Consider the following 56,011-nt stretch of genomic DNA (forward strand, 5'->3'; position numbering starts at 1 on the left):
GAAATAACTGTAAATGACATGGTTCCAGATTGGCTGCTGCGAATATCGGCTTTCCTCCGATGGGACGGGAGGATCCTGCGCGAGTATGTCGGCGCCCAACAGGCATCGGCACCGGCAAAGCCTCTCATTCTGGGCTTTTTGCCTCATACTATCAGGAACCATATGGTCGGCCTGCGCGTCCGTCCGCCATGGCAGAACCGACGATCATCGACATTGCGCACAGTCTCGGGCGTGAAGAAGCAAAGCGCCGCATGGAAAGCCGGGTTGGCAAGCTGGCATCGCATATTCCAGGCGGCGCGGCGACCGTCACCTCGTCCTGGCCGAGCGCCGACCGCATGGCCCTGACCGTGTCGACCATGGGCGTCGAGGTGCCATGCACCATCGATGCGGAGGATAGGCGGCTTCGCGTTACGCTTCATCTTTCCGGCATACTGAGTCTAGTGGCTGGACCAATTGCAGCGGTGGTCCGGCAGCAGGGCGAACGACTGATGCTGGACGATCGTTCGACGACCCAGGCCTAGCGTCGTCCGGAGGAAGATTTGGCGTCCCCTGCGGGCCGCGCTCTGTTCCGCTTCGCTTCACCGAGCCAGCTTCGCCTGTCTCGTCCTTTCAGGCGACGATCGCTGACGCACGATCCCTGCTGGATCGTGACGGACATCGCTTAGGCGCGATGGCGTGGGCCCGGTCCGGACTGGCGGTGTGGGCGTCGCTTCCCTCTAGGCCCGTCGGGGCGAGCGGCAAGCCGGCCTGTGGCGCGGCTCCTTCACTGACGTTCCAGTCCTTGCGGATGCAGCTCGCCGCTTGTCCGGGCCTTCCGGTGCGCTCTTGCCGCCCACCCCGCCTTTCCGGGGTCCGGTGTCTGGCAAGGAGTAAGGAAGATGGAACTCAAGCATATCGACATTGCCTGCCTCTCGGTCTCGCCTGCGAACATGCGGGGCGTAAAGAAGGCACCGGACCTGACCAATATCCTGCCGTCCGTTCGGGCGCGGGGTGTCTTGGTGCCGCTGATCGTGAGACAGAATGGCAGTCCTACCACCTACGAGATTGTCGCGGGCAAACGGCGCTACCATGCCGCGCTGATCGTGGCGCAGGAGGAGGGGAGCGTTGAGCCGCTGCCTTGTGCCGTGATGGAGGCGGGGGACGACGCGGCGGCGCTGGAGGCGTCTCTGATCGAGAATATCGCCCGGCTCGATCCCGATGAGGTGACCCGGTGGGAGACGTTCACGCGGCTGGTCAGGGAAGGTCGGTCGCCAGAGGATATCTCGCTGACCTTTGGTTTGACCGCCTTGCAGGTGAAGCGGACGCTGGCCTTGGGCAATCTGCTGCCGCGCATTCGCCACCTCTATCGCAGCGATACGATCGACGCCGTGACCGTGCGGCATCTGACCCTCGCGTCCAAGGCCCGCCAGCGTGAATGGCTGGCGCTGCTGGACGATGAGGATGCGCGTCCGCCTATGGGGCATTATGTGAAGGCTTGGCTGCTGGGTGGCAGCGCCATCGCCACCGATAAAGCGCTGTTCGACCCGGCGGGCTATACCGGCGGGATCGTTGCCGACCTGTTTGGCGATCACAGCTATTTCGCCGATGTCGACCTGTTCTGGCAGATGCAGGAGGCGGCCATTGCCGAGAAGGTCGAAGCGTTACGCGACGCAGGGTGGCAGGATGTTGCCGTCATGGCGCGGGGTGATGCTTTTTATGCGTGGGAGCATGAGCGTTGCCCCAAGGCCAAGGGCGGGCGGGTCTATGTCAGCATGGGTCATGGCGGCGATGTCAGCTTTCATGAGGGCTATGTAACCCTCAAGGAGGCGCGCAGGCTGGAACAGGGCGGCAGCGTCGAGAAGGCGGTTCGGCCCGAACTCTCCGCGCCGCTGGCCAGCTATGTCGATCTCCATCGCCATGCCGCCGTGCGGGCTAAGGTCGCGGCTGCGCCAGCCATCGCCCTGCGGCTGATGGTCGCCCATGCCATTGCGGGATCGTCGCTGTGGCGCGTGGACGTCGCTTCACAGCGGGGCGCGAGTGATGCGGTCACCGAAAGCGTCGAGAATTGCGCATCGGAAGCGGATTTCGACAAGGAACGGCGGATCGCGCTCAACCTGCTGGGCCTCAATCCCGACACGCCGACCGTGACCGGCCACACCTATGATCGGGAGCTGATCCCGCTCTATCTGCGACTGCTCGACCTCGATGACGCCATGGTGATGGGCATCCTCGCCATCGTCATGGGCGAAACGCTGGAAGCGGGGTCGGCGCTGGTCGAACTGCTGGGCGTCCAGTTGAATATCGACATGGCTTCATGCTGGCAGGCCGACGACGTTTTGCTGGACCTTATCCGCGACCGGGAAGTGATGGGCCATGTCCTTGCCGATGTGGCGGGGAAGGAAGCCGCGTCGGCCAATGCCGGGGCGACCGCGAAGGTGCAGCGGCAGATCGTGCGGGATTGTCTCGCCGGGACCAACGGCCGGGAGAAGCGGGAGGGCTGGGTGCCGCGCTGGATGGCCTTTCCGCCCTCGGCCTACACCGAGCGGGGCGGGATCGGCCGCGTCGAGCGGTGGGAAGCGGTCTCGCCGTTGCTCGAGGGGCAGGAGGCGCAGGAGCCCGAGCGGGGCGAACCGCAAACGGCGGATGCGACCGAGGATCATCAGAACATCGCGGAAGATGAACCCGTCCCGCAGGCTGCTTGAGCGAGACGCTGGCAGGCGGCGGTGACCTGTCGCCTGCCATTTCGCCATGACGCCCCCCCTTTTTGGGGGGATTGAAATTTTGCGGGCGGCGGAGCCGCCCGGCTTCTTGGCAGCGAAACAAGGACCGCAGCTGAGACGAACTAACAGTTGGCTTTGTTGGGCGAACGTGCGCCACGGGAATGCGGAGCGCTGCGAAAGGCAGCGCGACGGGTCTGACAGCGGACACCGCGCGATGGGCGCGATGGCGTCTGGGCAATGTCTGATCGGCCAGTCGGCGCGGCGGGGGTGGGCGTCACTGCCCTCTAGTCCCCCCGCGGCGTGCCGCAAGTCGGGGCGATGCCCCAACTCCTCCACTCCTGTTGCGGCCCCCTGGGTGCAGCCCGCCTCATGTCGGTGGGCCTGCCGGTCCGCTCCTGCCGCCCACCCCCGCCACTCCGGCGGCCGGTGCGATGCGGGAAGGAGGAAGGACATGGGATATCAGGCCAAGACCGCGCGCGCAGGCGCTACCCTCTATAGCGAGGTGACCGACCGGATCGTCGCGCAGATCGAGGAAGGCATCCTGCCATGGGTGGGGCCATGGGATGATGGCAAGGCGGCGCTGGGCCTGCCGCGCAATGCCGGAACGGGGCGGCGCTATTCGGGGATCAATGTGCTGATCCTGTGGCACCGGTTGTTCGAGCAGGGCTATGGTTCGCAGCGCTGGCTGACCTACCGGCAAGCGCAGGCACTGGGCGGCAATGTCCGCAAGGGCGAGCAGGGTACGACGGTTTGCTATGCCGATAGGTTCACGCCCAAGGATGGGGAGAATATCCCGATCGGGCCGGATGGCGAGCCGCGACGGATTGCTTTTCTCAAGCGCTTTACCGTGTTCAACCTCGACCAGTGCGATGGTCTGGAGGACATGGCATCCTCCCCCGTCACGACATGGAACAAGGCCCTCATCATCCCCCGCGCGCAGATGCTGATCGAGGCGACAGGCGCTGATATCCGGGTCGGCGGCGGGGAAGATTATGCCCCGCAGGACGATTATATCCACGTGCCCCGGCCCGAACATTTCCATGAGCCGATCAACTGGTTTCGGACAGCCCTGCATGAGCTGGGGCATTGGACGGGGCATCGTTCACGGCTGGATCGTCTGCCCGATAGCGGCTTTGGCAGCCCCGCCTATGCGCGGGAGGAGCTGGTTGCCTTATCTGGACAGTCTGCGCCGTCCGCAACATTGCAGTAAGGTCGGCGATGGACGCCCACGGTAGGCAGTAATCAGGCTGGCCGTAGCGCTGACCCAAGAGCTGGCGGAGGCCAGCCTGATAGCTGCCGGGCCATAGCGCGCATCGGTGTGAAGGTCAGCTTCCGGGTGGGGGGTCCGGGGGGAGGGCTTCGCGCCGGTGTCGATCATTACTGTTTGCGAGCGTCGCGAGGCCAGGGGCCTCGATGCGCATGTGCCGCTGATCCAGCGCGACGACGCGCTCTACGATCCCGATCTGGATCGCTTCTTTCTCGACCTGCCGCTGTCGGGCGTCCGCTCGCGGCACTCGCTTCGCGCCTACGCCTATGATGTCGTAGTCTGGCTTCGTTTTCTCGATGCCTGCGGCAAGACCGTGTGGGCTGCGACCCGCGACGATGTCGACGCCTATCATCGTGAGCGACGCCGCGACGATGCCGATCACCGGATAACGGCGGCAAGCTGGAACCGCGCCGTCGCCAGCCTCGATCGCCTTTACCGTTGGGGCGAGCAGCAAGGGTTGATCGCCGACGCGCCGTTCAGCCGCCGCGCCGTGTGGCGACCGGCGCAAGGTGGCCGTCGCGGCATGATCGCGGCGCGCAACGATGCCTATGAACGTGTCGCCAGGCGATCGGATGTCCGGTTCGTCACGATGGACGACTACCGCATTTTCCGCGAGGTCGGCCTGCGCGGGCTCACCCCTGACGGCACGGAGCGCCCCGGCGCTCGCGACCGTAATGGGCTGCGCAACGCGCTGTTCGCGGATCTTCTCGTCACCACCGGCCTGCGCCTCGAAGAGGCGTCGGGCTTGCTCACCGTCGAGCTCGCGGCGATCGACCGCGAGGACGGTGACGTCCAACAACTTTGGTTGCCCCTTCCGCCGCCGCTCACCAAGGGCGACCGCGGACGCAGCGTTCTGGTCCCACGCCGGCTGCTTCGTCAGATCGCCGCCTATGTCGCGGTCGAGCGCGCCGCGGGCGTGGCCAAGTTCGCCGCGCGCGACGGTGCGGCCAGCTTCGACCGACCGATCCCTGTCACCCGCGCCGGTCTCGACCGCATGCGCGATATCTGCACCCCGGAGGAACGATGCCGCCTGATCCTGTGCGACGAGGATGGAACGCCCCGCGAGCCGGCGGCGCTATGGCTGACCGAGGTCGGCCAGCCTGTCCGCCCCAACTCGTGGGAGGTGATCTTCACCCGCGCCTGCAAGCGGTGCGCACAGAACGGCTTCCCGCTGTCGATCAGCCCGCACCAGCTTCGCCACGCCTTCGCAGTCCATATGCTCGCCTTGCTGATCCAGCAGCGGCTGCGCGAAGCGGCATTGCCGGTGGGGCCGGTGGAGAGCTATCGGCTGATCCTGGGCGACCCGCTGCAACAGGTGCAACGCCTGCTTGGCCACGCCAGCCTCACCACCACCTATATCTACCTCGACCATATCGCGACCCGCGCCGATACGGTGGACGCGGCCGTCGAGGAGCTGCTGGCGTTACTGCCGGGGCCGCAAGGCGTATGAGCGGGCGTCCCCGCAAGGGCCGGCCTGTCGCCTTTGCGCCGATCACGCCGGAGCGATCGCAGCCCGATCCTGTGCTCGGCCTCAAGTTCACCATCGAGGCGCGGCATGGCGGAACGGTCCTAGTCGATATGACCGGGCTCGATCCTCGCCCACTCGCCATCGCTTTCGCCGGTGCGCTGCGTCGATCGGCGGCGCTCGGCGGCCCCATCGGTGCGGCCAGCGTCATCAAGCAGTATGTTCAGGTCTATCGCCACTTCTTCGCCTGGCTTGGCGATGATGCGCCGGAGGTGACCGGCGTCAACGACCTGCGCGCAGTCCATATCGATGGCTTTGCGTCCGCGCTCGAACGGCGTGGGATGGGCGCGATCCACCGGCACATAACGGTCGGCAAGGTCATCAACACGCTGCGCGCGATCGAGGCAGACCGGCCCGATCGGATCGCGCCCGACCTGCATGAGCGGCTGCGCTACACGCTGGCCACTTCGGCGGGCCGCTCGACCCCGCGCGATGCCTATAGCCCCTTCGTCGCCCGCGCGCTGCGCGACGCCGCGAGGGCCGATATCGAAGCGATGCTTCGCCGCCTCGGCGCCGACGACCGCACTGATGAGGGCGACCCTGTCGTCGCCAGGGCGCGCGCCGATGTCGAAGCGATCATCGCGCGGCAGGGCTTTATCGTCGCAGACCAGCCCGCGCTGAAGCGCCTCTATTTCATGCGCATGCGGCGCGGATTGCCGATCAGCACGCTCATCGACGACCTGCATGGCCGCCATCATCTGCTCGCGCGCGATCTGCCGGCGCTGCTCGTGCTGCTCACGCTCGATACCGGCCTCGAGCCGGAGTGCCTGAAGACGCTGACCGTGGATTGTCTCACCAACCCGCATGCCGGCACGGTGGAGCTGCGCTATCTGAAGCGCCGCGCCCGCGGTGCCGAGCACAAGAGCATGCGGGTCCGCGATGGTGGTAGCGGCACACCCGGCGGCCTCATGCGTCGCCTGATCGACGTCACCGCCGTCGCACGCGAGCATCTGACCGACGATTGCCTCTGGCTCTATCACAACGTTGGCGGCCTTCGCGCCGGCATCGTCGATCCCAAGTTCCAACTCGCCGCCTGGGCTCGTCGCCATGGTATCGCCGGCGATGATGGGAAGCCGCTCCATCTGCTGCTTTCCCGGCTGCGCAAGACCCACAAGGCGTTATGGTACACCAAGACCGAGGGGCATATGGCCCGCTTCGCGGTCGGTCACACCCGCGAGGTTGCGGCGCGCCACTATGCCGATCTGCCGTCGCTCCGGCCGTTGCACGAGGCGGCCGTCGCCGATGCCTTCCGCGCAGCGGTCGCTGCGGCGATGCCGACCGTGCTTCCACCCACCGCCGAGCAGGCGCTGCGCGAAGCGCCCGAACAGGTCGCGTCGCTGATGTCGGCTGATACGGTGGGTCCGGTGCTCGACGGCGAACAGGATGTCTGGCTCGCCGCCTGCGCGGGCTTCCATAGCAGTCCTTTCGCCGAGCCCGGTTCGCCCTGCGCGCAGCCCTTCTGGGGCTGCCTCGATTGTCCCAACGCCGTCATCACCGCGCGCAAGCTCCCCGCGATCCTCGCCTTTCTCGCGTTCGTCGAAGAGCAGCGATGCAGCCTGCCGGCGAGCGACTGGGCCGCCAAGTTCGGCCGCGTCCACACCCGGATCACGGTCCAGGTCCTGCCGGTCTTCTCCGATGCCGTTATCGCCGAAGCGCGCCGGCAGATGGGGAGCGAACGGCTCTATCTGCCGCCGGAGGCACGCGCATGACCACGCCCGTCCATGCCCTCGTGCCCGCGTTCGACGATCGCCCTGTGCTGGCGAGCGCGCCGCTCAAGGCGGGCCATGCCCGCGAGGAGCTGTCGCACGTCGGCGACCCGACCTGGGATCTCGGTCCCGCCGTCTTCCGCGAGAACGCTCGGCGCTGCCACGTCACCGTGCATTTCGACGTGCTCGAACATGCCGATGTGCAGGCGGCAATGCGCGCCTATCTCTACGCCCGCCTCAACGTCGGTCTTCCCGGCTACCACCCGAAGCTGCCGCCCGCCAGCATCCGACAGGCATTCAACCGGGCTCGCCGGTTCTTCGCCTTCGCGCGCGAGCGGCTTGGGCGGCTCGACCTGGGCCGCATCGATCAGGCGCTGATCGACGCTTATGCGCGCCACCTGCGGGATGATTCAGCGCGGCGCCCCGTCATCGTCGGCCAGCTCTTGCAGGTGGTCACCGATCTCTACCATCTCCGGGATCACCTGCCTGGAGGCGGTTTCGGGTTCGAGCCGTGGGCCGGGCAAGCGGCTGCGCGCGTCGCCGGATATCGGCATGTGCGCGAGAACCGCACCCCACGCATGCCGGAGGAGATTGTCACGCCGCTGCTCGCCTGGTCGCTGCGCTATGTCACGACCTTCGCGACCGATATTCTGGCGGCTCGGGTCGCGCTCGATCGGCTCGAGGCAGTCCGCGCTCGGCTGCTCGCCGCCGAACGCGGACTGCCTGATGCAGAGCGCCGCCTGCGGCAGCGCGCGCGCCTCGAGCGCTATCTCGCGCGCCGAGCCCGGCAAGGACGCGGCGTGCCCATCTGGACGACGGCACACAACGGCGCCACGCGCATCGATCCCCTCACCGGGGATGCAACCCCGCCGATCAACGCCCATCTCCTCCATTTGCATGCCGGCATCGATGCCGTCGCCGAGCCGGCCATGCATCTCATGCTCACTACCGGCGCACCGGATGTCATTCGCGAAGCGGTTGCATCGCTTGGTACCGAGGTCGGCGGCATGGACACGCCGATCTCGATCGCTCCCGAGAGCGGTCGGCCATGGCGTGCCCGCTTCGACGTGAAGACCCTAGCGATCGAGGAGCGGATGCTGCAGGCCGCCGCCTATATCGTATGCGCCTATCTGACCGGCATGCGCGACTGCGAGGTCCAGGCGATGCGGCGCGGCTGCCTCTCGATCGCGCGCAGCGAAGACGGCCTGATCGAGCGGCAACGCGTCCGATCGACCCTCTACAAGCGCCGATCGAGCGCCGGTGAGTCGGCGAGCTGGGTGACGATCGAACCGGTGGCCGAGGCGATCACGGTGCTCGAACGGCTGTCGGAACACGCGGCACGGAAGACTGGAAGCGACACGCTCTGGCCGGTGCTTCGTCCCCGCGCTGTCACCAAGACGCATCTGTCGAGCGAGGTGGTCCGCCAGCTCAACGCCTTCCGCGACCACCTCAACACCGTCTTCGGCAGCCCCGATGCGCCGGTCATCCCACCCGGCCCCGATGGCAAGCCGTGGCGCATCACGACGCGGCAGTTCCGGCGCACCATCGCGTGGCACATCGCCAACCGTCCGTTCGGCACCATCGCCGGCATGATCCAGTACAAGCATGCCTCGGTCGCCGCTTTCGAGGGCTATGCCGGGACCAGTGGATCGGGGTTTCGCGCAGAGGTCGAGGCGCAGCGCCGGCTCGGTCAGATTGACGATCTGCTGGACTATTTCGACCGGCGGCAGGGCGGCGCATCACTCGGCGGACCGGCGGGACCACGCATCGCGCGGACCCTCGACGATGCCGCCGTTAAGCTCGGGCCACTGCCCGCCATGATCGCCGATCGGGCCCGCCTGCGCGTCATGCTCGCCAGCGTCGCGCGCACCTTCCATGTCGGCCCGCTCGCGGATTGCTTCTTCGATCCCGCGACCGCGCTCTGCCTCAAGCGCGTGACGACCCCCGATCCCGCGCAGCCGCTTACCGCCCTGTGCGAACCGACCCGCTGCCCCAACGCCTGCATCACCGCCCGCCACAGACCGGCCTGGGAACGTGCGGCGGCCGATGCCCGGGCGCACTTACGCGAACGGCGCATCTCCGACCTCCAGCGTCAGGCGCTCCAGCGCGAGCTTGATCGCCTGACCGCGGTGATTGCCGGGATCGACCCTCCCGCGCCGTAGACCACCCCGGCTGTTGGCGGAGTCCTGCGCCGGTCGGCGCGCCCGCGCAACGGCTTCGCCGTCCTTCGCTTCGCTGCGGCCCTGACGGGTGCGCGAGCCCCCCTGTGCCCGGCGCGAACGGGCCTCCGCCGCCGGGGATGGTCCCCGGCGCGAGAACGGAGAACATATCATGTCAGCCTCACCACGCTCAGACGTCTACGCTCGCGTCACGCAAGCGATCGTCGACGCCATCGAAGCCGGCACCGGCACCTGGCGCATGCCGTGGCATCATTTTGGCGCCGACGTCACCCGCCCGACCAACGTCGCCAGCGGCAAGCCCTATCGCGGCATAAATACGATCTCGCTCTGGGCGGCCGCCTATGGCAGCGGCTACGCGAGCGGGGTCTGGGGCACCTATCGCCAGTGGCAGGCGCTCGGCGCGCAGGTCCGCAAGGGCGAGCACGCCAGCCTCGGCGTCCTCTGGAAGGAGTTTCGCGCGAAGGGTGACGACGCCGGCGGCGATGACGACCATCGACGGCTTTTCGCCAAGGCGTTCAGCCTGTTCAACGCCGATCAGGTCGATGGCTACGCGCCCGAACCGGCGCCGGACCTGCCTGAGAGCGAACGCCTCGCCGCCGCCGAAGCCTTCATCGCCGCGCTCGGCATCGATACTGTCTACGGCTCGGCCAGCGCCTATTATCATATCGCCGAAGACCGCATTCACATGCCGGATTTCAGCGCCTTCCACGATGCCCACGGCTTCTACGCCACCCACATTCACGAAGCGGCTCATGCCAGTGGCGCAGCCCATCGGCTTGACCGGGATTTCAGCGCCAAGTGGACCAGGCACGCGCTCGCCATGGAGGAAGCGACCGCCGAACTGACCGCATCGTTCCTGCTCGCCGATCTTGGGATCGCGCACGAACCGCGACCCGATCATGCGGCCTACATCGCCTCCTGGCTGCAACTGCTCAAGGACGAGCCTCGGGCGATCTTCACCGCGGCGAGCAAGGCGCAGGCGGCAGCCGACTGGATGCACGCCCGACAGCCGTAATGCTCACGCGACCCGCACTTCGGCGCCAAGTGTGTCGAGCAGCGGACAGCCCGGATCCCGACCGGCATCGCAGGCGCGCACCGAGTCGGCCAGAACCCGTTCCATCCGCTTGAGGTCCGCGATCCGCGCGCGTACGTCCTTCAGGTGCGACGCCGCGAGCTCGCGCACCTCGGCGCAGGAGGCCTGACCGCCAACCGCGAGTCCGAGCAAGGCGCGTACCTCGTCCAGGGTAAAGCCCAGCTCCCTCGCGCGGCGCACGAAGCCCAGGCGAGCCACGTCCTCCCGGCCATAGCTGCGGTAGCGGCCCCGCCGCGGCGGAGCGGGCAGCAGCCCGATCCGCTCGTAATAGCGGATCGTCTCGATGTTGCATCCGGTGCGGCGTGAGAGTTCGCCGATCTGGATCGCGCCGGTTGCGGCCATCCCCAAAATACCTCTTGAGTCTGTAGTCGCTACAGATGTTAGGACAGCTCAATGCCCGCCACAAGGAGTCGCCCGTGACCCAGACGCCAAGCCCGCCTAAGGGGATCGGCACCGCCACGCTCACGCTGGCGGGGATCGCTGCGGCGTTCGGCGTCGCCGCCTGCTGTGCGCTGCCGATCCTCTTCGCATCCGCCGGGATCGGCGCAGCTTGGCTCGGCGGCGTGGCCATTGTCGCCGCGCCGTATCGCACGCCGCTTCTCCTCATTGGCGCATTGTGCCTGCTTGCCGGCGCGGCGCTGCTGTTGCGCCAGCAAGTTACGGCGGCGCGCTGTGGGCCGGGCGGCATATGCACGCCGCGCTGGATGCGTGTTCTCACGCTCATCGGATTGCTGCTCGGTGCGGCCCTGCTCTGGGCAGGCTATCGCTATGTCTGATGCCACCCCCGAGCTGCGCTCGACGCTGACCTGTCCCCACTGCGGTCATCGGGCGACGGAGACCATGCCGACCAATGCCTGCCAGTATTTCTACGACTGCCGGGGTTGCGGCGCGGTCCTCAAGCCCAAGCCGGGCGATTGCTGCGTCTATTGCTCCTACGGCGACGTGCCCTGTCCGCCGATCCAGGAGAGCGGCGGCAAGGCGTGCTGCGGCTGAGGAGGGCGGGCGATGGCGCGCGCATCATCCGCTGAAGCCGCCTTTGGATCGACGGTTACATTTCCCGGCGGTGCCGTTGTCCCGGACTGGAGCGCAGTCACAACACCCAGCGCCCGCGCAGCCCTGACGGCACTGTTCGCGGCGTTCATCGGTTCGAAGTGGCGCGGGATGGACGGCGTCGAGGAGCGGGTCCGGCGCGCCGTGCTTCAAGCCTATGCTGCCGATGGTCGCTCGCCGGTGCCGGCACAGATCGCCGCCGCATCGGGACTCCCCTCCGGCGAGGTCGGCTCGGCCCTGCAGCGGCTCGCCGGGCGCGATCTCGTGGTCCTCGACGGCGCGGGCCGGGTGACCGGCGCCTATCCGTTCACCGACGGCCCCAGCGAACATCAAGTCGAAGTCAGCGGAGTGACCATGAGCGCCATGTGCGCCATCGACGCGTTGGGGATCGGCGCCATGCTGGAGCGGGACTGCATGATCCGCTCGGCCTGCCGCCAGTGCCGGCGCACGCTCGCCATCCATACCCCCAGCCGCGGCCGCGAGCTGGAAGAGGTTGAGCCGGGCGCGATCGTCGTCTGGTCCGGCCGTCGCTATGCCAGTGGCTGCGCGGCATCGTCGCTCTGCACCTTGCAGGCCTTCTTCTGCGATGACGATCATCTGGCGGCCTGGTGCGCGAGCGGTCCGGTCGGAGCCGATGACGGCATTCGTCTGTGCCTGGCCGAAGCGCTCGAGGTTGGGCGCGCGATTTTTGCGCCGATGCGGATGGAGATGCGACCATGGCTTCCTACGACCTGATCGTCATCGGCAGTGGCACGGCAGCGCAGGTCGCGGTCGGCCGGGTCCGTGCCGCTGGATGGTCCGTCGCCGTCATCGATCACCGTCCGTTCGGCGGCACCTGTGCGCTGCGTGGCTGCGATCCCAAGAGGATGCTGGTCAGCGGCGAGGAAGCGATCGACGCGGCAAGGCGCATGGCCAGACATGGCGTCGACGGCACGCTGGCGATCGACTGGCCCGACCTGATGGCGTTCAAGCGGACCTTCACCGATCCGATCCCCGCCAAGCAGGCGCACCGCTACGCCGAGCTCGGTGTCGACGCATTACACGGTGTTGCTCGCTTTGCCGGCCCAGACACGATCGTGGTGGAAGGCCGGACATTGCGGGCCCGCCATATCCTGATCGCCAGCGGCGCGCGTCCAGTCCCGCTCGGCATTCCGGGCGAAGATCTGGTGAGCACAAGCGATGCGTTCCTGGAGCTTCAGGCCCTGCCGCGCCGGATCGTGCTGATCGGCGGCGGCTATGTCGCTGCGGAGTTCTCGCATCTGGCGGCCCGAGCGGGCGCAGAGGTCACCATCCTACAGCGGGCCGAGCGGCTCCTGCCGCACTTCGATCCCGACCTGGTGGGCTGGCTGACGCCCCGGTTCGAGGCGCTCGGCATCCGCGTCGAGACCGGTGCCACCGTTACCCGGGTCGAGCGCAGCGGGAGCGGTCTGCTGGTCCACGCCGAGCGCCAGGGCGAGCCTGATCTCAGCGTCGCCGCCGATCTCGTCGTTCATGCCGCCGGGCGCGGTCCTGACCTCAAGGCGCTCGACCTGTCCGCCGGCGAGGTGGCGGTGCAGGACGGGCGCCTGCAGCTCGACGCGCATCTGCGGAGCATTTCCAACCCGCGGGTCTATGCCGCCGGCGACGCTGCCGGAGTCGGGCCGCGGCTGACGCCGGTGTCCAGCCACGATGCCAAGGTAGTTGCCGCCAACCTCCTGGATGGCCCGACGCACCAGCCGGACTATCGCGGCGTGCCGAGCGTGGCCTTCACTCTGCCGCCGATCGCCGCCGTCGGACTGTCAGAGGAGGCGGCGCGCCGCGGCGGCGTCGCGCTCCGGGTCAACGCAGCCTCGACGCCAGACTGGTTCACCGCCCGCCGCCTCGCCGAGCCGGTCTACGGCCATAAGCTGCTGATCGACGAGGACACGGACCTCATCCTCGGCGCGCATCTCGTGGGGCCGAACGCCGACGAGGTAATCAACGTTTTCGGTCTGGCAATCCGCCACGGCCTCACCGCGGCCGATCTTCGCTCCACCATGTTCGCCTATCCGACCGGCGCCTCCGACGTCGGCTACATGCTGACTTAACGCACGAGCGCCACTGCCATGGCGGCCGATCCCTCGCGCGATCGGCCGCTTCGCGATGCATGTCGATGCGGGCTGTCGCCCGCCATTAAGCGGACGCCGCTTGCGCGGCGGCTCCGATTTTTTGGCCTCTCCCTCGATGCGGGAGTGGTCGGCGCTCCCTGCTAGGCCCGCCGCGGCGCGCTGCAAGCCTCGGCTTCGCCGGGCTGCTCCATTTCATTTCGCCCCTGCGGGTGCAGCCCGCCGCTTCAGCAGGCCTCTCCGGTCGCTCTCGCCGCCCACCCCCGCCTCGGGGGAGGCCATGGGGCTTTTGGGCAGTGCTGGAGGCAACCGATGGTTTTCACCTTCCAACCGCCATTTTGGGCTGGACTGTCAGGATATGTGGCCGAAATGGCGAGCGCTTTTCTCTGCGCGGAGCTGGGTATCGTGCCGACCGTGCACCACGCCGATTATCTGGGCGCATGGCTCGCCTAATGTCGAGCTGCCCATTACTCCAGTAATCGCGAGGTGACAGTAATGTGAAGGAACGGAGTTCGGGCTGCGCTACTCTGCGGCGATCCGAGCCCCGTCCTGCACATTATTTCAGAGGGTATCGAGCCAGGCGAGCAGGCTCGCATCCCGCTTCCATGACGGCTGACACGCTGCTGCTGGAACGCCGACGTGTTCGAGCGCCTTTCGCTTGGTTTCCAGATTGGCTTGGGCGTAGTGGCTGGTCGTATCGAGGCTGACGTGCCCGAGCCAACTGCGGATGACGGTAATATCGACGCCGGACGAGACGAGGTGGACAGCGGTCGCATGGCGGAAGCTGTGCGGGGTCACGTGCTTCGACCGCAGCGTGGGGACTATCTTAGCGGCGGCCTGGACGTATGATGCGAGTTTGAACCGTACACCCGATGCGCCAAGCGGTTCGCCATAGCGATTGACGAAGAGCCGATCGCTCGGTGCCCTTGGCTGCCTGTCCAAGAGTTTCTTCAACAACGTCACCGTTTCCGGCCAGAGCGGACTGATGCGTTCCTTACGCCCTTTGCCGTAAAGGCGCACGCAATGCGGCGCTTCGAACCGGATCGCATCGGGACGTAAATCGAGCGCTTCCTGGATGCGTGCGCCGCTGTTGTACAGGAAGGATAACAGCGCGTGGTCACGCATTCCCTCCAGCGTTGATCGGTCGGGTTGTGCGAGGATCGCTTCGACCTCATTCGGCTCAAGATAACAGGGCGCAGGGATCGCTCCCCGTTTTATCGGGACGGCAAGAACCTCGGCGCATTGGGCGATATATGTTGGCTCTTTACCCGCCACGAAGCCGAAGAAGCTGCGGATGGCGGCAAGCCGGCAGTTGCGCGTGCCGATCGTGCCTTTCCGCTCATGTTCCGCATGGGCCAGGAACGCGCCGAGCTCACCGGCGGTGAGATCGGCCAGCGCAACCGCCGCTACTCCACCACCTTTTCGTGCAGCGACGAACCGGAGGAACAACCGCCAGGTGTCACGATAGGACCGGATGGTATGGACGGACGCGTTGCGCTGCTCGGCCAGCCACTCATGGAAGAAGGCGCGCAGCAGGGCGGGGAACGGATCGATCTTTCTCATGCCCGCGCCTCCTGCGTTATATTGAGGCAGGCGGCGCCGATCATGCGGAACCTCTCGCTTGCTTCCTGCATCAGGTCCTGCGTGACCGTGATGTAGACCAGCGTCGAGTTGATATCCCGATGCCCAAGATAAGTTGCAAGGAACGGCAGCCTGTCCTGGGGATTGATGCCGGACCGATACCATTGAAGCATCCGGTTCACGACCATCGAGTGCCGCAGGTCATGGATGCGCGGTCCGGTTTTTCCCGATGGTGGTTTGAACCCAGCACGGCGAAGGATATCGACAAGCATCCAGCTAACCGCTGCGGGGCTGTAGCGGTTATTGGATTGGTCGTGCCAGAACAACCCCGATTGGGGATACTGCGGCCCGCCGGCACGCCCTCTATCCTCGATATAGGCACGCAGTTCGACCATCACGCTATCGGGCAACGGCAAGATTCTGGTCTTGAAGAACTTCGTTTCGCGGATTGTGATCGTACCGTTTTCGAGGTCCACGTCCCCAAGGTCGAGGCGTGCTATCTCACTACGGCGCAGCCCCGCGCAATAGGCCAGCAGCAGCATGGTATAAATGGCCATTGGCCGCAGCGGCGCGCGCGGTGATGGGTAGGACCGCGCGATGTCCAACATGCGCTGCACATCGGCGGGGCTGTAAATATGCGGCTTGCGATAATGCCGTGCCACTTCCTTCAGCGGCCGTGTATTGGGCCGACGCACTGGCAGGCTCGGGTCCCGATGCCGGAGAGCCTTGGCCAATGCCTGTTTGAGTCTTTCGCATTCGGCCGCATGATTGCGGGTGGACTTGGCCTCCGCCCAATGTTCCAGCATCACCGCTAACGGCTTGGTTGCCAGCTCCGGATTCGCCTGGAGGAACCGATCGAACCGAAGGAACCATGCGCGTTGGGTCGTATAGCGATAGCCCCTGTTGCGCATCAGCGCGATATGATCGCGCATGATCTCGCCAAGCACGCTGCCGAAGGGCTTGGGCCGACGCAGTGCGGCAAGAGCATGATCCGGCATAGGTGCTATCAGCGCCCGCCAGATTGGCTTGCTATGTTCGACGCCGTATTCGCTGCGCAGGTCCGCGATGGGGTTGCGGGCGATCAGGTTCACTTCGACCAGATGGTCGAGAAAGCGATCAACGATCCGGGTACGATGCAACAAGGTGGAGGGGTGCCAGCGCGCTCCCCATTCCCGCAGCCACGCCTCCAGTGTCGACCGGTCGATGACCGGATGGCGCTCAGCCACTTCCCGGAAGCCATTCAGGACCTGGCGATAATAAATGTGGCTGATCTTGCTCCGCAACCGCAGCGTCGCCAGATACCTGGTGATGACGGCACGATCAGGATTGGGCAACGCGGTCATGCCAGCACCTCCGATCCCGGCACATCAAGAGCGATTGCCCTCAGATCCTCGGTGGCCAGCTTGAGATAGGGGATTGTGGATTCGCTCGATCGATGTCCGAGCAGGTCGCCGATCACCTTTTGCGGCACCGACGCGCGCAGCAGTTCGACGGCCCTGGCGTGGCGGAAGATGTGAGGGCCGCATTTTCCTGGCGGCTTGATCCCGGCAGCCCACAGCCGCCGTCGCACTTCGCTATGCAGGTCTTGCAGGGGCCGGTACGGCGCACGCGAGCGGATAAAGATTTCCCGCCTGTCTGTCTCAGGGCGTCCATGCCGTAAATAGTCGAGCAATGCCTCGCCAACCGGCGCCATCAACGGCAGGTACGAACAAGCGCCGGTTTTTGTATGCCGGATGCGCAAGGATTCCGCACGCCAGTTGACGTCCTCCAACAGGAGATTGCGGATTTCACCGGAGCGCAGCCCATAGGTCGCCAGCAGTTGCAATATGGCATAATCACGCAGCCCTTTGGGCGAGGTGTCGCGCCTCGTGATTTCCAGGACGGCCGCAATCTGGTCACGGCCCAATGTCGAAGGCACGCCTTCATAGGCGTACAGCACCGGGCCTACGACATGACCCGTGAGATCGGCGGCGACGTACCCCATGCGGTGCATGTAGCGCAGCAGCGAGCGAAGGCGTTCAGCGACATCCTTTAAGGACCGACGGCTCAGACCCGGCGCGCGCATGTCCATGTAGAGATCGATGTCCCGCACGCTCAGTTCCATGACGCTCGCCGTTCCGCCGTGATCGAGCTGCCATGCCAGAAAGTGACGCGCTTCCCACATCAGCGCGTAGATACTTGCACGGGCCAGGCCGCGGTCCTCATGCAGCCAGCGATCATATTCGCAGCATATCGCGTGCCGAACCGTCGCCTCTGGTCCGATCACTTCCGGTTCAGGCGGCCATTTGCCTTGGGCGAGGCGCAGCAACGCGTGGATTCCTGAGCGAGGGATCGCGTGCCACCGTGACGCGGGTGCTCGGTCATGACGCTTGCGAAAGCACCGGATTGCGTGGTGCAGATATTGTTCGATCTGGGGCGGCTTCACCGCCGCCACGTCCAGCTTCCGCCGTGCCAGGTATTGGAGAAAGCCGCGCGCGTAGCTGCAATAATTGGCCGCTGCCACCGGGCTATATTTCTGTCGGGCAAGGTCTTCCGCAAGCCTGGCGATCAATTCTTCATCGGGACTTAGCATCATTGGCTCCTCAGTCGGTTCGACGACCGCTGAGGTTCGCAACGTACTGGCTCCAGTCAAATAATGCGGATCCTTCCGCCTTCCGTCAGCAATGAAAAATAATGCTCAGCACTGTAGTTCGATTATCGCTGAAATTCTGCGGTTTTAACGCAGCCCGAACCTCGTTCCTTCACATTACCGTCACCTCGCGATTACTGTCCGTCCTGCGCGAGGACAGCAAGGCGATCTTTCGCGCCGCCAGTCAGGCGAGCAAAGCAGCGGATTATCTCTTGGCCTTCGAAGGCGACGAAATCGGGGAGGAGGCGGCATGACGCGCGTCACCCTGTCGCCGACAGATCGGGAGCGGCTGCGCGCCGCCCTCTCTGATCTGCCGGTCCTGTCCCGGATCGTCTATCTGCTGCATGCCCGCGATGGGCGCAGCTTTGCCGAGATCGCCTTCCTGATCGGGGCGGACATCAACGCCGTGGAAATCCATCTTGCCCGGGCACTGGAGCAGCTGATGAGCGCGCTCGACGGAGAGGCCGACCCCTGATTGTCTCAATTTGACGGCCTTCTTCCATCTTCATTTGGTGGAAGGGGCCTGAGCGGTTAGGAAGAATTCCGCATGCGTACCGACCTTGATCATCTCCCTCCCACCAAGCAGCGAGAGCTGGAGCGCGTCCTCCAGATCCTGTTCGAGGAGTTCGGGGACGCGCACAGCGAGGCCAAGGGACGCAGGCGGCTGGGGCGGATCGTCAAGATCATCCTCTATGGCAGCCATGCGCGCGGCGGCTGGGTGGATGAACCCCATACCGCCAAGGGCTATGTCTCGGACTTTGATCTCCTGATCATCGTCAACCAGAAGGAACTGACCGAGCGCGACACCTATTGGGCCGCCGCCGAGCAGCGGCTCAACGCCGAATATGCCGTGCGCGGAGCGCTACGCACCCCGGTCAACTTCATCGTTCATTCGCTCCAGCAGGTGAACCAGGGCCTTGCCCATGGACGCTTCTTCTTCATGGACATCGCCCGCGACGGGATCGCCCTCTATGAGGCGGATGACCGCGAGCTTGCCAGCCCCAAGCCGAAGTCGCCCGCCGACACGCTGGCGATGGCGAAGGAATATTTTGAGGAGTGGTATCCCAGCGCCGGCGAGTTCTTCGACGACTTCCGAGCCAATCTTGATCGCGGCCGATGCAAGAAAGCTGCCTTTGAGCTGCACCAAGCCGCTGAACGGCTCTACCACTGCGTCCTTCTCGTCAGCACTTTCTACACCCCACACAATCACAATATCGGCTTCCTGCGCACGCAGGCCGAGCGCCTGGATGTCCGCCTGCGAGATGTATGGCCCATGGCGAACCGCAAGGAGCGGGGCATGTTCGAGAAGCTCAAGGACGCCTATGTGAAGGCGCGCTACTCCAAACATTATCGCATCAGCGAGCAAGAGCTGAGCTGGCTTGGCGAACGCGTCGAGGAACTGGGCCGCGTCGTCCATATCGTCTGCAGCGCGAAGATCGCACAGCTCGAACAGGCCCTCTAGCGGATCGCAAATTCCTTCAGCGCGCGCAGGTCGCGGTTGATCCATTTGGTACCCCGCGCGAACATCTCGTCATCCATGCCCGGCTGACGGAAGAGCGTCAGCATGACCTCTGAGCCCTCGCCATTCTGGATGACGCGCAGCGGCACATGGACCTCCTTGCCCTCGCCGGTATCGACCCAATGATCCATCACCCCATAGTCATTATGGGGCGTGAAACGGATCGTGATCGCCCCCTCCGGACCATCGGCAAGCCACTTGCCATCCTCGTTTCGCATGTCCGATTCCGCTAGACCGGACGCCCATTTGGGAAAGACCTCGGGCCGCCAGATCGCCTCGTAAAGGTCGCGCCAGTTGCGGTCGATCGAGATGCTGTAGGTGCGCGACGGCAGCATGGGGATGGTCCATTTGATTGGGTTGGGAAGCCGAACCGCTAGCGCCCCGTCTGACCCTTGTCACTCCCTGCCTCCAGCCGCAACATGTCGATTCTGGCGGGTTCGGCATGCGATCGACTCTCTCCCGCTTAGGCCGCCCATGAGGGCTTGATGGCGGTCGCAGCGGGCAAGCCGCTGCGGCATGGCTGACGCATCGGCACAAGGCCGTATTGTAATGCACCGTACGCACGGGTGCTGCGCCGGAAAGTCGCATTATAACAATGGATTATGCCGTATGACGCGTCATGCGTGGGATACGGTTTGTGTCCTACGCGCGTGACAGAGCCGGTTGGCATCTGGCGGCAAGTGATTGATCCAGCGCGGAAAGATGCGCGTATGACGGGTCATATCCTTGTTCATTCTCGGGCCTGATCACCGATCGATGAGCCGCTGCCCGATTGTTGCGGCCGATGGCGGTCATTCTGCGGCAATCGGCACGTCAGTGCCCTGAACCGGCACCTCATTGCCCTGGCCGATGCGCGGCTGTCCGCCTTGCGCTACAGCCATGCATGGCGGGCCAGTCCAGTGTGAAGGACAGCTCAAACATGCGAACATTGTCGATCAGGATCAATGACGCCCTGCACCGCAGGCTGCGCCTTCGCGCCTATGGCGCCAATCTCTCCGTCTCGGAGTTCCTGCGGCCCCTCATCGAGGACGCCGCCGTCCCCGGTGGCCGCTACGCCTATACCGGCCAGGACGAACTGCTGGGCGTCGCGCTCCAGACCTACGCGCTGCTCGCGGAAATGGCGGCGCAGCAGTCGGGTGGCATCGTTGAACGGGCGCTCGCCGCCTCCCGCGCGATGTTGCGGGAGCGGGGGCTGCTCGACCCCGAAGAAGAGGCGGCGAGCGGCATGCGGCCCACCTTCCTGGGGAAGGAAGGTCGCGCGCCATGAGTATCTTCCGCAACGACACGCTGGGTTCCTGGACCAGGGGCGGTCAGGCGACCGTCCACAATGTCCGGATGACCACCCAGGTCTTCAAACAGTCCGCGCTCGCGGGCCTCGTCCTCTGGGTCCTGCTCACCCTATGGCTGGTCTATGAGGTGCTGCATCAGACGACCCGGATCCTGCTTGGCAAGATGGCCGAGGCCTGGTTCCAGCTCTATGTTGTCGGCAGTCCCTCCAGCCCCGTCCTGTTCACCGCGCCCGGGGGACGACAATATTGGGTACGGGCCGACGAACTGCTGCGGTCCGGCATCGCCAGGGATGCTGCCGGCGAGCTTCTCTACAGCCTCAAGCTGGTCGGCAGCTGCACGGCGATCTTCGTCCTCATCATGCTGTTCGCCGCCTGGTATTATTTCACCGTCTCGGGGCGAGGGCTGGGCTCCAACCAGTTCCTGCGCGGGGCGAGCTTTGCCACGGTCAGGCAGTTGCGGCGGCGCTTGAGGGGCATGGCAAAGGGATGTCTGAGCGTGGGCGGGATCGCGATTCCCGCCGCCTATGAGCCCGAGCATATCCTGCTGAGTGGCGCCCCGGGAACGGGCAAGACCAATATCCTGCACGCCATGCTCGAGGGCATCCGCAAGGAGGGCAAGCGCGCCATCGTCTATGATACCGCCGGGACCTTCGTGGAGCGCTTCTATCGCCCCGGGCGGGACATCATCCTCAATCCCTTCGACACCCGTTCGGCGCGCTGGTCGCCCTGGTTCGATGTTCCCCTCGACTATCATTATGATCAGATCGCAGAGTCCGTCGTGCCCGATGGCGGCAAGGACCCGTTCTGGGCAAAGTCCGCGCGCGGCACGCTGGTCGCGGTCATGCGCACCCTCGTCCATCAGGACCGGATGCGGGTCTCTGCGCTCCTCGACATCATCACCCGCTCGGGCCTCAAGATCCTTGCCCAGTTCGTCGAGAATACTGACGGCGCGGCGTTCGTCTCCGCCGAGGGCGAGCGCACTTCGGCGGGTATCCAGGCGGAACTGGCCTCAGTCCTGCGGGGCTTCCGCTATCTCGACGACACCGATGAAGGGCTGTCGATCCGCGACTGGGTCACGATCGAGGAGGATGACAGCTGGCTCTTCATCACGGTGAAGGCCGACCAGCTGCCGACCCTTCGTCCGCTCATCACCATGTGGCTCGACATCGCCATCAACGCGATCATGAGCATGGCCCCCGATCAGCAGCGCCGCCTCTTCTGCGTCATTGACGAACTCCCCTCACTGCAGCGCCTGCCATCGCTCTCCGACTTCCTGGCACGCGCACGAAAATATGGCGGGTGCGGCATATTGGGGTTCCAGTCCTATCCGCAGCTTGAAGCCACCTATGGGCGGCAGGAGGCAGCGGCGCTCACCGGCTACTGCTCGACCTGGATCGCGCTGCGCGCCAACGATACGCCGACGGCCCGCCATATCTCCGACAATCTGGGACAGGTGGAGCAGGTCGAGGCCAATGAGGGCATGTCCTATGGCGTGAACGACATGCGCGACGGGGTGAACCTGTCGCGCGTGCAGGTGACGCGGCCACTGGTGATGCCGACCGAGATCGTCAACCTCCCCAACCTTACCGGCTATCTCCGGTTCGGGCGCGATCTTCCGGTGGTGCGGTTCACCGACCGCTACCGGCACGGACGCCTGCTCGAGCCGGCCTATATCGATCGCGCGGCGCCGGGGATCAGGCTGGATGCGGCGAGCGAAGAGGCAGCGTGCCAGACGACACATCAGCCCCGACGCCGAAATCCTTTGTTCCGCCGATCAAGCCCGATGGTGAACCCACGCGGGTTGATCGGAACGCGGCGGAAAAAATCCCTGCGCCGCACACCGGTCTCATCGGCCCCCGCAGTGAACGCAGTTCCATTCGTCAGCAGGGGCGGCCCAATGGGCCGTTCCGACCCTCCAACCCTGCATAGCCTTATCATCCATGAAAGGACGTCATGTCATGCACAGAATTACTCGCAACAGAGATTCCCGACTGGTAGCTGCGCCACCTTCGCCCGAGCAAAAGGATCATGTCATCGCACCGCTCAGCGTCCGTATCGCTATGGCGGTGAAGATGACCGGCATTGGCCGATCCAAGCTGTATGAGCTGATCCAGGAGGGGGAGGTAGAGATCGTCAAGATTGGATCGGCAACGTTGATACCCATCGCTAGTCTTGAGCGATTGTTGGAGCGCCATAAGAAATGCTGACGTCCCCGCATGGCCAGCATGGTCCTACTTGGGGGTCTGCATATGGCGAGGGATGGGACATTCGCTACGGTCGGCTTCCAAGTCATGAACTCAGTGAAGCTGACGTTAGCGAAGGATGGCAGCGTATCTACTTCGCGTCAGACACCCGTCATGTGGAGATCAGGACCCTCTCAGTTTCAGCGATCAACAGGTCCAAGCTATGCAAATCAGGTCTACGGATGTGCAATTCGACGAATCGCGCGCAGAAATGCCGCGTATAGCAAGGTGCTAACATGTCTCATCGAGTAACCTCATTCCTCTTGTATCGTTTCAGCTACGTGAACTATGAAAATGAGACCGGGGGTTATCTTGAAAATCACTAGTTTCCAGAAGCGGGTTGAGGAATGGCTGAAGGCATGTTTTCCTGCCGCAGTGCGGTCCGACCGTGCTGAGCGTACACATCGCTTTCTTGAGGAAGCGCTGGAACTTGCTCAGGCGAACGGATGCTCGCGTGAGGATGCCGCAGCGTTGGTGCAGTATGTCTATGACCGGCCAATTGGGCGTCCCGATCTAGAGGTGGGCGGCACGATGGTGACCCTTGCCGCACTGTGCAGTGCTTCCGCCATCAACATGGACGAAGCTGGCGATCGGGAGCTTGTGCGTAATTGGGAAAGGATCGACCAGATCCGCGCGAAGCAGGCGTCCAAGCCTCACGGGTCGCCCCTGCCGCAATGATGCTCGCTTCGACGCGCCGGATGGCAGCCTTTCCGGTATGCCGATTGATCTCCACGATCTGCGAGGCGCCGTGCTGAACGTCTCCTTCAGGACAGAAGAGCTCAAAAACGTCTGCACTAGGATCGAAGAGGCTCAGAGCCAATTCGGTCCGCATGCGGCAGCGGAATTGCACGAGCTTCTAGCCGAAGCGGAGTCCTTCTTGACTACCGACGAACTGATAGATTTTCGCGACGGTGAATTTTTGGAGGGGGATTCCCTTTCCTTCTCGTTCGGTTCACACTACCGGGCAGCGTTCAAGGCGGTGGGCGAAAATCTACCACGTGCAGATAATGGTAGTGTCGCTTGGGGGCAGGTGCGTAGAATTATGCTGATCGAGATTTCGCAATGACGAAGGTCGAAGTTCAGCCGTTTGACAAGGACTGGTTCTCCCGACCGGGTGACAGCGTCCTGTCGGCGATGCGTCGACGCCGGGTTTCTCCGAGCGCCGTTGCTGAACGCCTTGCAGGCGGAATGCCCCAGTTGCGCGAGATACTCAGTGGCTTCGGCGGAATTGACGACGAAGCAGCGTCGGCACTGTCCAGCACTGTCGGCGGATCGATCCCATTCTGGATTTCTCGCCAAGAGAAGTATCAGAAATCTCTTTCCCAAGCCGTTGAGCAGCTGCCTGCAGAGGAAGCGGATGCCTGGCTGGAACAGATTCCCACTCCAGGCCCCAAGCGACGGATCACCGCGAACACGCGGACGACTGAGCTTGAACGCCGCCTCGCCTATTTCGGCGTCAGCACCCTCAAGTCTTGGGATGCGCGCTATGGTCCGAACCAGCGCGTAGCGCGATTTCGGCGTTCGCTTACGTTCACTGCACACGACGGCGCCACGTCCCTGTGGCTGCGTGAGGGAGAGCTTGAGGCGAACCTCCGCCAGACCGAGGCTTGGTCGCGCGAGGAATTGAACGAACGCCTGTCGGACATCCGTGCGCTTTCCAGGATAAGGAAGCCTTCCCGTTTTCTGAAGCCCCTAGCCGCGCTCCTGGCCGGATGTGGAGTGGCCCTTGTAATCGTGAAAGCTCCGCAGGGCTGCCGTGCAAGCGGCGCGAGCCGCATGATTGCGCCCGATAAGGCCATGATCCTCATGAGCTTCCGTCATCGTGCGGACGATCAGTTCTGGTTTACCCTTTTCCACGAGATCGGACATCTGCTGCTTCATGAAGGCGCGCCCTTCGTGGACGTCGAGGGAATGGACGTCGCTGACGATCCTCAGGAGCGCGAAGCCAACGAATTCGCGGCAACGATTATCGTTCCGAAGTTTAGGGAGGCCGAGCTCGAGAGCCTTCCGGCGCGTGACGAGCCCATCCGCCGCTTTGCCGTGTCGCTCGGGGTGTCCCCGGGAATGATTCTCGGCCAGCTCCAGCATCGAGGCATTGTGCCGCACGGAGTCCTGCGCAGACTGCGGCGCCACTGGACGTGGGAAGAAATCTTCGCCGAGGACTAAGTGCTAGCGCTCGTGGCGAGAACGGTGTTGGCTGTTCAGTTCACCCCTTGAAGTGCTGAAACACCGTGGGCGTTTTCTGCCAGTTGCAGATGGAGTCCTCTAGCACCTCCATCCCGACGCTCAGATCAGCGTCGAGGTCATCGAGCCATGCCTGGAGCGTGGCTGGTGAGACTTCCGCCTTGGGATCACCTTCGAACAACAGCTTCAGGCCCGATTTCGGTCCGGTCGCGTTCTGAAGGTATGCCGTCCCTGCTTCAGCGGGGATGAACTGATACCGCGACAACATGGACACCCAGTCGAAGCGCCCCAGCCGTCCGAACCCCTTAACGGGCAAGCCGTGATAGAAGGCGTCGAAGATGACGTGTGGGTCGTTGCCTGCGTCCAGAACAGTCTGCGAAAAGAGCGTCCTGTGATCGCCTGCGGCGTTTACCCAGTTCACGTAGGTTACGATGGCAGGGCCCATCGGCCGGTTCGTGTCCGGATCTAGGCTTTCATACTTCCTGTGGTTGCCGAACTTCCCGCCGACTGCCTGCCAGTTGGCAGCCAGCCATTGCTCGAAGGCTGCCGGATCGGCGCTCACAGACGCCCAGTCCCATTGTCCAGCGCCGAGGCGGCCATAGATGTCACGCAGACGATGCCACCCACCGATCTCCGGCTTCGCCAGATAGACCATGAGGAAGATCAGCCAGGCGGCTTCATCATAGGCGTTCTGCTGGAGCAGATGGACGACGCCGAGCTCGGCCTCGAAGGCAGCTGAGTTCGGATCCGCCCGATCGGGATTGATCGGGCCACGTCGCTGAATCATCCTGAAATAGTCCTCGCGCCGGATGCTGGCGATCATCTGCATCGCCAGCGTGTCACGGGCGCGGGGATCGGCAATACCTGGTAACTCGCGGATGTTCTGATGATGCTGGAGTAGAAGATCCGAAATTTCTTCCTTACGCGCCTGACGTTGCGGCCACTTCATTCAAGCTTGCTCCACTTTCACTTTCGCTGCTGCTCGACGGGCAGCCTCTGATTTTCGCTCCCGCTGATCTTCGATAAAGCTGTGGTAGAAATTGTTACGCATACGTGCTGATATTTCCATGATTTCCTGGTCGTCTCTGGCGAAGTTGATCTGGAGCAGCCGGGCTAAGTCTGCCCAATAGTCCTCGCCCAGCTCGGCGTCTGGGTCGGATTCCTCATTGACCCTCGCCTTCCGCTCGAACGCGAGCAGTTTCCCGATCATGACGAATGGCTCCGACCCTGGCATCGCCGGCATCTCGGCAGCGCGCTGATACCCTTCGCTGATGTACTGCTCCGCTTTTCCCCTATCGGAATCGTACAGGTGCATGCTGCCGACCATGTGGGTGTACTCGCCTACTTCGAGGCCGAGTTCGCTCGCCACCAGTTCCTGGATCACGGTGAAGCAAAAGACGTCGTGGGGGAGGCCCAGATAAGCGTCGTTCGAGCGCATCATGGCGGTCATGTGCAGGAGGCCGCCGCGTCGATGGAATTGAAGGCCCAAGGTACACGGAATGTCTACGTCGGTAAGCAGGTCGGCCGCATCATAAAGCTGGATAACTGCCCGACGACTACCGTCTTTCCGCCTCATTATCTCGATGACCTGTTCCAGCTGGTCGAATCCATGCCTTGTTCGGATACGCGGTCCGTTGATCTGCCCCCCGCTGAGTGGCCCAGAGACTATGATAGTCTGGACCACGAAGGGGACATTGAATGCCAAGCAAGAAGCACAAGCCGGAAGAGATCATCGGCAAGCTGCGTGAAGTTGAGATTGTGCTGGCGCAGGGGGCGTCGACCGCTGAGGCGTGCCGCCGGATTGGGGTCAGCGAGCAGACCTATTATCGCTGGCGCAAAGAATATGGCGGGCTGAAGACCGACCAGGCGCGGCGGATGAAGGATCTGGAGAGAGAGAACCAGCGGCTGCGTCGGGCGATCTCGGACCTGACGCTGGACAAGCTGATCCTGCAGGAGGCTGCACGGGGAAACTTCTGAGCCCCGCGCGGCGACGGCGCTGCATCGATCATCTGCGACGAGAGCTTCCAGTCCGGGTGTCTGAGAGACGGATATGCCGGGTGCTGGGCCAGCATCGATCGACACAGCGCAAGGTGCCGCGTGGGGCGGATGACGAACAGGCGCTGACCGAGGACATCGTCGCCTTGGCGAAGCAATATGGTCGTTATGGTTACCGCCGGGTGACGGCGCTGCTGTGCCATGCGGGGTGGACGGTGAACCATAAGCGGGTTGAGCGTATCTGGCGGCGTGAGGGACTGAAGGTTCCGCCGCGCCAGCCAAAGCGGGGACGCCTGTGGCTCAACGATGGATCATGTATCCGCCTGCGGCCCGAGTATCCGGGGCATGTATGGGCTTACGACTTCGTCGAAGGGCGGACGCATGATGGCCGCAAGTTCCGCATCCTGACCATCATCGACGAGGCGAGCAGAGAATGCCTGGCGCTCATTGTCGCACGGCAGCTCCGCCACGAAGACGTGCTGGCCGCCTTGGCCGACCTGTTCATCACGCGTGGCCCGCCAGCGAATATCCGGTCCGACAATGGCAGCGAATTTGTCGCGACAGCTGTCCAGAAATGGCTGGGGCAGATCGGCGTGAAGACGCTCTACATCGCACCGGGATCACCATGGGAGAATGGCTATAACGAAAGCTTCAACGGGTCGCTTCGCGACGAACTGCTCAACGGCGAGATCTTCTACAGCCTCGCAGAGGCCAAGGTGCTGATCGAAGCATGGCGGCGGCATTACAACACCGTCCGCCCTCATAGCAGCCTGGGCTACCGACCACCGGCACCGGAAACGGCGACACCGCCATATCCGGCCTCCGGTTCCGCTTCGCTCCACCTCCACCCGGATATGGCGCCAGCGGTTTTAATCCACTAACAAACCAATCGGTCCACTCGGTGGGGGCAGATCAAAAATAGCAGCAGAAAATCACGGAGCGGCGCGAGACGCGCCGCGATCGTCTCGCGATAGGGCGTCGAGGCCAGAGAAATCCCTGCCAGCAGCCCGCCGACCTCCTTGCCCAGCCCTACCAATTCACCCACGGCCGCGAATATGGCCGCCAAGGCGATAGCTGAGATCATCATGAGTTCAGGTGCCTGCGCCAGCCGCTCCGTCAGGGGATTGGCAAGGAACCGGACGAAAAGGATGACCATTACGACCATCGCGCCGCCGGACAAAACAACCGACAGGAGGCCCTCAGCCCCCTCAGCTTCTCCGGCCGAACCGATCCCGATCGCTGACAGAACTATCATCGCCAGCACCACGACCAGATCCTGCACGATCAGGAAACCGAGCGCGATCTGGCCGTGCAGGGCATCGATCTCGCGCTTGTCGGACAGAAGCTTTACGATGATGATGGTCGAGGAAAAGGTGAGTGCGACGGCGACATAGAGGCTTGTCACATGCCCCAAACCGAGCCCAAGGCCGATCAGATAGCCGAAAACAGACGTAAACAAGACCTGGCCAAGACCGGTAAAAAGCGAAACCGTCCCAAGGGAACGCACCAATTTAACGTCGAGCTTGATGCCGACGAGAAATAGTAGCAGCGCGATTCCCAGCTCCGAGAGCAGCTTGACCTGCTCCGCAGACTGCACGAGGCCCAAAGCCGAAGGGCCGGCAATGAGACCCACTGCGATAAAGCTGACGATGAGCGGCTGGCGGAGAACTATTCCAAGGAAACCCACGACAGCCGCCAGTACCAGCAAAGCAGCGATCTCGCCGAAGGTAGATTGAACGATAAATTCCATCGGACTCCCTGACATTTTCGGTGCTCATCACTGCTCTTGGCGGGCGCGAGCGCTTCCCGATCCCACGAAAACGGAGCAGCAGCTTACTAGGCAAGCCGTATTAACACCTACAGACCTGCTATGGTGATCGGTCTTAGCCTCAGCATTCTGTGCATCCCGTTCGGCGTCAAACGAGGAGAGGTAGAAAATGGCATTCGGGCAATCGGACCCGTCCGTTGTTTGGCTTGAGAAGCTGAGCATTGGCGACATTCCATCTGTCGGGGGCAAGAACGCCTCGCTTGGTGAACTCGTCTGCCAGCTCGGCAGCGCCGGCGTGCGCGTTCCCAGCGGTTTTGCGACCACCGCGTCGGCTTTTCGGGACTTCGTGAAACTCAACGCTCTCGAACCCGCCATGCGCGAACACATCCAGTGTTACCGTTCCGGGCAGGAGACTCTACAGGATGCCGGGCATGCCATCCGGGAACTCATGCTGGCGAGCAGGCTGCCCGACGACCTCGCCGATCAGATCCGCTCCGCCTACGGCCTTCTCGCCCAACGGACGCAATCGCGCGATCCGGCCGTAGCCGTGCGCAGCAGCGCGACGGCCGAGGATCTTCCGGATGCGAGCTTTGCCGGACAGCACGAGACCTTCCTTAACATCCGCGGCGAAGCGGCATTGATCGACGCCTGCCTGCGTTGCTTCGCCTCGCTCTTCACCGACCGTGCGATCAGCTATCGCGAAACGAAGGGCTTCGATCATTTCGCGGTCGCGCTTTCAGTAGGCGTGCAGCAGATGGTCCGCTCCGACCTGGCCGGCTCGGGGGTCATGTTCACCATCGACACGGAATCCGGATTTCCCGGCGTCGCCACGATCAGCGCGGCTTGGGGGCTTGGCGAAACCATCGTGCAGGGGGCCGTGAACCCGGACCACTACGTCGTGTTCAAGCCGCTGCTGGAGAACTCCGCCGCGCGCCCGATCATCGAGAAGACGCTGGGCGACAAGGCCATCCGCATGATCTACGCGGAGGAAGGCGGCCGGCAGACCCGGATCGTTGCCTCCACTCTCGCCGAGCAACAGTCTTTCGTGCTGAACGACGACGAAATCCTCGAGCTTGGACGATGGGCGGTGGCCGTGGAGAGCCACTATGGCCGGGCAATGGATCTGGAGTGGGCCAAGGATGGCAGCAACGGGCTTCTCTACCTCGTTCAGGCCAGGCCGGAAACTATTCACGGAGGTCTCGGACAGGCGAGCTTCCGCCGATACATCTTCAAGTCCGATGCCCAGCCGATATTGTCAGGCGTGTCCATCGGCAGCGCTGCCGCAAGCGGCCAAGTCTGCCTTATTCACAACGCATCGGATATCGCCCATTTCCAGGACGGTGCAATTCTGGTCACCGGCAATACCGATCCCGATTGGGTCCCGATCATGAAGCGGGCAGCCGGGATCGTCACCGATCGCGGCGGCAGCACCAGTCACGCCGCGATCGTCAGCCGAGAGCTTGGCGTTCCGGCCGTCGTCGGCACCGGCACAGCGACATCCATCCTGCGCGATGGACAGGAGATCACGCTTTCGTGCGCAAGCGGCGACAAGGGGCTGATCTTTGAAGGCCTGCTCGATTTCACGGTCGAAGACATCGATCTTTCGGCCATTCCGGAAACCCGCACCGAGGTCATGCTCAATATCGCTGATCCGGCGGCAGCGTTCCAGTGGTGGCGGTTGCCAGCCAAGGGCGTGGGCCTTGCCCGGATGGAATTCATCATCAACAGCCTGATCAAAGTCCACCCGATGGCGCTGCTGCATCCGGAACGGGTCTCCGCCACCGACAATCGCCAGATCCAGGAACTGGTCCGGGGCCACGCAGACCCCGCCGACTATTTCGTCGATATGCTGGCGCGCGGCATTGGCCGCCTGGCCGCGCCGTTCTTTCCCCACCCCGCAATCGTCCGCCTTAGTGATTTCAAGACCAACGAATATGCGCACCTTATCGGCGGCGATGCCTTCGAACCGCACGAAGAAAATGCCATGCTCGGCTTCCGCGGCGCCTCGCGTTACTACGATGAGCGCTACCGCGAGGGCTTCGCGCTGGAATGCCGGGCGCTGCGCAAGGTTCGCGAGGAGATGGGCTTTGCCAACGTGATCGTGATGGTGCCCTTCTGCCGAACCCCGGCGGAGGCCGACCGTGTGCTCGCCGTGATGGCCGAAAACGGGCTGCGCCGGGGATCGGACGAGCTGCAGATATACATGATGTGCGAAATCCCCTCCAACGTCATTCTCGCGGAGCAATTTGCCCAGCGGTTCGATGGCTTCTCGATCGGATCGAACGATCTCACCCAGTTGCTGCTCGGCGTCGACCGCGACTCCGAGCTGCTTGCCGCCATGTTCGACGAACGCGATCCGGCGGTGATGCACGCAATCGCCGAAGCAATCCGCAAGGCGCACACCGCTGGCATCAAGATCGGCATCTGCGGCCAGGCGCCCAGCAACTATCCCGAATTCGCCGAATTTCTCGTCCGCGAAGGGATCGATTCAATCTCGCTCAATCCCGACAGCTTCGTGAAGACCTGTTCCGCCATAGCTGCAGCGGAGGTTCCTGCCCCATGATGCATCCGCTGCGGCAACCTGAAACCCGCCGAAAAGGATGTTAGAAGCCGTGACTGACCCGGCGATGAAGGACCCGAGGGAACCACCAGCGGAACCGCTGCCGGCCAAGTCGGCCCTAGGACGGCTGCCGAAGATTTGGCCAGCGTGTCAATCATGCCGCCGTGAATCATGATCCGGGAAAACAGCAGGACAGAGACCAGCGCGAGGGCGACTGAAGGTGCCGACGGACCGCAACTGCTAATGACGGCCAGAGGACAGTCCGGCTCGCCGCCCGGATGATGACCACACGGACAAGAGCTAAAAGCAGCACCTGCCCGATCGCCTGTCGGTCGGCGCGCCGCTCAATCCGTTGCGGGCGGACACGCTCTATTCACAGGGCGCCGAAGGCTATGTGGATATCAGACGCTCGCCAAGGCGGGCTGACGGGATGTGAAAAGGGGCCGCCAGAGCAGTGGCGGCCCCTTTTTACTATGTCTTTGCGACTGACGATCAGGCGCTGAATTTCTCACGCAGCGCGAGCATGGCGATGGCCGCCTTTGCGGCCTCCCCACCCTTGTCCTTTTCATCGGAACGAGCGCGGGTCAGGGCCTGAGCCTCATTTTCCACCGTCAGGATGCCATTGCCGATCGGGATGCCGTCCATGCTGAGCGCCATCAGACCGCGCGCGCTCTCGTTCGACACGACTTCGAAATGATAGGTTTCCCCGCGAATGACCACCCCGATCGCGATGAAGCCGTCATAGCGCCCGGTTTCCGCCGCAAGCGCCACCGCACCGGGGATTTCCAGCGCGCCGGGCACCGTTACGACTTCATATTTGTGCCCTTCCGCCTCCAGCGCGGCCACGGCGCCCTCGATCAGCAGATCGTTGAGATGAGTGTAGAAGCGGGCTTCAACGATCAGGAATTTCGCCACGGCCGTATATCCTTTTTATTGCTCTACGGACCGCTGCCCAACCACGGCGAGGTCATAGCCGTCAAGCGCGATCAGGCTGTGATGCGTGTTGCTGAGCAGGATCATGTCATGGACGCCGAGTTCGGCCAGGATCTGCGCGCCCACGCCATAGTCGCGAAGCTCATCCATGCCGCTGCCGGGTTGCCCTGCATGATGGCGCAGGATGCGGCTGACAAAGTCCACCGGGGAGGCGCCGGTCAGAACGACGATGATCCCCGCACCTTCCTGCGCGATGATCTCCATCGACTTGGCGAGCAAGCCGTGACGAGGGCCGGTGGCGCCGTAGACGTCGTCCAGCAGGGAAAGCTGATGCACCCGCACCAGGGTGGGCTCATCGGGAACGACATGGCCCTTTTGCAGCACCAACTGCTCGCTGTTCGTCGCCTTGTTGTAGAAGCTGATCGCCTTCCAATCGCCACCCCACTCGCTCTTGAACGTGGTTTCGGCGCGCCGCTCGACCATATGATCGTGGCGGCGGCGATAGGCGATGAGGTCCCGGATCGTCCCGATCTTCATCTTGTGCTTCTGGGCAAAGGGGATGAGGTCGTCGAGGCGCGCCATCGTGCCGTCGTCCTTCATCACTTCGCAGATGACGCCCGATGGATTGAGACCGGCAAGCCGTGCGACATCGACCGCCGCCTCGGTGTGGCCGGTGCGCACCAGAACGCCGCCATCCCTGGCGACCAGTGGGAAGACATGGCCGGGGGTGACGATATCGTCGCGGCCCTTCGATCCGTCGATCGCAACGGAGATGGTGCGGGCGCGATCGGCGGCGCTGATGCCGGTGGTGACGCCCTCACGCGCTTCGATCGACACGGTGAAGGCGGTTTCATGCCGGGTGCCATTGTTGCGGCTCATGAGGTCGAGCCCAAGTTCCTCAACCCGGCTTTTGGTCATCGCGAGGCAAATGAGGCCGCGGCCGTGGGTCGCCATGAAGTTGATCGCGTCGGGTGTCGCCATCTGCGCGGGGATGACAAGGTCGCCTTCATTTTCACGATCCTCGTCATCGACCAGGATGAACATGCGTCCATTGCGCGCCTCGTTGATGATCTCTTCCGGGCTGGCGAGCGCGGTGCCACCTTCGCGGCGAAGGAGATAGCTTTCCAGCTTGCCCAGCGTGTCGGCAGTCGGGTTCCAGTCTGGTTCGCCCAGCTTGCGCAGCGAATTGGCGTGCAGTCCAGCGGCGCGGGCCAGGCCGGAGCGGGACATACCGCCATCGTTGACGAGAGTGCGGACGGTATCGATAAGCGCGGAAGACATTGGCTGCGACTCCTTGGCCAGATCGGCCGTGGAGAGCAGTTATCACATCATGATGTGATATGTTCAAGCAAAAATCACATCATCTTGCGGAGGCTCTGCATCCGGTCGAGATAGCGGGCGAGCACATCAATCTCCAGATTGAAGGCGCGTCCGATGGGAAGCGCGTTCAGCGTGGTGGCCAATGCGGTGTGCGGAATGATGTTGAGGCCGAAGTGAACGGCGCCGTCCGGCTGGTCTTCGACGCTGTTGACGGTCAGCGAAATGCCATCGACAGTGATCGATCCCTTGGCGGCCAGCGCGGCCGCCAGCGCGGCAGGCGCGGCGATGATGAGCCGCGTCGAATCGCCCTCCCGCGTCGCCGACACCAATGTGCCGACGCCATCCACATGGCCAGTAACGATGTGGCCGCCCAATTCGTCCCCAACCTTGAGCGCGCGCTCCAGATTGAGTCGCCCGCCCTGCGCCCAAAGGCCCGGCGCGGTGCGCGCCACGGTTTCAGCCGACATATCCACGGCGAACCAGTCAGCGCCCTTTTCCACCACGGTCAGGCAGGCACCGGAACAGGCGATCGAAGCGCCGATCGCAACGCTGTCCAGATCATAGGCGGTGCCGATGACGAGGCGAAGGTCGCCGCGCTGCTCGACGGAGCGAATGGTGCCGATGTCGGTGATGATGCCGGTGAACATGGGTCGTGCAATCCTGCTGGGTATGCGGCGCGCTCTAAGCGGTGCGACGCCTTTCGTAAACCTCCAGCCGGTCCTCGCCCAGCCGCCGCTCATCCGTCAGCCGCCAGCCGCCATGCGCCTGCGCCAGATCGGAAAGGCCAATGTCGCCAATGCCGGGAAGGCCAGAGCCGATCAGGATCGGCGCGCGGTAGAGCAGCAGCCTGTCCACCAGATCGGCGCGCAGAAACGCCGCTGCGGTGGCCGATCCTCCCTCGATCAGCAGGTGATCGACCTGGGCAAGCGCGGCGATGTCGTCCGGCTGGCTGACGGTCTCCCATCCCTTGAGCGCCGGGCCACGGGTGATCAGCAGGCGGCGGGGTGAGCGATCCTCCAGCCCTTTGAGCCTGACATCCAGACGCGGGGCGTCGGCTCGCAGGGTGCCGCCGCCGACCAGAATGGCGTCATGGCGGGCACGTTCGAGATGGGCATGCGCGCGCGCGGCCTCGCCGGTGATCCAGCGGCTCGCACCATCCTTGAGCGCGATGCAGCCGTCGAGCGACAGGCCGAGTTTGAGCGTGACGGCGGGACGGCCAAGCGTTTGCCGCAGGACGAAGCCGCTCATGGCCGCAGCCGCTTCCCGCGCCATCAAGCCCATTTCGACATCGATGTCGTGGGCGCGCAGATACGCCGCCCCCTGCCCGTCCGTGCGCGGATCGGGATCCCGCAACGCAATGACGACGCGCTTCACCCCCGCCCGCACCATCAGATCGGCACAGCGTGGGCCTCGGGGGACAGGTGAAAACAGGGCTCCAGCGTTACATAGGCGGTCGCGCCACGCGCCTGATCCAGCGCCTGATCCAGCGCCTGCGCTTCGGCATGGGGGCGACCGCCCTTCTGGGTCCAGCCGCGCCCGACGACTGCGCCGTCGCGGACGATCAGGCAGCCAACATTGGGATTGGGCGTAGACAGCCCACGTCCGCGTTCGGACAGGGCGATGGCCGCAGCCATGAAACGGCGGTCGTCGGCGGGATCAGCCATAATTGTGCGGTTCAAGGCTGGCGGGTGCCGGGCGAGACCTGATCCGCCGCCTCTGCCTTCGCCAGCCGCGAATCAAGCTGCGCGTTGATCGCCTTCAGCGCTTCCTTGCGCCGCGCGGAGTTCCGCGCTTCCTCCGTTCGCCAGTCGATGCCGAAGGCATCGGCCCAGCCCTGCATCTGCTTCTGCCGCTTCTGCAGCGCCGCCTCGCTCTTTGCCAGATCCATCTTCTGCTGCAGGATGATCGCGGCATCCGACCGGCTGGCGTCCCAGCTTTGGACATAGATGATCTTGTTGCGGGTCGGCATGGTATTGCGGTTGGCATCGACCACAAAGGTCCAGATGATGACGTATGTGATCGCCATGGACAGCCCGAGCAGCGGCCATTTATGCGGCCGATTCTCGCGAAAATAGCTCCACAGGTCGCTGAGGGCGCTCTTGGGAGAGACTGGACGGGGGAAGATCGCCATCGCTTTCATATAGTGGATGGCGCGGCCGGATGCAAAGCCGCCGCTTGCATCCGGCGCCAACGCGCTTACCGGTCGGTCAGTCGGAAATATATGGTCAGCACCTTGGCTCCGCTGACCGCCACGCCATCGCGAGTCGCGGGATGAAAGCGCCATTTCCGCAGCGCGTGCCGCTGGGTAGCGAGCCAGAACGCTTCATCAGTCGCGGCCAACCGCTCTATGTCGATCACCCGACCCTGGGCACTGATGGTTACGCAGACGGTGACGGATCCTTCGATCCCTTGCCGGATCATGGTTCCGGGATAATCGGGCTGAAAGGCCGCCAGCGCCTTTGGGTCGATCCCCGGTTCAACCATCACAGGCTCGCGCGGCGGATCGAGCGGGGACAGGATCATCTCCTCGCCGCCAAAGCCTTCTGCGCCGCCGTTGCCGGTGAGCACGAGGCCGGAACCGTTGTCCGCACCATTCACCAGACTGTCGGGTTTCGTCGGGCCAGGATCAGCTTTCGCACGAACAGGCAACTTGCTTTGAGGCTGCGAAGGCTGATTTTCAGGTGGCGGCGGGGGATCCAGCGGTATCTGGCTGCCGATGAGTATCTGCGGCACATAGGGCGCGATAACCTCTCTCGGCATCAGGATGAACGCGCCCACGACCACGGCATGAACTGCTATCGTGGCCCCGATCCCAACAGGCGATCCGCTCTTACCGCTATAGCCGGATTGCTGTTGTGCGCCCATTGCATGCGCTGTCATGAACGTCATCGCATCCCTCCATTTTCGCGCGGTCTGACTGCCGCAGCATTAGAAATGTTACATCATATCTTATGATATGTTGCAACATTATCTTTCAGGCCCATACTTGTGCGGGAGCCACCCCGACCTTACCATGGCCCTATGAGCCAATTGCCCCAAGATCCCACCCTGGACGAAGTTCGCGCGTTCCTGGCGCCGATCCTGCCCCGCCATGCAGCTTTCGACGGATGGCGGAAGGAAGCGATAACAATGGCAGCGGCGGAGGGCGGTATCGACGCCGACATCGCCCATCTCGCCTTTGCAGGAGGCGCGATGGACATGATCGACGCCTGGTTCGCCAACATCGATGCGCGCATGATCGAGGCGCTGCCAGCGGAGAAGATCGACGCCATGTCGATCCGCCAGCGCATCATTGCGCTGGTGACCGCGCGGCTCAAGCTGCTTGCCCCTGACCGCGAAGCATTGCGCCGCGCCCTGGCGATCATGGCTATGCCGACAAACAGCGCGCGGGCAGCGCGGCTCGGCTGGCGGGCTGCGGACGTCATGTGGCGTGCAGCGGGGGACAACGCGACCGACTTCAATCATTACAGCAAGCGCCTGACGCTCACGACAGTCTATGCCGCGACGTTGCTCGTATTCGTCGATGATGACAGCGAGGATTGGGCGGAAAGCCGCGCCTTCCTGAACCGCCGCATCGAGGGCGTCATGCGGTTCGAGCGCGCAAAGGCGAAGTGGAAGGGCGCGGGCGGCGGCGAGCGGCTGAGCCTGTCCCGCTTTATTGGTAGGCTGCGTTACCCGGCAGTATGATGTGCCAAGCGCCGACGGCGATTCGGTCTGGCCTTTTCCTATCTATATTGATAGTCACTCGCAGCTTATCCTAACGAGTGCTTCCCCTTGCGTTTGACCGACCTGCCGCTTCGCCAGCCAGCCTATGTTGACATTATAGACTGGGACGCGCTGTCCCTTTCGGACGGCCAGCGTCTGCGCGAATTCGGCCTGTGTGAAGGCGCGAGCGTCGAGGCGCTCCATCATGGCGGGCTGCTGGGCCGAGGCCCCATTGCCTGCAAGGTGGGACGCATGACCATCGCGATGCGCCGCAGCCATGCCGCCGCCATCACGGTGCGCACTGGCCCGGCAGACGTCGCGGCATGAGCAACCTGCCCCTGATCGCGCTCGTCGGCAATCCCAACGCGGGCAAGAGCGCGCTTTTCAACGCATTGACCGGCGCGCGGCAGAAGCTGGGCAATTATCCGGGCGTCACTGTGGAGCGAAAGGCCGGGCGCCTGTCGCTGTCGGACGGTCGCCCCGTCGAGCTGGTCGACCTGCCCGGCACCTACAGCCTCAATCCCACCAGTCCTGACGAACAGGTGACGCGGGACGTCGTGCTCGGCAGGCAGCAAGGCGAACGCCTGCCCGACGCACTGGTGGTGGTGGTCGATGCATCCAATCTCGACAATCATCTGCGTTTCGCGCTCGAACTGCTGTCGCTCGGCCTGCCGACCATCATCGCGCTCAACATGGTGGATCTTGCCACCCGCGACGGGCTGGAACTCGACGCCGCGATCCTTTCGCGCGAACTGGGCGTGCCGGTGATACCGACCGTGGCCGTGCGCAAGCGCGGACTGGACCATCTGCGCGGTGAGCTGGACAGCATGTTCGACGGCAGCGCACAGCGGGCTGGCGCTGCGGAAGATGCGCGCGACTTCGACATGCTGCGCAGCGAAGCCCGGCGCATCGCCCGTGCCGCGGTGGTGCGGGAAACCCCGTCCCGTCGCCTGACCGCCGCCATCGACCGCGTTGCGCTGCATCCCGTAAGTGGCCTGTTGCTGCTGCTTGGTTTGCTGTTCGTCATGTTCCAGGCCGTCTATGCCTGGTCCGAAGCGCCGATCGCCATGATCGAAGGGTTGGCGGAAGCCGCCAGCGCATTCGTCAGCGATGCCCTGCCATCCGGACTGCTGCGATCCTTTCTGGTCGATGGCGTCATCAACGGCGTGGGATCAGTGGTCGTGTTTTTGCCGCAGATCCTGATCCTGTTCTTCTTCATCCTGATGCTGGAAGCGACCGGCTACATGGTCCGCGCCGCATTCCTGATGGACAGCCTGATGGCAAAGGTTGGCCTGTCGGGCCGCGCCTTCATCCCGCTGCTATCCTCCTTCGCCTGCGCGGTGCCGGGCATCATGGCGACTCGCACCATTGCGGACCCGAAGGACCGGCTGACCACAATATTGATCGCTCCGCTCATGACCTGTTCGGCGCGTCTGCCGGTCTATGCGGTGATCATCGGCGCCTTCATCCCGGCGCGCGACGTTGGCATGGGCATCGGGCTTCAGGGCCTTGTGCTCTTCTGCCTCTACGTCGCAGGGATCATCGGCGCCATGCTGGTCGCGCTGGTGCTGCGATTGACCGTTACCAAGGGCGCGAGCGGCGGATTCCTGATGGAGATGCCCAAATATCAGTGGCCCCGTCCGCAGGACGTGCTGCTGGGCCTGTGGCAGCGCGCCATCATCTTCCTGAAGCGCGCAGGCACCATCATCTTTACATCGACAGTGATTTTGTGGGTACTGCTGAGCTTTCCCAAGGCGCCCGAAGACAGCGCCGTCAGCCAGGTCAATTATTCGGTCGCGGGGCGGATCGCTAACGGCCTGAATGTCGTGCTGGAACCGATCGGGTTCAATCGCGACATATCATTGGCGCTAATCCCCGCCATGGCGGCCCGGGAAGTCGCGGTGTCGGCACTTGCGACCGTCTATTCGCTCGACGCGGGCGATGACGAGGCGAAGCTGGAGCAAAGCCTTGGCGAACGCCTGAAGGACAATTGGCCGCTACCCACGGCCCTCGCCTTTCTAGCGTGGTTCGTGTTTGCGCCGCAGTGCATTTCCACGATCGCGGTCACCAAGCGTGAGACAAACGGATGGAAATGGCCTCTTTTCATGATCGCATATCTGTTCGCCCTGGCCTACGCGGCCGCCGGCCTGACATATTGGACGGCAACCGCCATCGGCTTGGGGTAGCGTCCGCATATCGGCGGAGTTTGGGGTAGCGTCCGCAGGCCAGCCGATTATAAGAACCTCCAAAGTATCGGAGGAATTATGGCGGGTTCGGTCAACAAGGTCATTCTGGTGGGCAATCTGGGTGCGGACCCGGAAGTCCGCAGCTTCCAGAATGGCGGCAAGGTTTGCAATATCCGCATCGCGACGTCCGAAACCTGGAAGGACCGCAATTCGGGCGAGCGCAAGGAACGCACCGAATGGCACAGCGTCGCGATCTTTTCCGAAGGTCTGGCGGGCGTCGCCGAGCGCTATCTGCGCAAGGGCAGCAAAGTCTATGTCGAAGGCAAGCTGCAGACCCGAAAGTGGCAGGACCAGTCGGGCAATGACCGCTACACCACCGAGGTCGTGCTGCAGGGGCCGAGCGCGGTCCTGACGATGCTGGACGGCGCGGGCGGCGGTGGCGGCCAAGGCGGCGGACGATCGCAGGGCGGCGGCAGCGACTGGGGCGCAAGCTCAGGCGGCGATTATGATGATTTTGGCGGCAGCGGCGGCGGCAGCGGCTTTGGCGGAGGTAGCAGCGGTGGACGATCTTCGGGTGGCGCCCGGGGCGGCGCTGGCGGGCCGAACTTCGACAATGACCTCGACGACGAAGTGCCGTTCTGAAGCACTGACCTGCCCATAAAATAAGCGCCCCAACCAACGGTCGGGGCGCTTATTTGTTACCAGAAAGTCGTCAGGCCGCCGCAGCAATTTCCATCGCGGCCAGCTCGGCGGTCGCGAACCGGCGAATATGTTCGCCCAGATCCTCACGCTCCAGCGCGATGGCCAGGTTCGCTTCGATATAACCCGCCTTTGAGCCACAGTCGAAGCGGCGTCCATCGAAGGTTACACCGTGGAAAGGCTGCTGCCCGATCATTGACGCCATCGCGTCGGTCAGCTGGATCTCGCCGCCCGCACCCTTTTCCTGCGTTTCCAGAATCTTCATGACCTCCGGCTGCAGGATATAGCGGCCGGGCAGGATGAGGTTGGAGGGCGCCGTGCCGGGCGCCGGCTTTTCCACCAGCCCCTTCACCTCGGTCAGCGCGCCATCGCGCTTGCCGGGATCAATGACGCCATAGCTTGGCGTGTCGGCCATCGGCACTTCAAGGGCGCAGACCAGATTGCCGCCGACCTGATTATAGGCATCGACCATCTGCTTGAGGCAGCCGCGCCCCGGCGAGCCCTTCATAAATTCGTCCGGCAGGAGGATAGCGAACGGCTCATCCCCCACAATGTCGCGCGCGCACCAGACTGCGTGACCCAAACCCAGCGGCTCCTGCTGGCGCAGGAATACCGCATTGCCGGGCGCGAGACGGGTGCCGTCCAGCGCAGACAGATCCTTGCCGCGCTCGCGTTGGGTCGCTTCGGCCTCATAGGCCATGTCGAAATAATCCTCGATCGCGCCCTTGCCGCGACCGGTGATGAAGATCATCTGCTCGATGCCCGCCTCGCGTGCTTCGTCCACCGCATATTGGATCAACGGGCGGTCAACGACGGGCAGCAGTTCCTTGGGGACGGACTTGGTTGCTGGCAGAAAGCGCGTGCCGAGCCCTGCAACAGGAAACACGGCTTTACGTATCGGCTTGTAAGGCATGGGACTCCATTCTCGCTAAGCGCGCGGACAGGCTTTGCCGTCCACGCCGAAAAGGTCAAGCATAGCGGGAGGATTACCTCGCCCGGTTAGACGGCCAGCAAGCGCTGCGCCACCGTTTCGAGCGAAGCGATCTCCGCATCGAGGTGATCAAGCGAGACATGCGTATGATTGTTCCGCGCATCGCGGCAAGTAAAACCGCCGGGCGCAGGCTGCTGAAAGCCGCAAATGATGAGCGATCGAAAGCGATCGATCCTCTGCATGTGTCGCTCGATGTCCGAAATCTCCGTCAATGCGCTGGCGTTGCGCTTGTCACGCATCGCCACAATCGTGCGAAGTTCGGTCATCAGTTTCGCCATGGTGGGGCGCATCCGGGTGCCGACGGTTCGCACGTCGCCCATCGCTTCCCGCATCATCGCGATCTTCGCCTCCAGACTTTGTTCCAGCATCGTCCAGGCACAGACTAGACGACCCACGGAACATAGCAGCGCCGCATCTTCCGGCGCATAATCGGACACCGCCCTCACTTTTATCTCGGCTATATGATTCACGACCCACCCCGGCTCTTTTTTTCCTCTGCCCAAGCGAATCCTGCACGGAACATGGCGGCAAAGGCTAGAGCCCGGCGGTCACGCCCCCCGCAACCGGGGCACAGGCCAGCGGAAGCCGTGCAAAATCAGCGATGAACCGATGGCGAGGCCAATGCCTGGTTCAAAAATCGATAGCGATTCCCTTGCGTTCCCAGTCTCCATAGCGAACCGGACTGAGTTCCTCCTGATGCCGCAAAGGGTGGTCGATAGGATCAGGCTGGGGGATCGGAGGACTTTTCGAAAGATGCTCAGGCGGCTTCACATGCGCCGGGCGCTTGCCGTTGAATGTTCCCATGTCCCAAGCCTTTCAATTGCAGTGCCGCGCAAGCAATCCCATATTCATGCGCAGCCCGCTATCTGGGCTGCGAAGGAGTGGAAGACAAGTGAGCGGTTTCAAGACGGTGATGCTGTTGTCGGCGTTGACGGCGCTGTTCATGGCGTTGGGTTACACCCTGGGTGGCAGCGGGGGCGCGCTCATCGCGTGGCTGGTGGCTGCGGGAATGAATCTTTTCACCTTCTGGAACGCCGACAGAATCGTGCTTTCCATGCACAATGCGCGGGAGGTGGATGCGCAGAGCGCGCCGGAATTTCATGGTCTGGTCCGTGATCTGGCGCAGCGGGCGGGCCTGCCCATGCCGCGCGTCTACCTGATTGACGAGCCGCATCCCAACGCTTTCGCCACTGGCCGCGATCCCGACCATGCCGCAGTCGCCGCGACGACCGGCCTGCTGTCCATGCTGTCCCGCGAGGAAGTGGCAGGGGTGATGGCGCATGAACTGGCCCATGTGAAGAATCGCGACACGCTGATCATGACCATGGTCGCGACGATCGCGGGCGCCATATCGATGCTCGCCAATTTCGGCCTGTTCTTTCGCGGCGGCAACCAGGAAAACGGCCATGGCAATATCGCCGCGACGCTGCTGGCCGTCATTGTGGCGCCCTTTGCGGCGATGATCGTGCAGATGGCGATCAGCCGTACACGTGAATATGGTGCGGATGCCGCAGGCGCACAGATCAGCGGCAATCCCCGCGCACTCGCGTCGGCGCTGGCGAAGATTTCGGGTAAAGCGGAGTTGATCCCCAACCCGGTTGCGGAGCGCAATCCGGCCGCCGCGCAGCTATACATCGTGCCGGTGCATGTGAGCGAACTCTTTTCAACCCATCCCGCAACGGAAAAGCGCATTGCGGCGCTGGAGGCGATGGTGGGAACGGGTGGCGCGCCGCTGTCGGCGTTGAGTCCAGTACGGCCTTCGAGCGTCGCGGCCAGGCAACGCAAATCGAGCGCACTGGACCCGCTGCGCCGGGACTGACGCATATACTGCGACCAGCGTGTCCAGCGTCTCCGACGCCAGAGTCTCCCAACGGAGGTTACATTTCGGTCCGATATGGCCTAGGCGCGGCTGATGGCCCGCCATTCCAAACATGAAGACGTTCCCGGCCTTCCCGCGCGCCGGGCTGCGCTGCGCCTGCTCGACGCCGTGCTGCGGCGGGGCGACCCGCTCGAACTGGCGCTGCATGGCGCTGCGCAGGGCCTACCCCCCGCCGACCGTGCGCTGGTTCATGCGATCGCCGCCGAAACGCTGCGTCACCTGCCCGATCTCGACGCGCTTATCGACAGCGCGACGAAACAGCCGCTGCCTGACGACGCTAAGGCGCGCATGGTCCTTCGCATTGCGCTGATCCAGGTATTGGCGCTCGGGACCGCCCCCCATGCCGCGATAGCCACCGCGCTGCCACTGGTAGATGGCGGTCCGCGCAAGTTGGTCCACGGCGTTTTCGGCACCGTCACCCGCGCCGAACCGGTGCTGCCCAATCCGCCGACCCTGCCCGACACCGTCGCTGCGCGCTGGGCGGCACAATGGGGCGAGGCCATGCCGCAGGCGGCAGCATATGCCTATGCCGTGCGCCCGCCGGTCGATCTGAGCCTGCGCGACGCGAGCGAGACGCAATCATGGGCGGAAAAGCTGGGCGGCGAAAACTTCGCGCCCGGCCATGTCCGCCTGCCGGGCCAGACCGTCATCACCGAACTAGCCGGTTTTGCCGAGGGCGCCTGGTGGGTTCAGGATCTCGCCGCGTCCTGCCCGGCGCGGCTGTTGGGCGCAGGCGAAGGCCGCACCGTGCTCGACCTCTGCGCCGCGCCAGGGGGCAAGACGATGCAGCTTGCAGCCGCCGGATGGCAGGTGACGGCGGTCGATCAGTCGAAGAAACGGCTGGAGCGGCTGAGCGACAATCTGACGCGGACCGGCCTTGCCGCCACCATCGTTGCGGCAGACTTGCGACAGTGGGAACCCGCCGCTCCCGTCGATGCCATTCTGCTCGATGCGCCCTGCACAGCGACCGGCATCTACCGCCGCCATCCAGATGTGCTGCATCGCATCGGCCCGCGTCAGATTGACGAGCTTGCGGCGCTGCAGGCTGAATTGCTGGGGCGCGTTGCCGAATGGCTGAAGCCGGGCGGCACGCTGGTCTACGCCACATGTTCGCTGGAACAGGCGGAAGGCGAAGATCAGGTGCGCGCCTTTTTGCAGGAGCATCGGGACTTCACGCTTCAACCCGCGTTGCAGGCTGAACTGCCCGACCAAATTGCGCCATGCGCGGAAGGCTGGATGCGGACGCTGCCGGACACGCTGGCGGACAAAGGCGGCGCCGATGGCTTTTTCATTGCACGGCTTGCTCGCGTGCCGGGATAATCCTAGACGTTGGCCAGTCGCCAGAAAGGTTTCTCGTGCGCCCGACCGAGCCACTTCCCCTGCATCACAGCTGGCCGCTGCACGATCTTCGCCAGCATCTGGCTTCCGTAACGCTTGACGAGCGCACCGCACGCGATGACGAAGCGCTGGCGGAGCGCGGCCTTGGGCTGTGGTACTGCGACCTTAGCGATAACAGCCTGTCATGGACCAGTGGCGTCTATGACCTGTTCGGGATTGACCGGGACATGATCGTGCCGCGACCGCTGGCCGTTTCGCTCTATGCGCCCGATTCACGCGAGGCGATGGAGCGACTGCGCGCCTATGCCATTCGTCACCGCCGCGGCTTTACGCTGGATGTCGATATCCGGCCGCTCGACGGCGGCGAATGCACCATGCGCCTCATCACCGCGCCGATTCTGAAGGGCGCGCGGGTCGTCGCGCTTCATGGAGCGAAACAGTTTCTGCCACGCGGATCGCTGGCGTCGCGCGGGCTGGACCCGACCATCTTCACCCTACCCTGACGGCGCGAACACCCTCGCCCAAAATCCCTGTGGATAAGGTTCAAATGGAGCGTTGCCCTAGCCCCGAGGCACGGCTAGAGCCGACTGTTGATGACCAGTCATATCCTTATCTCGCCCTCTATCCTGTCCGCTGACTTCGCCCGCCTGGGCGAGGAGGTTCGCGCCATTGACGAGGCGGGCTGCGACTGGATCCATATCGATGTGATGGACGGTCATTTCGTGCCCAATATCACCATCGGTCCGGGCGTGGTAAAGGCGCTGCGCTCCCACAGCAAAAAGCCCTTCGACGTCCATCTGATGATTTCGCCGGTGGACCAGTATCTCGACGCATTTGCCCAGGCAGGCGCGGATATCCTGACCGTCCACCCCGAAGCCGGACCACATATTCATCGTTCGATCCAGCATATCAAGTCGCTGGGCGTGCAGGCGGGCGTGGTGCTGAACCCCGGCACCCCGGCCAAGATGCTCGATTATCTGATCGACGACGTTGACCTGATCCTGGTGATGAGCGTCAATCCGGGCTTCGGCGGGCAGAGCTTCATTGAAAACCAGCTGCGCAAGATCGAAGCCATTCGCAAGATGATCGACAAGAGCGGACGGGACATTCGCCTGCAGGTTGATGGGGGGATCGACTTCAACACCGCCCCCCGCGCGATCGAAGCGGGCGCGGACGTGCTGGTCGCGGGCACGGCGACATTCCGCGGCGGCCCTGCGGCCTACGCCGACAATATCCGGAAGCTCAAGGGCGGGTGAGCGACAGAAGGCGCATCCCCCGCCCCTCGATCCCGGACTCGGGCGGATCAGAACCCGCCGACGATGAAATCGAGCAGGGCAAGCGGCTCATCCGCGTCGCGGATGACAAGGGCCTGTCGCTGGCGGAACGGATCGCCAACCGCTTTTACCTGATGAGCTGGAAAACGCCGATCCATGGACGGCGGCTCAAGGGCAAATATCCGCTGAAGCTGCTGGCCGTGCCGGATGACGAGATACCGGGCGATCCCAAGGCTGGTCAGGCGATCCGGGCGGGTTACTTCCTCTTTCGCGGGCTGAAACAGCCGGTCGGAACGCTGACTTTCGAGCGGATGACAATGATCCCCGCCTTCGCGGATTATCTGCACAGCTTCGCCTGGTTACGGGATCTGGCTTCGGCGGCGACGCGCGAGCAAGGGGCACCGATCGCCGAGGCCGTGCTGCGCAAATGGCTGGAGGTGCATTCCGACACGCCGAGCGAGCCTGCCTGGCGCGCCGACAACGCGGGCTGGCGGCTCCTCTTCTGGTCGGCCCACGCGCCGTTCATCCTGTCGTCGAGCGACCTCGTCTACCGATCGCTGGTGCTCAACTGCATCGCGCGCACAGCCCGCCACCTTGATCGCGGGGCGGACAAGGCTCCGCTTGGCTTACCCCGCCTTGTCGCCTGGGGCGGGATCGTTGCGGCGTCGATGCTGTTGCCGGGCGGCGCTGCACGCAAGATTTTCGGTGAGGCGGGCCTCAAGCGGGCACTCGAGAACGCGGTTCATGGCGATGGCGGCATCGTATCGCGATCGCCGGTGGACCAGTTAGAGGCCATCATGCTGCTTGCGATGGTGCGGGCGGTTTATGATGTGCGCCGCGAACAGGTGCCCCCTTTCATCACGGAAGCGTTGGGCCGGATGGTTCCGGCACTGCTCGGCCTTTCCCACGGCGATGGCGGGCTTGGCAGCTGGCAGGGGGCTGGCGCCATCGATCCCGCCACCATCGAAGCGGTCGTCCGCGCCAGCCGGGTCCGCGCCCGGCCGCTACGGCAGGCGAGCGACTGGGGCTATCAGCGGCTGGTCGCTGGCGCGACCATCGTCCAGGTCGATGCCGCGCCCCCGCCGGTAGCAAGGCTGGCCGATGCCGGATGCGCCTCCACCACCGCGATCGAGATCAGCGACGGCCCGCAGCGGCTGATCGTCAATTGCGGCGGCGCAGCGCTGAGCGGCGCATGGATGCCCGACGGACTGGCGCAGGCGCTGCGTACCACCGCAGCGCACAGCACATTGGTGCTGGACGACAGCAACTCCACGGCACTGCTGCCAGACGGGACATTGGGACGGGGCGTGACCGAGGTTGAGCTGCACCGGCAAGAGCAGGAAAGCGGCAGCCGCATCGAAATCAGCCATGACGGCTATGTCCGGCGCATGGGCTATGTCCACCGCCGACTGCTGCTGGTCAGCAGCGACGGCAAGGAGATTCGGGGCGAGGATATGCTCACCCCTGCGTCGCGTCGCCGCAAGCCGGCCAAGCTACCCGCGCAGCTGCGTTTTCACCTGGCTCCCGGGGTCGAGCCTACCGCTACCGCCGACGGCATGGGCGCGCTGCTCCGCATCGACCTGGGCGCGATATGGCAATTCCGTGCCAATATGGGCAAGCTGACGATCGAGGAAAGCCTTTGGGTGGACAGCGAGGGGCGGCCCCATGAAAGCCGACAGCTCGTCATCACCGCAGAGGCTTTGCCCGGCGGTTCGACGGTCGGCTGGCTGTTCAAGCGGGTGGGGTAACTCCCCGCCATCGACTGCCCGCCCACTCCTATCGCTTGCCGCATCCGCCCGGCAGGATTAAGGGCGCGGCAAGCCATCGCAGCACACAGGACCACCCATGACCGACGTCTCCATCAAGCGCGCCCTTCTTTCCGTGTCGGACAAATCCGGCCTTATCGAACTGGGACAGGCGCTGGGCAGGCATGGCGTCGAACTGGTGTCGACCGGCGGCACCGCCAAGGCGTTGCGGGAAGCGGGGCTGGAGGTTAAGGATATCTCCGACCTTACCGGCTTCCCTGAAATGATGGACGGCCGCGTCAAGACGCTGCACCCGAAGGTCCATGGCGGCCTGCTTGCGGTGCGGGACAACTCTGAGCATGTCGCTTCCATGGAGGAACATGCGATCGGCGCAATCGACCTTGTTGTCGTCAACCTCTATCCCTTCGCCGCGACGGTCGCCAAGGGCGCGGAACGCGAGGAGATCATCGAGAATATCGATATTGGCGGGCCGTCCATGGTCCGGTCAGCAGCAAAGAATCATGAAAGCGTGGCGATCGTCACCGACCCGGCCGACTATGCCCGCCTGATCGCGGAAATGGCGGAAAAGGGCGGCGCTACCAGCTATGATTTCCGCCGCATGCTCGCGGCCAAGGCCTATGCCGCCACCGCCGCCTATGATTCCATGATCGCAAGCTGGTTCGCCTTTGCCGATCAGGGGGTGCAGTTCCCCGAAAGCCTGTCTGTTTCCAGCAAGCTAGCGTCGACCCTGCGTTACGGTGAAAATCCGCACCAGTCGGCGGCGCTCTATTTGCCCGTTGGCCCTTCCGCCAACGGCATCGCACAGGCGCGTCAGGTGCAGGGCAAGGAATTGAGCTATAATAATTACAACGATGCCGATGCTGCGCTGGAGTTGGTCAGCGAGTTCCGCGATGGCCCGCCGACCGTGGTGATCGTGAAACACGCCAATCCCTGCGGCGTGGCGACCGGGGACACGTTGATCGAAGCCTATGAAGCCGCGCTTGCATGCGACAGCGTGTCCGCGTTCGGCGGCATCATCGCGGTCAATCGCCCGCTCGACGGACCGACCGCCGAAGCGATCAGCGGCATCTTCACCGAAGTCGTCGCCGCGCCCGACGCCGATGACGCAGCCAAGGCGATCTTCGCCAAGAAGAAGAACCTCCGCCTGCTGCTGACCGGCGATCTGCCCGACCCGGCCCGCGAAGGGTTGCAGATCAAGAGCATTGCGGGCGGCCTGCTGGTGCAAGGCCGCGACAATGGCCGCGTGACGCGCGATCAGTTGAAGGTGGTGACCAAACGTGCGCCGAGCGATCAGGAACTCACCGACTGCCTGTTCGCCTGGACCGTAGCCAAGCATGTGAAATCCAATGCCATCGTCTATGCCAAGGGCGGCAGCACCGCGGGCATCGGCGCGGGGCAGATGAACCGTCTTGAATCGGCGCGCATCGCCGCGTGGAAGGCCAAGGACGCGGCCGAGAAGGCGGGCTGGAGCGAAGCGCGCACCATCGGTTCCGCGGTGGCATCCGACGCTTTCTTCCCCTTTGCCGACGGGCTGCTGGCTGCGGTGGAGGCAGGCGCCACAGCGGTCATCCAGCCGGGCGGCTCCATCCGCGATGAAGAGGTCATCGCCGCTGCGGATGAAGCGGGCCTTGCCATGGTCTTCACCGGAATGCGTCACTTTCGCCACTGATCCGACATGGCGGCTGCGAAGGGAGCATCATTCCTTTCGCAACCGCAAAAATCGCAGTTTTCAGCCACTTTCCATCGATTGGCATCTTTCCATCTGCCTGCACGCACCCTATTTTCCCGCCTGACCCTATGTCCGCGCAGTCGTGGGGCAAGCCTTTAATGTTCGCAGGAGACTTTTAGGATGACTAGAAAGACGATGGTGGCGCTCGCCGCCGCGATGACCTTCGCCCTACCCGCCTCGGCCTTGGCGCTCAGCAACGACATGGATGTGATCGTCGATGGCCGTTCAGGCACCGAGACGCGCAGCATCACCGTGTCGGTGGCCGATCTCAACCTGGCCAGCAGCCGTGGCGCACGCCTGGCCGATTCGCGCATCAATCGCGCCGCCAAGGAAGTGTGCGGTTGGATGAACGGTTCAATCCAACAGCCGACCCGCGAATTCCGCAACTGCTACGGTGCTGCGCTCGACGACGCGCGCGGCGACCTTGACGCACTTGCGCAGGCACAACGCCAAGGCTGATCTGCTGTGGCGCAGGCAGGCGGGGCCGCCATTACACGGCCCCGTCATGCTTACCCCTTCGTTAACCATTCCTTAGATGATTTCCTTCACTCCCGATGGTAGAAGCTAGCCTATCGGGGGGCATTGAATGCCGGATATCGACGAGAATGTGGACGTCGCCATCATCGGCGCAGGTCCAGCGGGGCTGACTGCCGCCTATCTCCTCACGAAGAAGGGCTATTCGGTCACCGTCATCGAAAAAGACCCCACCTATGTGGGCGGTATCAGCCGCACGGTTGAACTAAACGGCTTCCGCTTCGACATTGGTGGGCATCGGTTCTTTTCCAAATCGAAAGAGGTGGTCGATCTCTGGAACGAGATTCTGCCCGACGATTTCATCCAGCGGCCGCGCATGAGCCGCATATATTATGAAGGCAAATTCTACAGCTACCCGCTGCGTGCGTTCGAGGCGCTGTGGAACCTGGGCGTGTGGCGCTCGACGCTCTGCATGGCGAGTTTCGCCAAAGCCCGGCTGATGCCCAATCGCAACGTCCGCTCTTTCCAGGATTGGACGGTGAACGCCTTCGGGCACAAGCTATTCTCTATTTTCTTCAAGACCTACACCGAAAAGGTGTGGGGCATGCCCTGCGATGAAATGTCCGCCGACTGGGCCGCCCAGCGGATCAAGGGCCTATCGCTTTGGGGCGCGGTGATGGATGGATTGAAGCGGTCGCTGGGCCTTAACAAACGGCCCAATGACGGCATGGAAACGAAGACGCTGCTGGAAAGCTTTCGCTATCCGCGCCTTGGCCCCGGCATGATGTGGGAGGCCGCGCGCGATTCGGTGGTGGCGGGCGGCAACAAGGTGCTGATGGCGCACAGCCTGAAGCAGATTGCACGCGACGACACGACCGGCCAGTGGCAGATGATCGCCCAAAGCCCGGACGGCGACGTGCTGCTGAAGGCCGCACATGTCATCAGTTCCGCGCCCATGCGCGAGCTGGCTGGCCGCATCCATCCCCTGCCCGCGACACTGGGTAATGCGATGGAGCTTAAATATCGCGACTTCCTGACCGTGGCGCTGATGATCCGGTCTGACGACCTGTTTCCCGACAACTGGATCTACATCCATGATCCCAAGGTGCAGGTCGGCCGCATCCAGAATTTCCGCAGCTGGTCCCCGGAAATGGTGCCCGATCCGGCGCTTGCCTGCGTGGGCCTTGAATATTTCTGCTTCGAAGGGGACGGCCTCTGGTCAGCCAGCGATGATGAACTGATCGCCCTTGCCAAGCGCGAGATGGCCATATTGGGCCTTTGCGACCCCAATGACGTTGTCGGTGGCGCAGTGGTTCGTCAGGAAAAGGCCTATCCCGTCTATGACGATGACTATGCAGCCAATGTGCTGGCGATGCGGAGCGAACTGGAAGAACTTTATCCCAGTCTGCACCTGGTCGGCCGCAACGGCATGCATCGCTACAATAATCAGGATCATGCAATGATGACGGCGATGCTGACGGTGCGCAACATCGAAGCAGGCCAGCGCCTGTTCGACACATGGGCCGTCAATGAAGACGCCGAATATCATGAGGCGGGCGAAGGGGGCGAGGAAGCCATGGACCAGAAGGCCGCGCTCGGCAGCCTGCGCCTGGTGCCCAGCCGTCTGAAGGCCGCGTAAAGGCGCAGCGATGGCATCTTTCCGCATCGGCAGCCTAGCCGGCGCGATCACCGCGCGCTTCACTTTCATACGTTACCTGCTGGCAAGCCTGTGCGCCTTGTCGGGCGACATGCTGTTGTTCCTGGCGCTGCTGAGGATGGACGTGCCGCCTGCCGCTGCGGCGGCGGTCGGCTATATCGGTGGGCTTTTGCTCCATTGGATGATCAGCGTGCGCTTCGTCTTCACCTCGACCCGGCGGCCCACGCACGGGCAGCGGCTGGGCTTCGCGGTGAGCGCTGCGGTTGGTCTGGGCATCACTACCGGGCTAGTCAGCGCGCTCGGCGTTGCGGGGCTTGCGCCAGCCCTTGCCAAACTCCTTGCCATTCCGGTGAGTTTCCTGACGGTTTATGCGATCCGGAAATATGGCGTCTTCGCTGTTGCCTGACGCCCGGCCCGGCCTGACGCGGGAATTGAGCGTGAAAGTTTCGCCGCATCCCCGCTGGCTCATTCCGGCATGGATCCTGTGTTGCGTCATTTTGCTGTGGCTCTCGCGCGGGCAGCTGACCGTACTTGGATTTCGCGATCCTGATGACGCCATGCGGCTGCAACAGGTGCGCGACTGGATGAGCGGGCAGCCCTTTCTGGATGTCAGCCAGCATCGGGTGAGCCCGCCGACCGGTGGGCCCATGCACTGGTCGCGGATCGTCGATATGCCGATTGCGGCTTTGATCTTGCTCCTGCGCCCCTTGGTAAGTGCGAGCGCGGCGGAGATCATCGCCTGTTCGATCGTTCCGCTGCTTCTGCTGGGCTGTCTGGTCTGGGCGCTCCATGTCGCAAGCGATCGGATCGCGGGTAGGCCGGTGGCCATGATCGCGCCACTGCTGCTGCTGACGACGCCAACCATCCTTGTGCAATTTGGCCCTCTGCGCATCGACCATCATGGATGGCAGATCCTGATGGCCACCATTGCGCTCGCGGGTGCGATGGATCGGCGTCAGGCGCGTGGAGCTATTGTTGCTGGCGCGGCCATGGCGATCTGGCTTCAAATGTCCAGCGAAGGGCTGCCCTATGCGGCACTGTTCGCGGCAAGCTTTGCGCTCCGGCAATGGCTGGATCGGCGTGAAACGGCGCGGTTCGTCGCCTACGCCGCCACTCTGGGCGGCGGAGCTTTCCTCTTGCTCGCGCTGCTGCGCGGTTTCGGCCCGCTGATGCAGGCGCAGTGCGACGCGCTTTCGGCTGCCTATGTCTGGCCCCTGCTGGCCTTTGCGGTGGCGACCCCCCTTGCCTTTCATTTCACCCCGGCTTCCTCGGCCAGTGGACGTTTTCTGGCAGCGGGCTTGAGCGGAGCCGCAGCAGCCGCGCTGTTCCTCCTGACGGGCCGCCCCTGCCTGACAGGCGATCCGTTTCAGGCGCTGGGGCCGGTCGCCTATAAACTCTGGTATCTTCATGTGATGGAAGGGCGACCGATCTGGGAGCAGGGCCGGTCGATGGCTGGCCTGATCCTCCTGCCCCCGATCGCGGGACTGGCCGGTTCGATGCTGGCCGCGCGCAGCGCCGCCATGGCGCAGGTCCGCGACCGCTGGCTGACGGTGGCGCTGCTGCTGACGAGTGCAACCATGGTTGCCCTGTTGGTGATGCGGGCGATGTCGGTCGCGCATGTTTTCGCCCTGCCGGGGATCGGCTGGCTGATCCTGCACCTATTTCGGCGCGCGCAGCAGCTACGGGCAACCGCGGTTCGGGTGTTCGCTTCCTCGGCTGTCGCTCTGCTTACCCCTGCGGCATTGTGCGCTATCTGGATCGCGGCGATGGCAGCGCTGGACAAAGATAACGACGAAACGCCGAACACCGCCAACGAATGCCGGACGCCAGGGGTGCTCACATCGCTTCGTCAACTGCCGCCATCGACGCTTTTTGCTCCGCTGGACATGGGGCCAGACATATTGGTCCGCACCCGGCACAAGGTGATCGGCACGGCCCATCATCGCAATGCCGCCGGGATCACGGCCGTAGTCGAAACCTTCACTGCGCCGCCAGCACAGGCACGCACGATCCTGACCGCGCTGGACGGGGGTAAAGGCCCGGACTATCTGATCGCCTGCACCGGCCTCAATGAATTCCGGCATTATGCCAAGGAACATGAGGGCAGTCTGGCAGCCATTCTGGATCGCGGGAAACAACCCGAATGGCTGAAACCGGTCGCATTACGCGGCGCGAAGTCCCTGCGCGTTTATCAGGTCAGGCTGCGGCAAAACTGAGCGCGACGCCATTCATGCAATAGCGCTTGCCGGTCGGTTGCGGGCCATCGTCGAATACATGGCCAAGATGACCGCCACAGCGGGCGCAATGCACCTCCGTCCTGGGGTAGCCCAGGGCAAAGTCGCGCGACGTTCCGACGGCGCGTGGCAGGGACGCCCAGAAGCTGGGCCATCCAGTGCCGCTATCGAATTTCGTCTTTGATGCGAAGAGAGGATGCGCACAGCCCGCGCATTTGAATGTACCTGCGCGGTGTTCCTTGTTCAGCGGACTGGTAAAAGGTCGTTCCGTCGCATGTTTCCGCAGCACCTGATAGGCGAGCGGGCTGAGCCGGCTGCGCCATTGTGTGTCGGTAAGCGCGAAAGGATAGGCCGCCTCGGCGTCTTCCACGCCCAGCCGCCAGAAAGCCAGCGCGGCCACACCGCAAAGGGCGCCGTTCAGAAGAAGATGCCGCCGGGTCATCATGCCGACCTACTTTACCATGGCTGAGCGCCGCCTGAACAGCCTGCGGCGACTGGACCGGCCCGACTTCAGCACATGGCGGCGAAACAGCCATACGCCAAGGCGGATGATGACCGCGACCCAGATCGCCTGCCAGCCGATCGCGAGCAGGTGTGGCCAGATCGCCGCGTCCTGCGCCGCCCGCGCGATCATGGCGAAGGGCGAGGAGAAGGGAAAGATGATCGCAGCCACTTCGGGCGCGGAGCCCATATGATCGACGGCATAGGTCGCGAAGAAAAATACGCCCATCTGCGCCATGGTGACGGGCATGTTGAGCGTCTGCACTTCCCGCACCGTCGCGGCCTGAGCGCCGATGCCCAGGAACAGCGAGCCGAGCAGCGCATAGGCCATGGTGAAATAGACCGCGCCCAGCAACAGGAATATCGGCCAGCCCACCGCAGGGGTGGGCGGCGCGATATCCGGACCAGCCAGCAGCTTGACGCCCGCGACGATCGCGCTTCCCCAAAAACCGATGCCGACGAAGCTCATCCCCAGCATGGCCAGCAACTTGCCCAGAAACACCGAATCGATCGGCACGGCAGCGGCCAGGATTTCAATGACCTTGTTGGTCTTTTCCTCCACCAGGTTGGATAGGACCATCCCCGCCAACAGCATGGTGAGCAGGAAAACCAGCACTTGCGCCGCCCGCCCGGTCAGCAGGCGTGACTGCGCCTCCGCGCCCGCGCTGGCGGAGACGAGCTGCTTTTCAACCTGCACATGGGGCAGTTGATCACCCGCGACAGCGGCGCTCGCAAGCAGGCTTATGTCGCGCTCCAGCATGGCAAGATCGCTCGCTTTGCCGGTCAGTATCGGTCGTTCCACGCTGCCCGAAACGATCGCCATGAACCGTGCGTCGCGGCGCGCCAGCAACGCGCGCGGATCGCCCGTCGGCGCGCGCTGGAGATTCGGGAGATTTTCAGCGCCGATGCGCGCGGCAAGAATGCGATGCGCCCGTTCCATCCGGGCGGCGTCCGGCGCGGTCATGGACATGCCGACCGTGGGACGCAGGCTTTCCCGCGTGATCTTCTCTCCCAACCCGCCGAACGCCATGCCGATGACGACAGGAAACAGCGGCCCCAACAAAAAGAGGATGAATGTCTTTGAAAAGATGACGGCGGAAAAATCCCGCCGGGCAATGACCAGAGCGGCGCGCAGAACCTCGCTCATGCAGCGCCTTCCTCTTCCACATCTTGCATCTGCCGGGCGGCGGCATCTCCTGCGATGGCGACGAAGGCGTCGTGCAATCCTGGCCGTTCGATCGACAGGCTTTCAATACCGGCATGGCCATCCAGCAAGGCGCGAAGCAGCGGCTCAATGCCCTCATCAGGCAAGTCAAAATGCCACGCTCCATCGGCGGCCAATGTTTCGGGCGGCAAGGCGCGACGCCAGCCGCCATCGCTCGCCCGCGTGCGCAGCCTGACCTTCGGGCGCAACTGATCGCGCGCCTCGCTTACCGATCCTTCGAAGCGGATGCGACCGCCAGCGACGATGGCGATGCGTTCGCACAACCGTTCGGCATGCGCGATGACATGGGTGGAAAACAGGATTGTGACGCCCCGCCGCGCCTGATCGCGGATCAACAGCTCCAGCTTGCCCTGATTGATGGCGTCGAGCCCGGAAAAAGGCTCGTCCAATACGATCAGCCGGGGTTCGTGGATGATGGTGCCGAATAATTGCACGGTTTGCGCCATGCCCTTCGACAGCTGGCGGATCGGTTTGTCGACGGACGCGCCCATACCGTGCTCGATGAGCATCGCCCGGGCGCGTTCCCGCCCTATTTTCAGCGGCAAGCCGCGCAATGCGCCCATGAACGCGATGGCTTCGGCCGCTTTCATCGAGGGATAGAGGCCGCGCTCCTCGGGCAAGTAGCCAATGATGCGCGCCTGGCGCAGCGGGACATCGTCGCCCAGCAAGCTGCGATGCCCCTCATCAGGATCGATGATGCCAAGCAGCGTGCGGAGCAAGGTGGTCTT

Annotated in this window: 55 protein-coding genes and 2 pseudogenes (1 of these 57 only partly in view); 37 read left to right on the plus strand and 20 right to left on the minus strand. The window is 63.8% G+C overall.

Translation table 11 applies throughout. From position 1 onward, the window contains the following. Positions 1-188: 188 nt before the first annotated feature. The 7 genes from B6S01_RS08215 to B6S01_RS08245 all read left to right on the plus strand — a co-directional run bounded on the left by B6S01_RS08215 (position 189) and on the right by B6S01_RS08245 (position 10,392). On the plus strand, positions 189-521 hold the full coding sequence (locus tag B6S01_RS08215) for a polyhydroxyalkanoic acid system family protein (RefSeq protein ID WP_037466146.1): 333 nt from the start codon (positions 189-191) through the stop codon (positions 519-521). 357 nt (positions 522-878) lie between these two features. Then, the gene (locus tag B6S01_RS08220) at positions 879-2,681 is read left to right on the plus strand and encodes a ParB/RepB/Spo0J family partition protein (protein ID WP_051908266.1); all 1,803 of its coding nucleotides are present in this window, start codon (positions 879-881) and stop codon (positions 2,679-2,681) included. Positions 2,682-3,150: 469 nt separating this feature from the next. Then, entirely contained in the window at positions 3,151-3,909 is a 759-nt protein-coding gene (locus tag B6S01_RS08225) for an ArdC family protein (protein ID WP_051908265.1), read from the plus strand. Between the two features lie 157 nt (positions 3,910-4,066). Beyond that, positions 4,067-5,416 (plus strand): tyrosine-type recombinase/integrase, encoded by a 1,350-nt coding sequence (locus tag B6S01_RS08230; RefSeq protein WP_021224415.1) that lies wholly within the window; start codon positions 4,067-4,069, stop codon positions 5,414-5,416. Continuing rightward, positions 5,413-7,200, plus strand: coding sequence for a hypothetical protein (locus B6S01_RS08235; RefSeq protein ID WP_021224414.1), 1,788 nt, complete (start codon positions 5,413-5,415; stop codon positions 7,198-7,200). Before B6S01_RS08230 ends, B6S01_RS08235 begins: the two co-directional genes overlap by 4 nt. After that, positions 7,197-9,359 carry a hypothetical protein gene (locus B6S01_RS08240; protein ID WP_037466144.1) on the plus strand — a complete coding sequence of 721 codons (2,163 nt, stop codon included), beginning with the start codon at positions 7,197-7,199 and terminating at the stop codon, positions 9,357-9,359. Before B6S01_RS08235 ends, B6S01_RS08240 begins: the two co-directional genes overlap by 4 nt. Before the next feature lie 169 nt (positions 9,360-9,528). Continuing rightward, a complete protein-coding gene (locus B6S01_RS08245; RefSeq protein WP_030538909.1) occupies positions 9,529-10,392 on the plus strand; it encodes an ArdC family protein in 864 nt (287 codons plus the stop codon). Between the two features lie 3 nt (positions 10,393-10,395). On the opposite strand, the gene B6S01_RS08250 is transcribed toward B6S01_RS08245, so the two are convergent. Beyond that, a complete protein-coding gene (locus tag B6S01_RS08250; RefSeq protein WP_016744720.1) occupies positions 10,396-10,812 on the minus strand; it encodes a MerR family transcriptional regulator in 417 nt (138 codons plus the stop codon). A 74-nt stretch (positions 10,813-10,886) separates the two neighbouring features. Between B6S01_RS08250 and B6S01_RS08255 the strand changes: the two genes are divergently transcribed. The 5 genes from B6S01_RS08255 (at position 10,887) to B6S01_RS08275 (ending at position 14,057) form a co-directional block, all read left to right on the plus strand. Next, positions 10,887-11,246, plus strand: a complete 360-nt coding sequence (locus B6S01_RS08255; RefSeq protein ID WP_021224336.1) for a hypothetical protein — start codon at positions 10,887-10,889, stop codon at positions 11,244-11,246. Beyond that, positions 11,239-11,463, plus strand: a complete 225-nt coding sequence (locus B6S01_RS08260; RefSeq protein WP_021224337.1) for a GDCCVxC domain-containing (seleno)protein — start codon at positions 11,239-11,241, stop codon at positions 11,461-11,463. Before B6S01_RS08255 ends, B6S01_RS08260 begins: the two co-directional genes overlap by 8 nt. Before the next feature lie 12 nt (positions 11,464-11,475). After that, positions 11,476-12,255: an organomercurial lyase gene (gene merB, locus B6S01_RS08265; RefSeq protein WP_021224338.1), complete on the plus strand. Its 780-nt coding sequence runs from the start codon at positions 11,476-11,478 to the stop codon at positions 12,253-12,255. Further along, on the plus strand, positions 12,237-13,586 hold the full coding sequence (locus B6S01_RS08270; RefSeq protein ID WP_016744716.1) for a dihydrolipoyl dehydrogenase family protein: 1,350 nt from the start codon (positions 12,237-12,239) through the stop codon (positions 13,584-13,586). Before merB ends, B6S01_RS08270 begins: the two co-directional genes overlap by 19 nt. A gap of 330 nt (positions 13,587-13,916) precedes the next feature. Continuing rightward, the gene (locus B6S01_RS08275) at positions 13,917-14,057 is read left to right on the plus strand and encodes a zincin-like metallopeptidase domain-containing protein (protein WP_197689932.1); all 141 of its coding nucleotides are present in this window, start codon (positions 13,917-13,919) and stop codon (positions 14,055-14,057) included. Between the two features lie 108 nt (positions 14,058-14,165). On the opposite strand, the gene B6S01_RS08280 is transcribed toward B6S01_RS08275, so the two are convergent. The 3 genes from B6S01_RS08280 to B6S01_RS08290 are packed head-to-tail and all read right to left on the minus strand — an operon-like array spanning position 14,166 to position 17,757. Continuing rightward, on the minus strand, positions 14,166-15,167 hold the full coding sequence (locus B6S01_RS08280) for a site-specific integrase (RefSeq protein ID WP_037466134.1): 1,002 nt from the start codon (positions 15,165-15,167) through the stop codon (positions 14,166-14,168). Then, the gene (locus tag B6S01_RS08285) at positions 15,164-16,528 is read right to left on the minus strand and encodes a tyrosine-type recombinase/integrase (protein WP_037466136.1); all 1,365 of its coding nucleotides are present in this window, start codon (positions 16,526-16,528) and stop codon (positions 15,164-15,166) included. The genes B6S01_RS08280 and B6S01_RS08285 overlap by 4 nt, the downstream gene beginning before the upstream one ends. Continuing rightward, positions 16,525-17,757 (minus strand): site-specific integrase, encoded by a 1,233-nt coding sequence (locus tag B6S01_RS08290; RefSeq protein ID WP_037466138.1) that lies wholly within the window; start codon positions 17,755-17,757, stop codon positions 16,525-16,527. Before B6S01_RS08290 ends, B6S01_RS08285 begins: the two co-directional genes overlap by 4 nt. A 194-nt stretch (positions 17,758-17,951) precedes the next feature. Here B6S01_RS08290 and B6S01_RS08295 point away from each other — a divergent pair. From B6S01_RS08295 to B6S01_RS08305, 3 genes and pseudogenes are all read left to right on the plus strand, one after another. Continuing rightward, positions 17,952-18,068: pseudogene (locus B6S01_RS08295) on the plus strand (antirestriction protein ArdC); the annotation flags it as partial. Continuing rightward, positions 18,065-18,289, plus strand: a complete 225-nt coding sequence (locus B6S01_RS08300; protein WP_037467915.1) for a sigma factor-like helix-turn-helix DNA-binding protein — start codon at positions 18,065-18,067, stop codon at positions 18,287-18,289. The pseudogene B6S01_RS08295 and the gene B6S01_RS08300, both read left to right, overlap by 4 nt. 72 nt (positions 18,290-18,361) lie before the next feature. Continuing rightward, positions 18,362-19,276 (plus strand): nucleotidyltransferase and HEPN domain-containing protein, encoded by a 915-nt coding sequence (locus B6S01_RS08305; protein ID WP_037467913.1) that lies wholly within the window; start codon positions 18,362-18,364, stop codon positions 19,274-19,276. Here the strand turns inward: B6S01_RS08305 and B6S01_RS08310 are convergent. Beyond that, positions 19,273-19,668 (minus strand): hypothetical protein, encoded by a 396-nt coding sequence (locus B6S01_RS08310; RefSeq protein ID WP_037467911.1) that lies wholly within the window; start codon positions 19,666-19,668, stop codon positions 19,273-19,275. The two genes, B6S01_RS08305 and B6S01_RS08310, sit on opposite strands and share 4 nt — an antisense overlap. Positions 19,669-20,252: 584 nt before the next feature. Between B6S01_RS08310 and B6S01_RS08315 the strand changes: the two genes are divergently transcribed. The 6 genes from B6S01_RS08315 (at position 20,253) to B6S01_RS08340 (ending at position 25,031) form a co-directional block, all read left to right on the plus strand. Then, complete coding sequence (locus tag B6S01_RS08315) at positions 20,253-20,600, plus strand: CopG family transcriptional regulator (RefSeq protein WP_156103394.1); 348 nt, start codon at positions 20,253-20,255, stop codon at positions 20,598-20,600. Continuing rightward, positions 20,597-22,726, plus strand: a complete 2,130-nt coding sequence (locus B6S01_RS08320) for a type IV secretion system DNA-binding domain-containing protein (RefSeq protein WP_051908448.1) — start codon at positions 20,597-20,599, stop codon at positions 22,724-22,726. Before B6S01_RS08315 ends, B6S01_RS08320 begins: the two co-directional genes overlap by 4 nt. Further along, positions 22,695-22,829 (plus strand): helix-turn-helix domain-containing protein, encoded by a 135-nt coding sequence (locus B6S01_RS21605; protein WP_322788849.1) that lies wholly within the window; start codon positions 22,695-22,697, stop codon positions 22,827-22,829. The genes B6S01_RS08320 and B6S01_RS21605 overlap by 32 nt, the downstream gene beginning before the upstream one ends. Before the next feature lie 348 nt (positions 22,830-23,177). After that, complete coding sequence (locus B6S01_RS08330) at positions 23,178-23,543, plus strand: hypothetical protein (protein ID WP_081570348.1); 366 nt, start codon at positions 23,178-23,180, stop codon at positions 23,541-23,543. Between the two features lie 37 nt (positions 23,544-23,580). Next, the gene (locus B6S01_RS08335) at positions 23,581-23,931 is read left to right on the plus strand and encodes a hypothetical protein (RefSeq protein WP_037467907.1); all 351 of its coding nucleotides are present in this window, start codon (positions 23,581-23,583) and stop codon (positions 23,929-23,931) included. Next, positions 23,928-25,031, plus strand: coding sequence for an ImmA/IrrE family metallo-endopeptidase (locus B6S01_RS08340; protein WP_037467906.1), 1,104 nt, complete (start codon positions 23,928-23,930; stop codon positions 25,029-25,031). Before B6S01_RS08335 ends, B6S01_RS08340 begins: the two co-directional genes overlap by 4 nt. A gap of 40 nt (positions 25,032-25,071) precedes the next feature. On the opposite strand, the gene B6S01_RS08345 is transcribed toward B6S01_RS08340, so the two are convergent. Together B6S01_RS08345 and B6S01_RS08350 are read right to left on the minus strand one after the other, a co-directional pair. Then, complete coding sequence (locus tag B6S01_RS08345) at positions 25,072-25,998, minus strand: alpha-glutamyl/putrescinyl thymine pyrophosphorylase clade 3 protein (protein ID WP_037467904.1); 927 nt, start codon at positions 25,996-25,998, stop codon at positions 25,072-25,074. Further along, entirely contained in the window at positions 25,999-26,733 is a 735-nt protein-coding gene (locus B6S01_RS08350) for a thymidylate synthase (RefSeq protein ID WP_051908446.1), read from the minus strand. Between the two features lie 14 nt (positions 26,734-26,747). Between B6S01_RS08350 and B6S01_RS08355 the strand changes: the two genes are divergently transcribed. Next, positions 26,748-27,925, plus strand: a protein-coding gene (locus B6S01_RS08355; RefSeq protein ID WP_094182605.1) for an IS3 family transposase whose coding sequence is annotated in 2 segments (ribosomal slippage) — positions 26,748-27,012 and positions 27,012-27,925 — 1,179 coding nt in all. Because the reading frame shifts where the segments join, the coding sequence is not laid out codon by codon here. On the opposite strand, the gene B6S01_RS08360 is transcribed toward B6S01_RS08355, so the two are convergent. After that, complete coding sequence (locus B6S01_RS08360) at positions 27,922-28,794, minus strand: cation:proton antiporter domain-containing protein (protein ID WP_197053238.1); 873 nt, start codon at positions 28,792-28,794, stop codon at positions 27,922-27,924. The genes B6S01_RS08355 and B6S01_RS08360 overlap by 4 nt on opposite strands. 187 nt (positions 28,795-28,981) lie before the next feature. Here B6S01_RS08360 and ppsA point away from each other — a divergent pair, with 187 nt between their 5' ends. Then, a complete protein-coding gene (ppsA, locus tag B6S01_RS08365) occupies positions 28,982-31,375 on the plus strand; it encodes a phosphoenolpyruvate synthase (protein ID WP_037468770.1) in 2,394 nt (797 codons plus the stop codon). 489 nt (positions 31,376-31,864) lie between these two features. Here ppsA and ribH read toward each other — a convergent pair whose 3' ends face one another. From ribH to B6S01_RS08395, 6 genes and pseudogenes are all read right to left on the minus strand, one after another. Beyond that, positions 31,865-32,287: a 6,7-dimethyl-8-ribityllumazine synthase gene (gene ribH / locus B6S01_RS08370; protein WP_037468772.1), complete on the minus strand. Its 423-nt coding sequence runs from the start codon at positions 32,285-32,287 to the stop codon at positions 31,865-31,867. Positions 32,288-32,302: 15 nt separating this feature from the next. Beyond that, positions 32,303-33,586 (minus strand): 3,4-dihydroxy-2-butanone-4-phosphate synthase, encoded by a 1,284-nt coding sequence (ribB, locus tag B6S01_RS08375; protein ID WP_037468774.1) that lies wholly within the window; start codon positions 33,584-33,586, stop codon positions 32,303-32,305. A 74-nt stretch (positions 33,587-33,660) separates the two neighbouring features. Next, positions 33,661-34,272: a riboflavin synthase gene (locus tag B6S01_RS08380; protein WP_037468776.1), complete on the minus strand. Its 612-nt coding sequence runs from the start codon at positions 34,270-34,272 to the stop codon at positions 33,661-33,663. A gap of 34 nt (positions 34,273-34,306) precedes the next feature. Further along, positions 34,307-35,259: pseudogene (gene ribD, locus B6S01_RS08385) on the minus strand (bifunctional diaminohydroxyphosphoribosylaminopyrimidine deaminase/5-amino-6-(5-phosphoribosylamino)uracil reductase RibD). A 41-nt stretch (positions 35,260-35,300) separates the two neighbouring features. Beyond that, positions 35,301-35,756: a hypothetical protein gene (locus B6S01_RS08390; RefSeq protein WP_231568081.1), complete on the minus strand. Its 456-nt coding sequence runs from the start codon at positions 35,754-35,756 to the stop codon at positions 35,301-35,303. Between the two features lie 65 nt (positions 35,757-35,821). Beyond that, entirely contained in the window at positions 35,822-36,514 is a 693-nt protein-coding gene (locus B6S01_RS08395) for an energy transducer TonB (protein ID WP_051908578.1), read from the minus strand. Between the two features lie 132 nt (positions 36,515-36,646). Here B6S01_RS08395 and B6S01_RS08400 point away from each other — a divergent pair, with 132 nt between their 5' ends. The 4 genes from B6S01_RS08400 (at position 36,647) to ssb (ending at position 40,158) form a co-directional block, all read left to right on the plus strand. After that, a complete protein-coding gene (locus B6S01_RS08400) occupies positions 36,647-37,312 on the plus strand; it encodes a COQ9 family protein (RefSeq protein ID WP_037468777.1) in 666 nt (221 codons plus the stop codon). Between the two features lie 87 nt (positions 37,313-37,399). After that, positions 37,400-37,657 (plus strand): FeoA family protein, encoded by a 258-nt coding sequence (locus tag B6S01_RS08405; protein ID WP_037468779.1) that lies wholly within the window; start codon positions 37,400-37,402, stop codon positions 37,655-37,657. Beyond that, complete coding sequence (gene feoB / locus B6S01_RS08410; protein ID WP_037468780.1) at positions 37,654-39,516, plus strand: ferrous iron transporter B; 1,863 nt, start codon at positions 37,654-37,656, stop codon at positions 39,514-39,516. Before B6S01_RS08405 ends, feoB begins: the two co-directional genes overlap by 4 nt. A gap of 78 nt (positions 39,517-39,594) precedes the next feature. Continuing rightward, entirely contained in the window at positions 39,595-40,158 is a 564-nt protein-coding gene (ssb, locus tag B6S01_RS08415; protein ID WP_037468782.1) for a single-stranded DNA-binding protein, read from the plus strand. 70 nt (positions 40,159-40,228) lie between these two features. Here the strand turns inward: ssb and B6S01_RS08420 are convergent, their stop codons facing one another. The 3 genes from B6S01_RS08420 to B6S01_RS08430 form a co-directional block, all read right to left on the minus strand. Then, positions 40,229-41,128 carry a UTP--glucose-1-phosphate uridylyltransferase gene (locus B6S01_RS08420; protein WP_037468785.1) on the minus strand — a complete coding sequence of 300 codons (900 nt, stop codon included), beginning with the start codon at positions 41,126-41,128 and terminating at the stop codon, positions 40,229-40,231. A gap of 86 nt (positions 41,129-41,214) precedes the next feature. Further along, entirely contained in the window at positions 41,215-41,643 is a 429-nt protein-coding gene (locus B6S01_RS08425) for a hypothetical protein (protein ID WP_037468786.1), read from the minus strand. A 193-nt stretch (positions 41,644-41,836) separates the two neighbouring features. Continuing rightward, positions 41,837-42,010 carry a DUF1674 domain-containing protein gene (locus B6S01_RS08430; protein ID WP_081570350.1) on the minus strand — a complete coding sequence of 58 codons (174 nt, stop codon included), beginning with the start codon at positions 42,008-42,010 and terminating at the stop codon, positions 41,837-41,839. Between the two features lie 88 nt (positions 42,011-42,098). Between B6S01_RS08430 and htpX the strand changes: the two genes are divergently transcribed. From htpX to B6S01_RS08480, 10 genes are all read left to right on the plus strand, one after another. Next, positions 42,099-43,025: a zinc metalloprotease HtpX gene (htpX, locus tag B6S01_RS08435; RefSeq protein WP_174525917.1), complete on the plus strand. Its 927-nt coding sequence runs from the start codon at positions 42,099-42,101 to the stop codon at positions 43,023-43,025. A 93-nt stretch (positions 43,026-43,118) separates the two neighbouring features. Further along, positions 43,119-44,405 (plus strand): RsmB/NOP family class I SAM-dependent RNA methyltransferase, encoded by a 1,287-nt coding sequence (locus B6S01_RS08440; protein ID WP_037468788.1) that lies wholly within the window; start codon positions 43,119-43,121, stop codon positions 44,403-44,405. 35 nt (positions 44,406-44,440) lie between these two features. Then, positions 44,441-44,926 carry a hypothetical protein gene (locus tag B6S01_RS08445; protein WP_037468791.1) on the plus strand — a complete coding sequence of 162 codons (486 nt, stop codon included), beginning with the start codon at positions 44,441-44,443 and terminating at the stop codon, positions 44,924-44,926. A 90-nt stretch (positions 44,927-45,016) separates the two neighbouring features. Continuing rightward, a complete protein-coding gene (gene rpe / locus B6S01_RS08450; protein WP_037468794.1) occupies positions 45,017-45,679 on the plus strand; it encodes a ribulose-phosphate 3-epimerase in 663 nt (220 codons plus the stop codon). Further along, the gene (locus B6S01_RS08455) at positions 45,676-47,445 is read left to right on the plus strand and encodes a heparinase II/III family protein (protein WP_037468795.1); all 1,770 of its coding nucleotides are present in this window, start codon (positions 45,676-45,678) and stop codon (positions 47,443-47,445) included. Before rpe ends, B6S01_RS08455 begins: the two co-directional genes overlap by 4 nt. 97 nt (positions 47,446-47,542) lie before the next feature. After that, the gene (purH, locus tag B6S01_RS08460; protein ID WP_037468796.1) at positions 47,543-49,132 is read left to right on the plus strand and encodes a bifunctional phosphoribosylaminoimidazolecarboxamide formyltransferase/IMP cyclohydrolase; all 1,590 of its coding nucleotides are present in this window, start codon (positions 47,543-47,545) and stop codon (positions 49,130-49,132) included. A gap of 180 nt (positions 49,133-49,312) precedes the next feature. Further along, on the plus strand, positions 49,313-49,651 hold the full coding sequence (locus B6S01_RS08465; protein ID WP_037468797.1) for a UrcA family protein: 339 nt from the start codon (positions 49,313-49,315) through the stop codon (positions 49,649-49,651). Positions 49,652-49,778: 127 nt separating this feature from the next. Next, positions 49,779-51,305: an NAD(P)/FAD-dependent oxidoreductase gene (locus B6S01_RS08470; protein WP_037468798.1), complete on the plus strand. Its 1,527-nt coding sequence runs from the start codon at positions 49,779-49,781 to the stop codon at positions 51,303-51,305. 10 nt (positions 51,306-51,315) lie between these two features. Beyond that, a complete protein-coding gene (locus B6S01_RS08475; RefSeq protein ID WP_037468800.1) occupies positions 51,316-51,729 on the plus strand; it encodes a GtrA family protein in 414 nt (137 codons plus the stop codon). Continuing rightward, complete coding sequence (locus tag B6S01_RS08480; RefSeq protein WP_231568082.1) at positions 51,707-53,539, plus strand: hypothetical protein; 1,833 nt, start codon at positions 51,707-51,709, stop codon at positions 53,537-53,539. The genes B6S01_RS08475 and B6S01_RS08480 overlap by 23 nt, the downstream gene beginning before the upstream one ends. Here the strand turns inward: B6S01_RS08480 and msrB are convergent. The 3 genes in view from msrB to B6S01_RS08495 are tightly spaced (at most 9 nt apart) and all read right to left on the minus strand, a layout consistent with a single transcriptional unit that may run on beyond the window. Next, positions 53,520-53,999 carry a peptide-methionine (R)-S-oxide reductase MsrB gene (msrB, locus tag B6S01_RS08485; RefSeq protein WP_037469136.1) on the minus strand — a complete coding sequence of 160 codons (480 nt, stop codon included), beginning with the start codon at positions 53,997-53,999 and terminating at the stop codon, positions 53,520-53,522. The genes B6S01_RS08480 and msrB overlap by 20 nt on opposite strands. Before the next feature lie 9 nt (positions 54,000-54,008). Next, positions 54,009-55,205, minus strand: a complete 1,197-nt coding sequence (locus B6S01_RS08490; protein WP_037468803.1) for an ABC transporter permease — start codon at positions 55,203-55,205, stop codon at positions 54,009-54,011. After that, positions 55,202-56,011 carry the 3' portion of an ABC transporter ATP-binding protein gene (locus tag B6S01_RS08495; RefSeq protein WP_037469139.1) on the minus strand. The gene runs 153 nt beyond the window's last position, so 810 of the gene's 963 nt are visible here — the last part of the coding sequence; its start codon lies off the right edge, out of view; its stop codon occupies positions 55,202-55,204. Before B6S01_RS08495 ends, B6S01_RS08490 begins: the two co-directional genes overlap by 4 nt.

Origin of the sequence: Sphingobium herbicidovorans (assembly GCF_002080435.1) — a bacterium.
Classification (GTDB): domain Bacteria; phylum Pseudomonadota; class Alphaproteobacteria; order Sphingomonadales; family Sphingomonadaceae; genus Sphingobium; species Sphingobium herbicidovorans.

Excerpts from the sequence above, each read along its gene's own strand:
- B6S01_RS08215 (WP_037466146.1), top strand. The coding sequence starts at position 189 with ATGGCAGAACCGACGATCATCGACATTGCGCACAGTCTCGGGCGTGAA.
- B6S01_RS08220 (WP_051908266.1), top strand. The coding sequence starts at position 879 with ATGGAACTCAAGCATATCGACATTGCCTGCCTCTCGGTCTCGCCTGCG.
- B6S01_RS08225 (WP_051908265.1), top strand. The coding sequence starts at position 3,151 with ATGGGATATCAGGCCAAGACCGCGCGCGCAGGCGCTACCCTCTATAGC.
- B6S01_RS08235 (WP_021224414.1), top strand. The coding sequence starts at position 5,413 with ATGAGCGGGCGTCCCCGCAAGGGCCGGCCTGTCGCCTTTGCGCCGATC.
- B6S01_RS08240 (WP_037466144.1), top strand. The coding sequence starts at position 7,197 with ATGACCACGCCCGTCCATGCCCTCGTGCCCGCGTTCGACGATCGCCCT.
- B6S01_RS08245 (WP_030538909.1), top strand. The coding sequence starts at position 9,529 with ATGTCAGCCTCACCACGCTCAGACGTCTACGCTCGCGTCACGCAAGCG.
- B6S01_RS08250 (WP_016744720.1), bottom strand. The coding sequence starts at position 10,812 with ATGGCCGCAACCGGCGCGATCCAGATCGGCGAACTCTCACGCCGCACC.
- B6S01_RS08260 (WP_021224337.1), top strand. The coding sequence starts at position 11,239 with ATGTCTGATGCCACCCCCGAGCTGCGCTCGACGCTGACCTGTCCCCAC.
- merB (WP_021224338.1), top strand. The coding sequence starts at position 11,476 with ATGGCGCGCGCATCATCCGCTGAAGCCGCCTTTGGATCGACGGTTACA.
- B6S01_RS08270 (WP_016744716.1), top strand. The coding sequence starts at position 12,237 with ATGGCTTCCTACGACCTGATCGTCATCGGCAGTGGCACGGCAGCGCAG.
- B6S01_RS08275 (WP_197689932.1), top strand. The coding sequence starts at position 13,917 with ATGGTTTTCACCTTCCAACCGCCATTTTGGGCTGGACTGTCAGGATAT.
- B6S01_RS08280 (WP_037466134.1), bottom strand. The coding sequence starts at position 15,167 with ATGAGAAAGATCGATCCGTTCCCCGCCCTGCTGCGCGCCTTCTTCCAT.
- B6S01_RS08285 (WP_037466136.1), bottom strand. The coding sequence starts at position 16,528 with ATGACCGCGTTGCCCAATCCTGATCGTGCCGTCATCACCAGGTATCTG.
- B6S01_RS08290 (WP_037466138.1), bottom strand. The coding sequence starts at position 17,757 with ATGCTAAGTCCCGATGAAGAATTGATCGCCAGGCTTGCGGAAGACCTT.
- B6S01_RS08300 (WP_037467915.1), top strand. The coding sequence starts at position 18,065 with ATGACGCGCGTCACCCTGTCGCCGACAGATCGGGAGCGGCTGCGCGCC.
- B6S01_RS08305 (WP_037467913.1), top strand. The coding sequence starts at position 18,362 with ATGCGTACCGACCTTGATCATCTCCCTCCCACCAAGCAGCGAGAGCTG.
- B6S01_RS08310 (WP_037467911.1), bottom strand. The coding sequence starts at position 19,668 with ATGCTGCCGTCGCGCACCTACAGCATCTCGATCGACCGCAACTGGCGC.
- B6S01_RS08315 (WP_156103394.1), top strand. The coding sequence starts at position 20,253 with ATGCGAACATTGTCGATCAGGATCAATGACGCCCTGCACCGCAGGCTG.
- B6S01_RS08320 (WP_051908448.1), top strand. The coding sequence starts at position 20,597 with ATGAGTATCTTCCGCAACGACACGCTGGGTTCCTGGACCAGGGGCGGT.
- B6S01_RS21605 (WP_322788849.1), top strand. The coding sequence starts at position 22,695 with ATGACCGGCATTGGCCGATCCAAGCTGTATGAGCTGATCCAGGAGGGG.
- B6S01_RS08335 (WP_037467907.1), top strand. The coding sequence starts at position 23,581 with ATGCCGATTGATCTCCACGATCTGCGAGGCGCCGTGCTGAACGTCTCC.
- B6S01_RS08340 (WP_037467906.1), top strand. The coding sequence starts at position 23,928 with ATGACGAAGGTCGAAGTTCAGCCGTTTGACAAGGACTGGTTCTCCCGA.
- B6S01_RS08345 (WP_037467904.1), bottom strand. The coding sequence starts at position 25,998 with ATGAAGTGGCCGCAACGTCAGGCGCGTAAGGAAGAAATTTCGGATCTT.
- B6S01_RS08360 (WP_197053238.1), bottom strand. The coding sequence starts at position 28,794 with ATGGAATTTATCGTTCAATCTACCTTCGGCGAGATCGCTGCTTTGCTG.
- ppsA (WP_037468770.1), top strand. The coding sequence starts at position 28,982 with ATGGCATTCGGGCAATCGGACCCGTCCGTTGTTTGGCTTGAGAAGCTG.
- ribB (WP_037468774.1), bottom strand. The coding sequence starts at position 33,586 with ATGTCTTCCGCGCTTATCGATACCGTCCGCACTCTCGTCAACGATGGC.
- B6S01_RS08380 (WP_037468776.1), bottom strand. The coding sequence starts at position 34,272 with ATGTTCACCGGCATCATCACCGACATCGGCACCATTCGCTCCGTCGAG.
- B6S01_RS08390 (WP_231568081.1), bottom strand. The coding sequence starts at position 35,756 with ATGGCGATCTTCCCCCGTCCAGTCTCTCCCAAGAGCGCCCTCAGCGAC.
- B6S01_RS08395 (WP_051908578.1), bottom strand. The coding sequence starts at position 36,514 with ATGACGTTCATGACAGCGCATGCAATGGGCGCACAACAGCAATCCGGC.
- B6S01_RS08400 (WP_037468777.1), top strand. The coding sequence starts at position 36,647 with ATGAGCCAATTGCCCCAAGATCCCACCCTGGACGAAGTTCGCGCGTTC.
- feoB (WP_037468780.1), top strand. The coding sequence starts at position 37,654 with ATGAGCAACCTGCCCCTGATCGCGCTCGTCGGCAATCCCAACGCGGGC.
- ssb (WP_037468782.1), top strand. The coding sequence starts at position 39,595 with ATGGCGGGTTCGGTCAACAAGGTCATTCTGGTGGGCAATCTGGGTGCG.
- B6S01_RS08420 (WP_037468785.1), bottom strand. The coding sequence starts at position 41,128 with ATGCCTTACAAGCCGATACGTAAAGCCGTGTTTCCTGTTGCAGGGCTC.
- B6S01_RS08430 (WP_081570350.1), bottom strand. The coding sequence starts at position 42,010 with ATGGGAACATTCAACGGCAAGCGCCCGGCGCATGTGAAGCCGCCTGAG.
- B6S01_RS08440 (WP_037468788.1), top strand. The coding sequence starts at position 43,119 with ATGGCCCGCCATTCCAAACATGAAGACGTTCCCGGCCTTCCCGCGCGC.
- rpe (WP_037468794.1), top strand. The coding sequence starts at position 45,017 with ATGACCAGTCATATCCTTATCTCGCCCTCTATCCTGTCCGCTGACTTC.
- purH (WP_037468796.1), top strand. The coding sequence starts at position 47,543 with ATGACCGACGTCTCCATCAAGCGCGCCCTTCTTTCCGTGTCGGACAAA.
- B6S01_RS08465 (WP_037468797.1), top strand. The coding sequence starts at position 49,313 with ATGACTAGAAAGACGATGGTGGCGCTCGCCGCCGCGATGACCTTCGCC.
- B6S01_RS08470 (WP_037468798.1), top strand. The coding sequence starts at position 49,779 with ATGCCGGATATCGACGAGAATGTGGACGTCGCCATCATCGGCGCAGGT.
- B6S01_RS08475 (WP_037468800.1), top strand. The coding sequence starts at position 51,316 with ATGGCATCTTTCCGCATCGGCAGCCTAGCCGGCGCGATCACCGCGCGC.
- B6S01_RS08480 (WP_231568082.1), top strand. The coding sequence starts at position 51,707 with ATGGCGTCTTCGCTGTTGCCTGACGCCCGGCCCGGCCTGACGCGGGAA.
- msrB (WP_037469136.1), bottom strand. The coding sequence starts at position 53,999 with ATGACCCGGCGGCATCTTCTTCTGAACGGCGCCCTTTGCGGTGTGGCC.
- B6S01_RS08490 (WP_037468803.1), bottom strand. The coding sequence starts at position 55,205 with ATGAGCGAGGTTCTGCGCGCCGCTCTGGTCATTGCCCGGCGGGATTTT.